Genomic DNA, 57,671 nt, shown 5'->3' with positions numbered 1-57,671 from the left:
ACTCGTAAATTGGCACAACGCTTGATTGAAGCGCACGGAACCGCACTTTCCGGCCAGCAGCTGGCGGATGAATTCGGCATTTCCCGGACCGCTGTCTGGAAACACATAAAAGAACTGGAAGAACAGGGATACCGGATTGAATCGGTGAAAAAGAAAGGCTATATTTTGTCGGCGCTTCCGGATACGCTGGAACCTACGGACATCCAAGCCTTGCTGGAAACCAGGCGCCTGGGCCAGAACATGCATTTTCTTGAGTCCTGTCCGTCCACTCAAATCGTGGCCCATCAATTGGCGCAGGAAGATGCGCCGGACGGCACGGTGGTGCTTACCGAAGAGCAGACGGCCGGTCGCGGAAGATTGGCGCGCAAGTGGCATTCCGCAGCGAACAAAGGCATTTGGATGAGCGTCATCCTCCGCCCCGATGTGGTTCCGCAAAAAGCGCCTCAGTTTACGCTGGTGACGGCCGTGGCAGTCGTGCGTGCAATCGAACAAGTAACCGGACTAAAACCGGAAATCAAATGGCCGAACGATATTTTGCTGGACGGCAAAAAATGCACCGGCATTTTGACGGAGCTGCAATCAGACGCTGACGGCATCCAGGCGTTGATCATCGGCATCGGGTTGAATGTCAACCAATCCTTGGAAGACTTTGATCCCGAAGTGCAGGACATCGCCACTTCGCTGAAAATGGAAGGCGGGGAAGATGTGGACCGCAAACAACTGGTGTCTTCAATTCTCTATCATCTTGAGCAGTATAGTGATCTGTATATTTCAGAGGGTTTTGGGATGCTCAAATTGATGTGGGAAAGCTATTCCTCAACCATCGGCCGTCCGGTGCGCGCCCGTATGGCAAAAGAGACGCTCGAAGGCATGGCAGAAGGCATCACCGAGGACGGCGTGCTGCAGTTGCGGACCCCTGATGGCAAGCTCCACGGCATTTATTCCGCCGACATTGAAATGACGAATTGAATCATTTTGTTTTTTTAGAATTTCTGCTATAGTGTTTTTAGCGGGCAGTATCGCATATGAACTGCACCGGTTAACTGTTTGATCTTGAAAAATTTATACGATGATGTCTGCCTTGATCTACTACATGACAGGGACGGAGGAAACCGAATTCGAATTTTCTGTCCTTCTGTCTATTTTTGACGGAAGGCTTTTTATATGGTTTTCTTCCCGGGAGGAGAGAAAGAATATTGCGTACGATTGAAACAATCCAGGAATTAAAAGCCTGGGTGAAAGAAACCAAAGGTTCCGGGGAAACGATCGGCCTTGTACCGACGATGGGCTTTTTGCACGAAGGCCATATTTCACTCGTCAACAAAGCGAAAGCGGAAAACGACCGTGTGGTGATGAGCATTTTCGTCAACCCGGCTCAGTTTGGCCCCAATGAAGATTTTGACCGGTATCCGAGAGACTTGGAACGCGACCAGCGTTTAGCGGAACAAGCGGGAACCGACGTGATTTTTGCCCCGTCGGCAGAAGAAATGTATCCGCGGGAATCTCAAATTTCCATTTCAGCAGGAACTCTTGCAGATGTATTATGCGGAGCTAACCGGCCGGGCCATTTTGACGGCGTCTTGAAAGTGGTGGCAAAATTGTTTCACCTGACGGAAGCGGACCGCGCTTATTTCGGCCAAAAAGACGCCCAGCAGCTGGCGATTATAGAGTCCATGGTAGAAGATTATAATTTTCCGCTTTCGATATGCCGGGGCGAAACGGTGCGGGAAGAGGACGGCTTGGCCAAAAGTTCCCGAAATGTCTATTTGAGCGAAGCGGAGCGCCAGGAAGCACCGCTCTTGCAGCAAGCGCTGCAACTCGGAAAACAAGCAGCAATAGAAGGTAGAGATGCGGTATCGGTTGTGCGGCAATATTTGGACGGCCGCATTTCGGGCAGAATCGATTACATCGAGCTGCTCAGTTATCCGGCGTTGACCAAAGAAATCGAGAGTGAAGCCATTCTGGCGATTGCCGTTCAGTTTGAAAAAGCGCGTTTAATTGATAATTTAATCTTTCATGTAAAGGGGAACTAAACCATGTTGCGAATGATGCTCAACTCTAAAATTCACCGGGCGACTGTGACGCAAGCCGATTTAAACTATGTCGGCAGCATCACGATCGACCAGGATCTGCTGGACCAGGTCGGTATGCTTCCAAACGAAAAAGTCCATGTGGTCAATAACAATAACGGGGCGCGTTTTGAAACCTATATCATTGCCGGAGAACGCGGCAGTGGAGTGATTTGTGTCAACGGCGCAGCAGCCCGCTTGGTGCAAAAAGGAGACATCGTCATTATTTTGACATACGGCTACGTCATGGATGAAAATGCCCGTGACCATAAGCCGACGGTCGCGATCATGGATAAAAACAACCGTGTCCGTGAAATCATCCATTACGAACCTGAAGCAACCATTATGTAATTCCTTGGCCTCCTCTTCTGGAGGCTTTTTTGTTGGGGAAAGCGCGATTTACGAATGGCTCTGAAAGAAGAGAGGGAGGGTTAATATAGAATTTTTGTGGCAATTGTCATGAGAATGAAAGAGATTTATGTTCGGGCTGTAAGACGGAAAATGGCTGGATATGTTACAATTTCTAATGACAGAATCACCCGAGAAAGAAGGCTTGTGATGAACACCCAAAAATATGTCGTTGTCGATATTGAAACTACAGGCCATTCCCCTGCAAAAGGTGACCGGATCATTCAAATAGCGATTGTAACGATTGAAAATGATGAAATTATAGATACATACAGTGAATTTATTAACCCGGAGCGGAAAATTCCGGCGTTTATCCAGGATTTGACGAATATTGCCGATGCGGACGTGGCTGACGCCAAACCCTTCGCAGCCCATGCAGCGGAAATTTCCGAAAAATTACAGGGTGCGATTTTTGTGGCCCATAACACCAATTTCGATTTGCCGTTCCTGCAGGCCGAATTGATACGCAGCGGTCTGCCAAAATGGCACGGCTTGACGATGGACACGGTTGAAATGGCCCGCCTGATGTACCCCACTGCTTTTAGCTATAAATTGCAGGACATCACATCAGAACTTGGCATCCCTCTTGAAAGTGCACACCGGGCCGATGATGACGCACTCGCGACAGCGCATCTTTTCCTTCGGGCAAAAGCGGATATGGGCAGTTTGCCTTACGATACGCTAACGCAGCTGCACAAACGCTCATTCCAGTTGAAATCGGATTTGTCGCGGTTGTTTTTTGAGTTGACCCAGCAAAAACGCAGTGCCCAAGGAGATGATTTTGCCCGCTTCAACGGTTTGCCGCTTAAGCGCCGAAAACTGGCAACAGGCGATTCAGCAGCCGGCTATACGGCCATGTTTGATTGGGAAGAGCGGCTGCAGACTGTATTTCCTCAGTTTGAACGGCGCCAAAGCCAGTTTGATATGATGGCATCCATCCAAAAAGCGCTGGCAGGCAGAGAAGAGCGCGTGATTGAAGCGTCCACGGGAATGGGTAAGACCATTGCTTATTTGCTGCCGGCAGTCAACCATGCCATTGAAACAGGAAAGCAAGTGCTGATCAGTACCTACACGACACATTTGCAGGATCAGCTTGTCCAAAAAGAAGGCAAGATTGTCGAACAGCTGATCGGTGCGCCCGTCCGGATTGCTTTGGTGAAAGGTTTAAGCCATTATATCGATTTGTCCCGCTTTGCTGAACTGCTGCAGGGCGAAGATGAATCCTACGACGAAACCTTCACCATCATGCAAGTGCTGATTTGGCTGACTTCCACTGAAACCGGCGATTTGAACGAAGTCAATGCCTCAAGCGGCGGCCAGTTTGTACTGGACAAAATCCGCCGGTCGCATTTGCGCAGATTGTCGCGGGATGAGAAAGCCTATGATTTTTACGAATTTGCACTGGAACGTACAAAGCATGCGCATGTCATTGTCACCAACCATTCGTTTTTGCTGAACCAGCGGTTGTCGAATTCATCGATTTTAGCAGACGTCGATGCTTTTATATGGGACGAAGCGCATCAAGTGGTGCAAGCTGCTGTGTCGCAGCATGAAAAAACTTTTGTGTATACGCAGTGGAAATACGTATTTGGCCAGTTGGGCACATTTGACGACCAGCAATTATTCGCCCAATTGTATAAATCGGCTGAAAAAACAGGGTTTTCGACCGTACCGGAACTGCTGAAACTCGAATCGCTGTTCATAAAATTCGTTTCGTTGTTTGATGAACTGGCGTCGATGCTGACGGCCGAGTTTTTGGCGAAATTCAGAGGTAGCCGCCACAAAAAATGTGCGTCCTTACTCAGTGAATTGCCTTACGACAAGACGCGTTTCATGGATATGCTGAGATTTTTGAACGAATGGATCGACCTTTCCCAATTGGTGCTGCAAAAAGCGGAGCGTCTGACGGAAACATCCATTCAGGATAAACTGGTCATTGCGGACTGGCGTTACTGGACGGAAGAACTGATGGTGAAGGCTGTCGAATTCAGCGAGATTTTTGTCTTCCCGCTGGAAGATGAGGTCAGCTGGATCGAAGGCGACTTGCGGAGCCTGCCGACGAGCCTGTCGCTTTACAAGCAGCCGTTTGAAGTTACTTCGATTATTCAGAAAGTGATTGCGCCTGTCCGTGGAGACAAAGCAATCATTTGGCTTTCGGGTACGATGAGTGTGCCGTCAAACGAACGCTTTATCGTCAGCCAGCTCGGCGTTCCGAACCATGTGCCAATCACCAAATTTGAACCGCCGAAAGAATTTTACCGCGGGGCCCGTGTGTTTATTGTCGAGGACATGCCGGATATCCAGCAAGTTTCGCAAAGCGATTATATTGAAGCGGTAGCGGATGCCGTCATACAAACTGTACTGGTCACGGAAGGCCGCTGTTTCGTGCTGTTCACTTCACAGGATATGCTGAGAAAGACGGTCGATTTGATCCAGGATACCGGTTTGCTGGATGAATACATGCTGTTTGCCCAAGGTATTTCGTCCGGCAGCCGCATGAGGCTGTTGAAATCGTTCCAACGGTTCCAGAAATCCGTATTGTTCGGAACCAATAGCTTTTGGGAAGGCGTCGACGTTCCAGGTGATGCGCTGCGGGCTGTCGTAGTCGTGCGGTTGCCGTTCACCTCGCCGGATGAACCGATTTTCAAGGCGAGATCGGAAGTCATTGCGAGAGAAGGCGTGAATCCGTTTCTTCATTACGCGCTGCCGGAAGCCGTGCTTCGCCTGCGTCAAGGATTCGGCCGCTTGATCCGTTCCAAAAATGATCAGGGCTTGTTTATCGTGCTGGACCGGAGAATCGAGACGAAATCGTACGGCGTGGAATTTTTAAACGCTTTGCCGAAAGTGAAAGTGTCGAAAGTGTCCTTAGAAAAGATGGTAACGGATATTGAAGATTGGTATAATAAGCAGTGATAAAGCGGACGGCATCCGGCAAAGAATTTCCGGCCGGATGAACTGGCCCTGCCGTGCAAACGGACGGGCGATTAAACGAAGGGAAGGGCGCAGCCATGGAATCTAAAATTGAAGTGCTATCCACTGTCAATGTTCAATACAGTCCAGATCTGTACAAGGTGGTGGACGCTTTAAACCGTACATTAAAGCATAATAACCTCATGTTCGGTTTGGCGCTGGATAAGGAAGATCCGGAAAAAGCGGTCTTCACAATCTATAAGACTTAGGTGATGAAATGAAACAATGGGTGACATTTATATTAGGCTTTCTTTCATTTCTTGCGGTTTCCATCATGATCATCGTTATTTTCACCGGCAACAAACCTTATTCCGACCTGGAAAAAGCGGCAATCGACCGGGCGAAAAACGAAGAGTTGCTGGCGGATGTCCAGCAATCCTATATTTATGCCAATAAACAAACAACCGTTACGGTCATCGGGACAGATAAAAAAGGGGCATTGCAAGCAGTTTTTGTTCCAGAGGGAAAGGGAGAGCTGAAAGCTGTCCCGCTTGATGGGGCAGTAACAGCCAAGCAAGCCCGGGAAAAAGCCTTGATGGAAAAAGAAGTCAAAGACATTCTCCATACCCGCCTCGGAATGGAAAGCGCCGGTCCGGTATGGGAAGTAGCTTTTATCGATTCCAATGACAAATTGAATTATGTTTATATCAAAGCAGAAGACGGCACGACATGGAAACAGATCTCGAATTTGTGAAAGGGTGGAAGCATTGATTAACTTAGCAAATCGCGTACAAACATTAACACCGTCCACAACATTGGCCATTACAGCCAAAGCCAATGAATTGAAAGCTAAAGGCGTGGACATTATCGGACTTGGTGCTGGTGAACCCGACTACAACACACCGGAGAATATTCTTCAAGCGGCTTACCAGTCCATGCTGGACGGGAAAACCAAGTATACGCCTGCCGGCGGACTGCCTGCATTAAAAGAAGCAATCATCAACAAACTGCAGCGCGACCAGAAATTGACTTACAGCCAGAAAGAGATTATGGTCGGAATCGGTGCAAAGCATGTGCTTTACACATTGTTCCAGGTTTTGTTGAATGAAGGCGACGAAGTCATTATTCCGATCCCTTATTGGGTCAGCTATCCGGAGCAGGTAAAACTGGCGCAGGGTGTTCCTGTATACATAGAAGCTACAGCCAGCCAATCCTATAAGATTTCTGCTGAACAGCTGAGAGAAGCTATCACAGACCGTACAAAAGCCGTCATTATCAACTCCCCGAGCAACCCGACGGGAATGATTTATTCAAAAGAAGAACTTGCGCAGCTTGCAGAAGTTTGCCGCGAGCACGACATTCTGATTGTGTCGGATGAAATCTACGAAAAGCTGATTTACGGAGAAACGACGCATACGTCGATTGCGGAATTGTCGGAGGATGCGAAAAACCGGACCATCATCATCAACGGCGTATCGAAATCCCATTCGATGACCGGATGGCGCATCGGTTATGCGGCGGGAGATGCCGAGCTGATTAAAGCGATGACGGATCTTGCCAGCCATTCGACCTCCAACCCGACCACAACTTCCCAGTATGCGGCCATTGAAGCGTATAATGGACCACAGGATACAGTGGAAGAGATGCGCTCCGCTTTTGAGAGCCGTTTGGAAGCCATTTTCCCGAAACTGGAAGCAATTCCTGGATTTAAAGTGATCCGCCCGCAAGGCGCATTCTACTTATTGCCGGATGTTTCCGAAACGGCACAAAAATGCGGTTTTGCATCAGTTGATGATTTTGTTGCGGGCCTTCTGACAGAAGCGAATGTGGCGGTCATCCCGGGTTCCGGTTTCGGCGCCCATGACACCATCCGCTTGTCCTATGCGACTTCCCTTGAAGCGCTGACGGAAGCGGTTGAACGGATCCATCAATTTGTATCGTCAAAATGGAAAGACTGACTGAACTATAACTCTGGAGGCTATGATGAAAAAGATTACTATTGCCGAAATGGCTCAATATAATGGACAAACAGTTAAATTAGGCGCTTGGGTTTCCAACAAGCGCTCAAGCGGGAAAATTGCTTTCCTGCAATTGCGTGACGGATCCGGCTTTGTACAGGCGGTTGTCGTAAAAGCCGAAGTGGGCGACGAGTTATTTGCCACTGCCAAATCATTGACGCAGGAAACTTCGCTTTATGTTACCGGCGAAGTGAAAGAAGACTCACGTTCTTCTTTCGGCTATGAATTGGCTGTTACAGGAATTGAAGTCATCCACGAAGCGAAAGATTACCCGATTACGCCAAAAGAACACGGCACGGAATTCCTGATGGACAACCGGCATTTATGGCTGCGTTCACGCAAGCAGCACGCCATCATGAAAATCCGCAATGAAATCATTCGTGCAACGTATGAATTTTACAACGACAACGGATTCGTCAAAGTGGATCCGCCAATTTTGACAGGTTCTGCGCCTGAAGGCACGTCTGAACTTTTCGCTACCAAATATTTTGATGAAGATGCGTACCTGTCTCAATCCGGCCAGCTGTACATGGAAGCAGCGGCAATGGCGCTAGGAAAAGTATTTTCATTCGGCCCGACTTTCCGTGCTGAGAAATCGAAAACACGCCGCCACTTGATCGAATTCTGGATGATCGAACCGGAAATGGCTTTCACAGAACACGCGGAAAGCTTGGAAGTACAAGAACAATTTGTGGCACACTTAGTGCAATCTGTCTTGAAAAACTGCAAATTGGAATTGGAGCGTCTTGGACGCGATACATCGAAACTTGAAAACATCAAAGCACCATTCCCGCGCATTACGTATGACGATGCCATCAAATGGTTGAACGACAACGGCTTTGACGATATTAAATGGGGCGAAGATTTTGGAGCACCGCATGAAACGGCGATTGCAGAAAGCTACGACATGCCGGTCTTCATCGTAAACTACCCGATCGGCATCAAACCGTTCTACATGCAGCCGCATCCGGAACGTGATGACGTAGTATTATGCGCTGATTTGATTGCTCCGGAAGGCTACGGGGAAATCATCGGCGGATCAGAACGCATCCACGACTACGATTTAATGAAGCAGCGCATTCAGGAACATGGGCTGGACGAAAAGGCATACGCATGGTATTTGGAGCTTAGCAAATACGGAGCAGTTCCGCATTCCGGATTCGGCCTTGGACTCGAGCGTACCGTTGCCTGGATCAGCGGAGCGGAACACGTCAGAGAATCAATTCCATTCCCACGCCTATTGAACCGTTTGTATCCGTAACAAAGAAAAGCGGAAGCGCCTGCCCAGCCTCGACAAGCGCTGGAAGACTGGGCAGTGATGGCGCTCTTTGCCATCGCAGACCAGTCTGAAGCGACCTCGAGAGGCTAGGCGCTGCAGCTAGACAAGAAAAGCGGAAGCGGCCGTTTAGATTCGACAGGCAAGATATGGACCAAAAGCAATTTGGTCCATATCTTTGCGACGAAGCACATAGTGCTGCAACCCTCTTTCATGTCCCAAAGCTAGCGCAGCGATGCAGGGACAGGAGCAATAAGGGGGTTGACCGAATGGTTAAGCGGCGATTTTTAGCCGTATAACCGATTGGCGTTTTATGCAAGATAGCTTTACAATAAGGAAAAGCGAAAGCACCTATTTACTTCTAGACACTGGATTTTAGACAACTAAAGAAATTAACAATAGAAAGGTGGTTGGGATATGAAACAGCCGAATCGATTGCAAACCTGGATCGAGCAGGGGAATGTTCACATTTCCCAGCTCTTTTTTCGCTTTTATAAAGAGTTGAAAATAACAGATGAAGAAGCCATGCTGATTATGCATGTGCAGGCGTTCCAGCAGGCGGGCAACCCGTTTCCGACACCGGATGAAATCGGTTCCCGCATGATGACGACGCAAAAAAGTGTAACAACGATGCTGCAAAAATTGATGCAGCAAGGCTATCTGGCCATTGAGCAAGAAAAGGAAAACGAAATTTTGACCGAAAAGATTTCCCTGCAACCGCTCTGGGATCGTTTATTGGACTGCGTCTACAAGGAGCAGCACGCGGAAAAAGAAAACTCCCAAAAAGCGTTGGAAGGCGAAGTTTTTCAGCTGTTCGAACAGGAATTCGGCCGCTTTTTATCGCCGATGGAAATCGAAACCATTTCAATGTGGATGGACCAAGACGGCCATACACCGGCCATCATCCGGATGGCGTTGAAAGAAGCTGTAATTTCACAGAAAATCAGCCTGCGTTACGTAGACCGCATCTTGTTTGAATGGAAAAAGAAAAACATTAAAACATCAACAGAAGTATCGCGCCATGCCACTTCGTTCAGAGAGAAAAATATCCAGCTTCAGCCGACAGCAAGCAATGCGAAAAAAGTGCAATTCTACAATTGGCTGGAGGACCGGAATTAGAAGGTGACCCTTATGATGTCCAAAAAAGAATGGCAATTATGCTTGGAAGAAATGGATAATATGTTTCCGGATGCGCATTGTGAATTAGTTCACCGCAATCCGTTTGATTTGCTGATCGCTACTTTGCTTTCAGCCCAGTGCACCGATAAACTGGTCAATAAAGTCACAGCGACGCTTTTCGAAAAATACCATACGCCGGAAGACTATATTTCCGTACCGCTCGAAGAACTGCAGCAGGATATCCGCTCGATTGGCTTATTCCGAAATAAAGCGAAAAACATTCAGGCACTCAGCCGGATCTTGATTGAGCAATATGGCAGCACCGTTCCGGCAGACCGCGATTTGCTGATGACGCTTCCGGGAGTCGGCCGCAAAACCGCCAATGTGGTTGTATCTGTCGCTTTCGGCATACCGGCGCTTGCTGTGGATACCCATGTTGAACGCGTTGCGAAACGCCTAGGGATGAATGGCTGGAAAGACTCGCCGCTGCAAGTGGAAGAAACGATCATGAAAAAGACGCCGGCAGAAAACTGGTCGAAAACCCATCACCAAATTATTTTCTTCGGCCGGTACCATTGCAAAGCACAAAACCCCGGCTGCCACATTTGTCCGCTATTTGACCGCTGCCGAGAAGGCAAAAAGCGGGATAAAAAAGGGTTGGTCAAGCGTGAAATTGTCACGGAAGTTAACTAAAGAAGCTGTTGAACCTTTTTTCAATGACTGGGACAGCCTGAAAGAATCGATCGAACCCTCATTTCAAAACCGCAGCCGGACAGGCCAGCAGGAAATGTTGAACGGAATACGATTATATAAGCAATTATTAGCACATTGTGATTTTGAAATTATTCCTTTGAACGGCCCGGAACGCTTGTCGTTTATTGAACAGCGTCCCGCCAATTTTGCGGCTTTCCGCCAGTTGGATGAACTGTTTTCCGAGATGAAAAAAGGGATCGCTTCCAAACGGATCCAATTAAAAAGAAATGAACAGTAAAAGCCGGAAGCCTGTTGCAGGCCTCCGGCTTTTTAGCTGTTTACGAATACGAGCAACTGTCGGCAATTTACGGTCAACTTTCTTAAATATACGAGCAACTTTCTTAAACATACAGGCAACTTTGGACTGTTTTCGAGCAACTCACCTGAAAATGAAAAAGCGCAACTGCAGAGAAGCAGTTGCGCTTTTTGTGTTTTATGGTTGTGGTTGTTCGGTTTCGTCAGCAGGTGGTACGGAAGCTGGGTTAGCGTCGCCTTCACCGCCATCAGCAGGAGGAGTTTCGCCGCCTTCGCCATTTCCATTACCATTTCCGCCCCCTTCGTTGCCATTGCCATTACCATTTTCGTTGCCATTACCATTTCCATTTCCTTCATTGCCATTTCCTTCGTTTCCACCATCGCCTTCGTCATCGGCCGGCTGTTCTGGCTGTTCTTCGTCTTCAGCCGGTTCTTCCGGTTCGATTGGCTCTTCTTCAGCCGGTTCTTCAACTGGCTCTTCCGGTTCAGCAGGCTCTTCTTCTGGTTCCTCAGCCGGTTCTTCTTCCGGTTCTTCAGGAGCAGCAATGGAGACTCTGACCGAAGCAGGGTCACTGGCATCATTATTGCTGACAGCCGTTACCCTGAAGGTATAGGTTTTGCCTTCTTCAAGCCCGCTGTACGAAAAGCTCTGGCTGCTCGTTGTATCAAGGGTCGAGCGGTTGCCGTCGACTTCAACAGTCACTCTAAAGGCAACGCCGTCCGTGTCATCGTAATTCCATGACAAGTTGACTGTATTGCCATCGACACTAGCTCGCAAGCCGGATGGCGTATCCAGGTCTTCCTTGACATATCGTTGCGAAACTTGGTTCGGTTCTGAGCCCCGGACGAATAATTCAGTTCTTCTTAAGCTGTAAGGCGTATAAGCGCTTGCCAGTTTAAGCGGTGAACTTCCTGCTTCGACTTGAAGTTCAACGACAGAATCGGGTTTTTCGAATTGGCCGGAGTTGCTTGAAATCCCGAGCATGACTTCTTTAAAGATGCGCTGGGAAATCAGGCGTTCATCTGATGCTGTGTCGATGCCGACTTTTCTTGTCGGGTAACCGCTCCAGACGGAAATTGAGTATTTAGGCGAATAGCCTGCAAACCAGATATCCGGTGCAGAAGAAGTATCCAGGCCATAATCGTTCAATTCTTTTTCCGTATAGTTGGATGTCCCGGTTTTACCTGCAAGATCCAAGCCGCTAATCGCTGCTTCCTTGCCGGTTGAACCGCGAAGATTCGGATCGACTACATCTCTCAGCATATCCGTAACCATATAGGCCGTGCTGTCTTTCATTGCGGGAACCGATTCCGGTTTCACCACTTGTTCAGTAGTGCCGTCGCGGAAAACGATTTTCGTAATGGTATGCGGTTTTGTATAGACACCGCCATTGCCGAATGCGGCAAATGCACCGGCCATTTCGACTGTTGAAATATTATCTGCACTCAAAGCAGTGGATTCATAAACGTTTTCGAGATTAAGGCCGATTTTTTTTGTAAACTCAGCCGCATTGTCAGTTCCGACTTCCTGAAGCGTTTTAACTGCCGGGATGTTGCGTGAGCGGTACAAGGCTTCCCGGATAGTCATCGTTCCAAGGAAATCACCATCCACGTTGCGGATTTGCTGGCCGCTTTCGTAAGAATAAGGCTCGTCCACTACGGTTTCGCCTGTAGACCAGTCCAGGTATTCAATAGCTGGGCCGTAGTCGATTAACGGTTTGATAGTAGAACCGACTGCACGGTCTTTAGCTGTCGCATAATTGATGCGGACATCTCCGCTGTAATCACGGCCGGCTCCGATTGCTCGGATGGCACCTGTTTTTGTATCAACGACAGTCAAGGCAGACTGTACTTTGTCATCGAAGAACATATCAGACGACATGGTTTCGTTTACTGTTTTTTGGACAGACGGGTCAAGCGTCGTGTAGATGGTCAAGCCATCATCCAATGCATAATCGCCTTCAAGGGAATCCAATTCGTCTTCAACCATTTCCATGAACGCTGTGTATTCGCCGTTATCGACAGTTGCTGCACGCTGGTTTTCAGGGACCAGCGTTTCTGTAACAGAGGCCGCTTGGGCTTGTTCTTTTTCAGCAGTTGTAATTTTACCGTGCTGTTCCATCAAGCTTAAAACTACATTGCGTCTTTTTTCAGCGCGTTCCGGATTTTTGAACGGGTTATAGCCGTTCGGGCTTTGCGGCATCCCTGCAAGCAATGCTGCTTCAGGCAATTCGAGTTCGCTGACCGGCTTGCCGTAGAACGTTTCAGCAGCTGTTCCGAACCCGTAAGTATTGCCGGACATCAATATTTTATTGAAATACATTTCAAAGATTTCTTCTTTTGAATAAGCTCGTTCCAGCTTGAAAGCAAGATAAGCTTCCTGGGCTTTCCGTTTCAGGGTTTTGTCATTGGACAGGAAAGAGTTTTTGATCACTTGCTGGGTGATGGTACTTGCACCCTGTGAACCGAAGCCGCCGGTGATGTTTGCGATGACGGCGCCGCCGAGGCGGATCACGTCAATTCCGGAGTGTTCGTAGAAGCGGTTGTCTTCTGTGGCAAGAATGGCATCTTCCATTGCCTTCGGAATATCTTCATATTCCACATGCGTCCGGTTTTCAGCCGTTATATAAGGAATTTCCGTTTCGCCGTCAGCTGCGATAAAAGTTGGGCTGATCGGGTCGCGCAGCAATTCCTCGTCAAGTTCAGGGGCGCTGCTTGCGTAAAACGCGAATAAGCCGACCCCGCATAGCAGGACAAATACGCCTATCGCTACGACAGCCATTAATATACGTTTGAACCAGCTGCCGCCCGCCGCTTTCTTCGGATTTTTCGGGGTTTGTTTTTTGCTTGCTTTCTTCTGTTGTTCGATTGCTTTTCTACGCTGTTCGCGTGAAAGGGGTTTTTCGCTCACAATCGGTTCCTCACTTTCTAAAAATGCTTTCTTTTACAGATTTTGCAGTACAGGCAAGTAATCGATGCGCGGAAAGGCTCCGGGCATGATTTCGACTGCTGTATCTTCGATTTCCTCTAGGGAAATAGATTTCCTGCCACCGGTGATCATCCGGTTCCAAAATACTTCCAACGCTTCAAAACGCATAATGAAATAACGCTCAAGCGAAGAAAAACGGATAATTAAAAATGCCAATCCCTGATGCTTCACCACTTGGGACATATGGTGGATTTGGTGGTCATGTATATTTTTCAAAGGAAAAGACGTTTTGTTTTCTGTCTCTTTCGCTTCAAAATCGACATATCTGCCGTTCCAGACGCCGTTGTAATCCGTTGTGGACGGAGCACGGAAATAGGCTTCCCGTATGACGGCCGCGCTTCTGGATGGATACTCGACTTTAACAATCTGGACGGGGACGGGTTTTTTGTGGATAACTGCAAGACCCAATTGCAGATAATAATCGTTGGTTTCGTTCAATTCATCCTCAAGCGTTTTGCCCCGGTTGCTGAATGAAAAATCCTTTTTTTTCGCTTTTACCGGTTTTTCTTTTGGAGGAACAAACTTTTTGCCATTTGGATAATTAATTGCCATTTTGTGATACACCTCGCTTACCTTATCATATCACAAGCACTTAGACGATGAATAAGTTAAAAAGTTTCAAATTTGCTAGTCTAATGATAGCCGATTCACAAACTTATGCCAACTGAAATGAATATCTGTTCGACAGAAGGCCGTTCTTTTCCATTGCCAGACAAATAAGAAGCGGGAGCCTGCTTTTGACGGAAAGCGCATTGGACCCAGACTTGCTGGAACCGGTATCATGCAGTAATATTCGTACGGTTTTCGCTTATATGATAAACTTATGGCAATGGAGGGACGCTATATGACAGTAAGAGAACTCTCTTCCGTATTATATGACGAATGCGGAAAATGCCTGGACCGTTTTTACGATATGCGTGAGCGCGATGCGGTTCCGGATTTTTATAAAGAGGTAAAACCATACGCAGATTATTGGCACGGAAAGATAAATGAATGGCAAAAAGAATCGCTTTTGTACATTCAGCAAGAACGACCGAAATATGTACACAAACCACAGATCGATAACGCGGCAGAAGGAATGGCCCAGTTTTTTGTGCAGAGTTTCTACAAAGAAACGAGCAAAAAGCGCTTTATCCAGACTATCCAGGCTGCGCAGTATACACTGCAGACCTTTATGCTGGCGATTGATGAAAAGAGCGAAGAAACATGATCCGAAAAAAGAAACTTCCTGAACTCTTGAATGAGTGGAAAACCGAACCCGACATGATGGAGCGGATTGAACACTGGCATACCATCAAAGAAAAGCCGGCAGCCTATGCTGATTTTCCTCCTGCCATGCATGACAGCCTGAAAGCGGCCCTGCGCAAAAAAGGCATCGAACAGCTTTATACGCACCAACGGGAAGCTTTTGATCTTGCCGAAAACGGCAAATCGTTCACAGCGGTTACGCCTACCGCTTCCGGCAAATCGTATTGCTACCACTTGCCGGTTCTTCATAAAATATTGAACGATCCGGGTGCCCGGGCATTGTATTTGTTTCCGACAAAAGCGCTTGCCCAGGACCAGAAAAGTGACTTGCACGATTTAATTGAAAAAACCGAGCAGGATATTTTGTCTTATACCTACGACGGCGATACCTCGCCGTCCATCCGCACGAAAGTAAGAAAAGCCGGACAGATTGTCATGACGAATCCTGATATGCTGCATTCCGCCATCTTGCCTCATCACACGAAATGGGTCTCTCTTTTTGAGAATCTTCATTATATAGTGATTGATGAGCTCCACACATACAAAGGGGTTTTCGGCACGCACGTCGCCCATGTAATCCGCCGCTTGAAACGCATTTGCGAGTTCTACGGCAGCAATCCGGTCTTTATTTGTACATCGGCAACGATTGCCAATCCGAAAGAACTGGCAGAGAACTTGACGAACACTGAGCATGTGCTGATTGACCGGAACGGTGCGCCGGCCGGCAAAAAGCATATCGTCTTCTACAATCCGCCGATTATCCATCCGACTTTCGGTGTGCGCAGAAGCGCCGTTCTTGAAGTGCGGGATTTGGCGACCCATCTTGTCAAACAAGGCATCCAGACAATCGTCTTTGCGAAAAGCCGGGTGCGGGTGGAAATGCTCGTCACGTATTTGCAGGCCATCACCAAAACCAAACTGCAGGACGACTCGATCAAAGGCTACCGCGGCGGCTATTTGCCGACGGAGCGGCGGGCCATTGAAAAAGGGCTGCGCGATGGAACCATTAAATGCGTCGTCTCGACCAACGCCTTAGAACTCGGTGTTGACATCGGACAGCTGCAGGCCTGCATCATGACGGGCTATCCCGGGAATATCGCAAGCGCCTGGCAGCAGGCCGGACGCGCAGGAAGGCGGCAGGATGAATCGCTGGTCGTCTATGTCGCCCAATCGACTGCGCTTGACCAGTACATCATCAATCATCCTGAATATCTGCTTGACCAGTCGCCGGAAGAAGCGCGCATCCATCCGGAGAACATCATCATCCTGATGGACCATTTGAAATGCGCTTCCTTTGAATTGCCGTTTCGGACGGACGATCAATACGGCGAATTTGACGTACAGGAATTGCTGGAATATTTGCAGGAGCAAGGCGTGCTTGTGCGGACTTCAGACCGCTGGCACTGGATGAGCGACCGTTTCCCGGCGCATGACATTTCACTGCGGTCAGCATCGCAGGAAAATGTCGTCATCATCGACCAGTCTGTTCCGGCCGATACGAGAGTGATCGGCGAAATGGACCGCTTCAGCGCATTGACTTTACTTCACGAAGAAGCGATTTATTTGCATCAGGGCACGCAGTTCCAAGTTGAGATATTGGACTGGGAAGAGAAAAAGGCGTATGTCCGGGAAGTGGACGTCGATTATTTTACGGACGCCAACCTGGCGATCGAGCTGAAAGTGATGAGCGAAGACAAAACGAAAAAACTGCATGAAGCAGACGTCCAGTACGGCGATATTGCCGTACTGGCAATGCCGACAATTTTCAAGAAAATCCGGTTCGATTCACATGACAATATCGGTTCCGGACCGATTTCATTGCCTGCTGAAGAATTGCATACTTCTTCGACATGGCTCAGTTTCACCAAACCGGAAGGCTTCAGCGACTCGGAGTTGTCGGACACGATGACCGGGGCGGCTTATGCCATCGAGTCGTTCATCCCGATTTTTGTGCAATGCGACCGCCGGGATGTCCATGTCGTGCCGCAAGTGAAATCGACCCATAACGATATGCCGTCGTTTTTCATCCATGATTCGTATCCGGGCGGCATCGGCATCAGTGAACGGATCTATGATTTATGGCAGCCGCTGCTCGATAAAGCGCAGCAGCATATTTCAGAATGCCCATGCCTGGATGGCTGTCCATCGTGCATCGGTGCACAAGACGCCGCCATCAGCATGAAGAGCCACGTCATCAAGCTGTTGAACGAGCTTCGCAGAGGGGAGTGAGGGCCGATGTCGTTTGAGAGCAAATTATTGCAAATGAAAGGCATGCTGAAAAAACAACCGGCCAAAAAGCAGGCCCCAAAAGCGGCAGAACGGCCGCTTTTTGAAAAAGAGTGGGGCAATATTGGGCTTGAGCTGAAAGAAAACAAATTCGGCTTTGTCTACGAAAAGAAAATCCGCTATCCTTTGACGCACCAGCACGGCAAGGTTAAACTTGGCGAGTTGGAACGGGTGCTGTCGGCCTGGGAACAAGTGCCTTTTGAGCATCCGTTTAAGCTGAAACCGGGAACTCCAATCGTGTTTTTTGATACGGAGACGACCGGCCTGAGCGGAACAGGAGCTTATATTTTCCTGATCGGTTTGCTGGTCCAGAAAGACGATCATTTTGAAATGACCCAATATATTATGCCGGATCCTTCCCACGAAGCTGCTTTTCTTTACGAAACGGGCTTATGGCGGGACGAGGAACCGATCATCTTTTCTTATAACGGAAAAAGTTTTGACTGGCCGCAATTGATGTCCAGATGGACGATGCACCGCCAGGTCCTGCCGAAATTGCCGACGCCGCTTCAAATCGACTTATTCCATGGGACGAAACGGATCTGGAAAAATGAATTGGAACGGATGAAGTTGAGTACAATCGAAGCGGAAAAATTGGGGTTTTTCCGTGAAGGCGATGTGCCGGGCTATTTGATTCCGCCGATTTATCTTGATGCCGTAAAAAGCGGCTACCCCGATGGTTTGGCAAAAGTTCTGTTCCATAACGAGCTGGATATCTTGTCGCTTGTGTCGCTGTACGTCCTGTCGTCCGATTTGCTGCGGGAAGATTTGGTTTCCGAGACCAGCGGCGCGTACACCAATATCGGGAAATGGTATGCCGATTTAAAACAGTTTGAACAAAGCGCCACATACTTGGAACACGTTACGCAAGAACGGGGAAGTTCCGCTGCCATGGCACGCTATTTTTTGGCGATCCAGAAAAAACGGAGCGGGCAGTACGACGAAGCGGTCCGGCTGTTTAAAGAGGCAGCGCCGCATTTACGCGGCTCGGTGGAAGTCGAGGCCTGGATCCATGCGGCCAAATTATATGAACACCAGCTCGGCGATTTGGACAAAGCCATCACAATGGCGGGTTTTGCAAAACAAGCGAGCGAACACACAAAAGTCCGCGCGTCCCTTGTGCTGGATATTCAAAAGCGGCTGTTCCGCCTGGATGAAAAAAAGCAGAAAAAACACGCCCAAGTTGCCAAGAACTAAACACGAAAATTGTGCCATATGCTATAATTGGCGTTAGGAAGGGTTTTTTATCCCAGATTAACGGGCAGTATGGACCGCCCAACAAGTTCGAATGGTTCAGCGGACAATTAGAGAGATGGGAAATCCTCACTAATTTCAGTTTTACCTGATGGAAGGACGATAAAAATGGACAATAAATACACAGCTAAAGACATCTTGGAAAGAGACTTTAAAACGGGAATGCGCGGTTACAACCAGGACGAAGTGGATCATTTCCTGGATGAAATCATTCAAGACTATGAAATCTTTACGAAAAAAATCGAACAGCTTCAAAACGAAAACAAACGCCTTCGCGCAGAAATGGACGATGCGCCGCGGAAACAGGCAGCGCCGGTTCCAGGCACGACAAACTTCGATATTTTGCGCCGGTTGTCTCATTTGGAAAACCATGTATTCGGCAACAAATTGAATAACAATTAAATCCGTTGAATTATTTGTTGAAATAACGTATACTTGATAAGCCATTGGAAATTCTGGCAATCGCTCCGGCTTCTTGCCGGAGAGGAAAGTCCATGCTCACACGGACCTGCGATGGCCGTAGTGATCGCGCTTAGCGAAACAATAAGCTAAGGCAGCTTAACAGCTGACGGCGGGTAGAACGCCTAAGTCTTCGGATATGGCCGAAATACCCTGAAGGTGCCACAGTGACGGAGCTGCATAAGAAATTATGCAGGTGGAACGAGGTAAACCCCGCGAGTGAGAAACCCAAATTATGGTAGGGGCACTTTTCTGAAGGAATTGAACGGATGAAGAGGCAAGCTTTTGGCATGCAGATAGATGGTTGCCGTCCACTAGTACGAGGTGCAAGCCGTTTGAGTACGTGGAAACAAAACATGGCTTATAGAATTTCTCTTGGCTTTAAATTGCTGATCAAAGGCTCTCCATTCCGGAGAGCTTTTCTACTTATAATTGAAAAAACCTGAACTTACCTTAAAAGGAACTTATTTATATAAATTACTTAAAACCACTTGCAACAAGAAAGGGCGTCGTTATGACTAAATTTAAATTGCTCGCCACTGCCGCAATGGGCCTCGAGTCGATTGTAGCAGATGAAGTGAAAGAACTGGGGTACCAGACACAAACAGAAAACGGCAAAGTATTTTTCGAAGGAGACGAGCGCGATATTGCGAAAGCCAATCTTTGGCTGCGCACAGCGGACCGTGTAAAAATCATCGCCGGTGAGTTTAATGCTTATACGTTTGATGAATTGTTCGAACGAACAAAAGCGATCGAATGGGAAAAATTCCTTCCGGTCGATGCCAATTTCCCGGTCCAGGGAAAATCGGTCAAATCGAAATTGTACAGCGTGCCGGATTGCCAGTCGATTGTCAAAAAAGCGATCGTGGAACGGCTGAAAAAAGCATATCACCGGAACTCGTTCCTGGATGAATCAGGTGCCCGTTTTAAAATTGAAGTTTCCATCTTAAAAGACAAAGTTCAATTGTCAATCGACACAAGCGGCGCCGGCCTGCATAAACGCGGCTACCGCTTAGACCAAGGGGAAGCGCCGTTAAAAGAAACCTTGGCAGCCGCTTTGGTGAAACTTTCCCGCTGGACGCCTGACCGGCCGTTTGTGGATCCGTTTTGCGGTTCCGGGACGATTCCGATTGAAGCGGCCATGATTGGCCAGAACATTGCACCGGGCTATAACCGTGATTTTGACGCAGAAGAGTGGCCATGGATGAAACAGCAAATTTGGGACGACGTTCGCGCGGAAGCAGAGGAATTGGCGAACTATGACCAGCCTTTGAATATTCTCGGCACGGATATCGACCACCGCATGGTAAAAATCGCACAGGAAAACGCACGGGAAGCCGGATTCGCAGATTTAATCCAATTCCAGCAGCGCCAGATGAAAGACTTTGTGACACATGAAGAAAACGGCGTCGTTGTCGGCAACCCGCCTTATGGGGAGCGCATCGGCGAAGTGGAAATCATTGAACAAATGATCAGCGATATGGGACGTATTTTCTCCAAACACCCGACATGGTCCATCTATATCCTGTCGTCCATGGAGAAATTTGAAACGATCTACGGCCAGCCTGCGACGAAAAAACGAAAATTATTCAACGGTTTCATTCGCACAGATTTGTTCCAATTCTGGGGAGAACGGCCAAAAAATAAATGACTCGAGAACGGAAGGGCGCGAAGCCCTTCCGTTTCTCTGTGAGGAGAACATATGAGACAACCTATACCATTTCCATTAGATAAAGAGAAAACTTTTTTTGAATCGCTGAATGATTGGATTGGGGATATCTTTTACGATGAGTTGCCTGAAAAAGGATTTGATTTGCGTGATGAACAGATTTTCATGGCTTTTCAGATTGAACAGGCGCTGAAAGAAAAGTCAGTGCTGTTTGCGGAAGCTGGCGTCGGCACAGGGAAAACCTTGGCTTATTTATTGCCGGCGATTGCCTATGCCCGCTATACGGGAAAACCGGCGTTGATTTCCTGCGCCGATGAAACCTTAATTGAGCAGCTTGTGAAAAAAGGCGGCGATATCGACCGTTTAAACGACCTGTTTGATTTGAAACTGGATGTCCGCTTGGCTAAATCGCGTGACCAGTACTTGTGCCTGCAGCGTTTTGAAGGAGCCCAGAAGCGGCTTGACGCGGATTTCCTCTACGACATTGAAGACAGCCTGCCGGAATTCGTCAACAAAACCTTCTCTATGCAAAATACCTATCCGTATGGTGAACGTTCCAGCTACCCTGAAGTGACAGACGAAGAATGGCAGCAAGTAAATTACCACCCCATCCAAAATTGCCAGGCATGTGAACTGCGCAATAAATGCGGCCAGACAATTCACCGCAACCATTACCGCAAAGCAACGGACTTGGTGATCTGTTCGCATGACTTTTTGATGGAGCATATTTGGACAAAAGAAACGCGTATCCGTGAAGGGCAGACGCCTTTGCTTCCCGACTACTCGCTTGCAGTATTGGATGAAGGGCACCTGCTGGAATTTGCGGCGCAGCGCGCCTTGACATATGAAGTGCAGGAAATGACGCTATTGCACGTGACCGAACGGGTCATGGTTGACGGGGTACGCGAGAAAACTTTGGGCTTGATCGAGCAGGTCATTGATTTGCACAATGAATTCTTCCGGGAACTCCGCAAAAGCACCATCGCTTCTGATGAAGACCGAAAAGGCATCCGAAAAACCGATGAGTTGTTGTTGATCGGCCGGGAAACGGTGCGGAAAATTGACGATTTGCTCGAGGAATTTGTTTTTGAAGGTGAATTGTACACCATTCCGGAATACGATCTAAAGCTCGCAGAAGAATATTTTGACCTGTATACCTTTGCGATGAAACTGTTTGTCGAAGAAGGCGATGCCATCAACTGGCTGGAAGTGAAAGATGAGATCGAGACCTTGGTCATCATGCCGCGCCTTGTGACCGATATTTTGGATGAAAAATTCTTTGACGGCAAAGTACCGGTCATCTTTTCATCGGCTACTTTATCTGTCCAAAAAGATTTCACCTATATTGCGGACAGCTTAGGCATTGACGATTTCCAATCGTTCTCTGTTCCGTCTCCTTTCGACTATGAAGATGTCATGAAAGTGTTCAAACACCCGCTCGAACAGCAAGACAAATTCAGCTGCGTTTATGATTTGTTCTCAACAGGCGACCAGACGCTCGTATTGTTTAAATCAAAAATGGATATGGACAATTTCAAGCGGTCACTGCCGCTGGACCATCCATACACCATCGAATTTGAAGGCGACCGCGAGTTGTCGACAGTTGTGAAAGAGTTCCAGGAAGGCAAATTCCAAGTGCTGTGTTCGTATCATTTATGGGAAGGCCTGGATCTTCCTGGCGAGGCGTTGACAAAAGTCATCATCGTCGATTTGCCGTTCCCGCCGAAAGATCCGGTCTTTGAAGCGAAGCGCAAATTCAGCGTCAATCCTTTGGAGGAAATCGACTTGCCGTTTATGCAGCTGCGGATTCAGCAAGGCATCGGCCGTTTGATCCGGACTTCCAATGATTACGGCGAAATCCATTTATTGCTGAATGAAGAAGAGCTGGTCATCGAACATCTTTGGGGCCGGATTTTGCCGGTCCCTGCAGAAAACTTTTAATCCCTCTAAAGACTTATGCTACAATGGGCTTAAAGTCTGTTTTGGAGGGATTTACATGACATTGGAACAACAATTCACCGAGCACGTCGGCAAGATGCGCGCTTATCAGGAAGCACTTTCATTATTGTATTGGGATCTCCGCACCGGAGCGCCGAAAAAAGGCGTCGATTTGCGTTCAGAAACGATCGGAACCTTGTCGTCGGAATTATTTACGCTGTCGACTTCGGATTCATTCGGCGAGCTGCTTTCCTCACTGGAAGCGGAGAAAGACGGCATGGATGTGGTGCTGCGCCGCTCCGTCGAAGAAGCCCGCAAAGAATACGATTTAAGCAAAAAAATCCCGCCAGAAGAATACCGGGAATTTGTTGTACTGCAGTCCAAAGCAGAATCTGTCTGGGAAGATGCCAAGGCTGACAGTGATTTCTCACTGTTCGAGCCGTATTTGGAGAAATTGGTGGCTACGACAAAGAGGATGATCGGCTACTGGGGCGAGAAGAACGGCAGTGCTTACAACACATTGCTGGATCAATACGAACCCGGCATGACGACGGAAATACTGGATGAAGTTTTTGGCACATTGCGCGGACGCATCATTGCGCTTGTCCAAAAAATCGCCGATTCGGAGCATAAGCCGGAAACCGGTTTTTTGTTCGGCCATTTCCCGAAAGAAGCCCAGCGTGATTTCAGCTTCCAAGTTCTTGAACAATTGGGATACGACTTTGAAGCGGGCCGTTTGGATGAAACGGTTCATCCGTTCATGACCACCATCAACCGGCATGATATCCGGGTGACGACAAAATACGACGAAAAAGATTTTCGCACCGCTGTATTCGGCACCATCCACGAATGCGGGCACGCGTTGTATGAACAGAACCTCAGTGAAAAATTAGCCGGCTTGCCGGTGGAAACCGGTGCTTCCATGGGCATCCACGAATCGCAGTCGCTGTTCTTTGAGAACTTTGTCGGACGCAACGACAAGTTTTGGAGCAACAACTTCGGTTTGCTGAAAGAGTATGCGGCAGGACAGTTTGAAGGGGTAAGCGTTGCGGATTACTGGCGCGCCATCAACGAGTCAAAGCCGTCGCTCATCCGCATTGAAGCGGACGAATTGACATATGCGCTTCACATCATGATCCGCTACGAACTGGAAAAAGGCTTGTTTAACGGTGACGTCGCAGTGAAAGATCTGCCGCAGCTTTGGAACGATAAATACGAAGAGTATTTGGGAATCCGCCCGACAAATGACGCAGAAGGCGTGCTGCAGGATGTTCACTGGGCCGGCGCAAGTTTCGGCTATTTCCCTTCCTATGCACTCGGTTATATGTATGCAGCCCAATTCAAAAATGCGATGCTGAAAGATTTGCCGAATTACGATGAATTGCTGGAAGCCGGAAACGTCGCGCCGATCCGTGAATGGCTGACTGAAAAGGTTCACCAGCACGGTGCTGTGAAAAAACCGCTCGAAATTCTGCAGGATGCAACCGGTGAAGGCTTAAACGCTGAACATCTGGCAAGCTATCTGGAAGAGAAGTACTCAAAAATCTATCAATTGAATTAATATGAGAAGGCGGTAAAAGCGGAATGCTTTTACCGCCTTTTTTTATGGTTGGTTTTAAGTGGAAAACTGTATATCGTACAGCTTATGCCCAACTTTCATTAAAATATGCCAAACACAAGACAATCCAGCGCCAATTGACTGTTAATTTTGATTATAATAAAGGAAGGAGGGGATACATAATGTTGAAATCATTTAGTCTGGAAGGCAAAACAGCAATTGTCACTGGAGCCGGCAAAGGGATCGGCAAAGCAATCGCCATGGCAATTGCAGAAGCGGGTGCGAATCTTATGCTTGTCGCCCGCACCGAAAGCGATTTAGTGGAAGTGCAAAAAGAAATCGGCAATAGCCGGACGTCTTATACTGTTGCGGACATCACCGCTAGAGAGCAAATTCAAAACGTGGTGGAAAAAACAATCGAACAATTCGGTGCGATTGATGTTCTGGTCAACAACGCCGGCATGAACATCCGCTCGTCGCTGATGGATGCCACGGATAGCGAGTGGCATAAAATTATGGATACCAATGCTCATAGCGTCTTCATGTTCTCGCAGGAAGTGGCGAAGAAGATGAACGGCGGCGGTTCCATTGTCAACATCAGTTCTGTCGGCGGAGAGCGCGCGCTGAAAACAGGAGTCGTCTACGCAGCTTCCAAAGCGGCCATCATCCAGATGACAAAAGTGATGGCGATGGAATGGGGGCCAAAGAATATCCGCGTCAATGCCATCGGCCCTTGGTATTTCAGAACGCCGCTGACGGAGAAATTATTGAACGACCAGGAGTATTTGGATTCCATCCTGGCGGTTACACCGATGAAGCGCGTCGGAGAGTTGCCGGAAGTGGCGACACCGGTCATCTTTTTGGCTTCTGATGCATCAAGTTACATCACCGGACAAACTTTGTTTGTGGACGGCGGCATGGCGATCCATGGCTTTTCGTAAAACACTTGAAATGCAAAAATAGCATCATCCTTAAGTCCTTTTCTTAAACAGAAAAGGATTTTTTATATTGGTGCATAAAAAATGATATGATAGTAGCAGTATTTGATGAAGGAGTTTTGCAACATGACGGCATTAGAACATAAAGAAGGTTTAATCGAAACGGCAAGGCTGTACCAGATATTTGAGGAAAACGAAGATACCGAACGGGCTGCAAAAGCGGAACTGTTCGCCAAAAAAATTCTGAAGAACAATTTCATTATTGGATTCGCGGGCCATTTTTCTTCCGGGAAATCTTCCATGATCAATGCATTGACCGGAGAAACGCTGCTGCCATCGAGCCCGATTCCAACAAGCGCCAACATCGTCAATGTCCATAAAGCGGATGCCGATTTTGCCATTGTGAATTTGAAAGACCAAAAACCGGTTTACTTTCCGGAAAACTACGATTTTGAAGCGGTCAAAGCGTTTTGCAAAAGCGGTGAAGTGACCCAAATCGACATTGGCCATAAAGAATCGGTGCTGCCGGAAGGAATTACGGTGATGGACACGCCAGGCGTCGATTCGACGGATGATGCCCACCGGATGTCCACAGAGTCGGCGCTTCATGTTGCGGATATGGTGTTTTACGTCATGGACTATAACCATGTCCAATCTGAACTGAATTTCAATTTCACGAAAGAACTGCAAAAGTACACAGAGCTGTACTTGATCGTCAACCAAATCGACAAACACCAGGACAGCGAATTGTCTTTTTCTGATTTCCGCCAATCGGTCCAGGATTCGTTTGCGGCTTGGGGCGTGGTCCCGAAAGGCATCTTTTTCACTTCCTTGAAAGACTTCAGCCATCCTGGAAACGATTTTGAGCAAGTAAAAGGCCTCGTTTCTTCCGTCATGGAAGGCTGGCAAGGACATGCAGGAGCTGCAGCCGAATCAGCGCTACAGCAATTAAAAGACGAACATCTAAACTTCCTGGAAAATGAAAAAATGGAGCGCCTGCAGGCTTTTTCATCTGTTTTAACAGAGGAAGAATGGGCGATGCGCGAAGAACTGAAACAAGAAAGCGAATCGGTGTCGAAACGCTTATCCGTCATGGATTACGACGACTGGAAACTGAGTTTCGAAAAAAACCGGAAGCAGTTGCTGGAGAACTCCAACATCATGCCGTATGAACTGCGCAACGCCCTGACCAATTACCTGGAGTCGGTGCAGCCGAACTTTAAAGTCGGTCTCTTGTTCAGTGCCAAGAAAACACAGGAAGAGCGGGAAGTACGGAAAACGGAAGTGAAGGACCGCTTGTCTGTTGTGGTCGCTTCTCAAATTACCAGCCATTTAAAGAAATTGATGAAGACCTCTTTGAAAGATGCGGGCAAATTAACCGATACGGAATCATTGGCCATTGATGAGATGGTGCTTGAAGTGCCAATGTCGCTCGTTGAAGAGCAAGTGCCGCGCGGAGCTTCTACTACAGGCGATGCCGTATTGAATTTTGCGAACAGCATCTCAACGGCTGTCCAAAGATGGTTTATCCGGGAAACCGAAGCTTGGAAAAACGCCCAGGAAGAAAAGTTCAACAGCCCCTCGGACGATGTGGCAACCGAAATGGATATGAAAGCGGAAGGGTTGAACCAGAAATTGCTGGCGATCCGCACTCTTGAAGAAATGGATGAGCTTACCGAGAAAGTGAAAAGAGCTTTTTCCGCGATGCTTCCTAAACAAAAGCAGGCGGCTGAAGAACAGGTACAAAACTGGTACGAAAGCTTCCAACTGGATGTAGAAGACATGGTGGAATTTGATCCAAGCATGCTTGAACCGCAGAAAGCTGCACAGTCAGAAGCACGCGAACTGGCTGACGTCCCAGCCTATGCAGAATTTGACGAACAGGCTGTAGTGGAGCGGGCGAAAGGGACTGCAAACCTGCTTGGACCGATCAAAGGATTTGCCGAAACCGCTGAGTACTTGAAGCGGAAAGCCGCAAGACTTGAAAACCAGGAATTTACGATTGCCCTGTTCGGGGCTTTCAGCGCCGGGAAATCGTCGTTTTCCAATGCGTTAATGGGAGAAACGGTGCTGCCGGTATCTCCGAACCCGACAACGGCGACGATCAACCGGATCCGTCCAGTCAGCAAAGACCATCCGCACGAAACAGCGGATGTCCGGTTGAAAACCGTCTCGCAAATGACAGAAGATGTCCAGAATTCTTTCCAGGCACTTGGCATTGCTGTCAGCTCACTGGAAGAGGCTTACGACAAATCCGCCAATTTGCCGGTGAACGAAGAAATCGAACAGCAAGTGCACAAATCATTTATTACCGCTTTCCGCAAAGGCTATCCAAATTTCAAAGGAGAACTCGGCAAAACGGTGCGGACGGACCGGGAAGAATTCGGTCTGTATGTAGCAAAAGAAGAACGAAGCTGCTTTGTTGATGAAATCGATTTCTATTACGATTGCGAATTGACGCGCAGCGGCGTGACGCTTGTCGATACACCGGGAGCGGATTCGATCAATGCGCGCCATACGAATGTAGCGTTTGAATACATCCGGAATGCCGATGCAATTTTGTTCATTACGTATTACAACCACGCGTTTGCCCGTGCCGACCGGGAGTTTTTGATTCAGCTCGGACGGGTGAAAGATGCCTTCGAAATGGACAAAATGTTCTTCGTTGTCAACGCGATTGATTTGGCAAACAATGAACAGGAAAAAGAGGCGGTCGTCCAATACGTGCAGGATGAAATGCTGCGCTTTGGCATTCGTTTCCCAAGACTGTACGGCGTTTCAAGTTTAATGGCGCTTCGTGACCGCGATACTTCGGGCATGCCGGAATTCGAAACGGCGTTCCAGCATTTCTTGAAAGATGAATTGAAAGGGATGGCGGTCCAGTCGCTTGCAGAAGAAGAGCAAAAGACGGTTGACCGTTTCCGCGCACTTATTGCCCAGACCGAGAAAAACCTGCTGCGCAAAGACGAACGCCTGGAAGAACTGAAGCGGCTTGAACAGCAGCTGCGCATTCTGTTCAGCACGTCGCCGGCAGCCACCTTATCCCGCGAGGCTTTGCAAGAACTCGATGAATTGCTGTATTATGTGAATCAGCGGGTGTTTTACCGCTTTAACGACTTCTTCAAAGAAGCATTCAATCCTTCTGTCTTTTCAAATAAGCCGGCCCAGCAAGCGCTTGATGCAGCTTTGCAGGAAATTGCCGATATGACTGCATTTGATTTCCAGCAGGAACTGCGCGTGACGAATTTCCGGCTGTCGCAGTTTATCGAGAAAAAGATTGCGGCGCGCTTTAAAGAAGACACGGCTAAGCTGCGTGAGATGAATCCTGATTTTTCATTTACGCCTTATGAAGTGGAAGAAACTGCAGCGGTTGAAGTGGACCGGCCATTTACCGGCAAAGATTATTCTTCAGTAAAATCCTATTACAAAAACAACCGGAGCTTTTTCGAGAAAAATGAAAAAGAAAAACTGCGCGACGCCTTGCAGGCTTTGATGGAGCCGGATGCTTTGAAGTATCTGGAAAAAGAAAAAGCGGAACTCGGCGAATGGGCGGACACATGGATCGACCAGGAAGCAGAAGGCCTTCGCCAGCATGTTTTAAGACAGGCTGTAGATCAAATTGAATCGGAGCGTACACTGCTTCAACAAGAAGAAAAACTGAAGGAATGGAAAAACCTGTTTTCTAATCTGATCGCTGAAAGGGTGTAAGCAATGACAGTTTTTATTAAAACGACGGATACTGAGAAATACCGATGGATTGATGCGAGGTTCGAATTGCAGCGTCCGGAAACCGGCCGCGAGCAATATGCACAAGAACATGTGGAAGGCGCGATTCACTGGGATTTGAATAATGACCTTTCGGATATGGCTTCAAATGCAGGGCGCCATCCCATGCCATCCAAAGAACAATTAACGGAACTGATCAAAAAGAGCGGCCTGACGCCGGAAGACGAGGTTGTCGTCTACGACCAGGGTGGAGCTGCTTATGCTGCCCGTGCCTGGTGGCTGTTGAAATATGCCGGGTTTGAAAAGGCCTATATCAGCAAACTGGGTTTTGATGCATTGAAAAAACAAGGGATTCGCGTTTCCAATGACACTCCCGAATATCTACTGAGCCATCCGGAATTGAAGTTTAATGAGTCGATTTATGCGGACCAGGAGGATGTCAAAAATATCATTGACGGTAAAGAACTGGGGGTTTTGGTGGATGCCCGCTCTCCGAAACGCTTTGCCGGCATCGAAGAGCCGATCGATCCGGTAGCAGGGCGCATTCCGGGGGCCCACAACTTCGACCTGGAACAATTGGTCAAAAACAAGCAATTTATCGAAGATGCCGATTTTTCATCCGTTCTGCAGAAAAATGAACCCGCTGTTGTTTACTGCGGCAGCGGCGTTTCAGCAGCCGGATTGTATGCCTTGCTTGCAGAAAAAGGACATGAAGCGCTTCGCTTGTATACCGGCAGCTTTTCTGACTGGATCCGCAATGAAGACAATGTAGTGGAAATCGACACCGACGAAATGCCGGAACCGTCAGACGACGACTCGAAAGATATATTGGCACGCCTCATTGAAGAAGGTTACTCAGGTGAAATGCTGATGAAAAAATTCGAATACGAGAAGTCACTGATTGATAAAAAAGAATAGCAGATGAAAACACCCCCTACTTTTTCAAGTAAGGGGTGTTCTAACGTCATCATTCAGCAATTTTAAGGTTATCATTGTTCTTTTCAATCGGTTCTTTCCGGCTCAACTGGACGGTGATGATCTGGTGGTTTTCCATTTCTTTCACTGTCACGGTATGGTTCGGCATGTCGATTGAATCGCCTTCATGGATATCGATGTTCTTCAGTTGGACCCATCCGCCGATTGTATCGACGTCTTCACTGTCATCGAACGTAATCCCAAAGCGGTCTTCGAGATCGGATAGCAGAACGCGGCCGTTGAGCAGATAATTGAAAGTATCCAAAGCTTTGATTTCATCGCGTTCGTCATCGTCGAATTCATCTCGGATTTCTCCGACAATTTCTTCAAGAATGTCTTCCATCGTAATGACGCCGGAAGTTCCGCCGTATTCATCGATGACGATGGCCATATGGACCCGTTCTTTTTGCATGGTCCTTAAAACGTCTTGGATAGGCGCTGACTCCATCACGAATGGAATGTCATGGACAGCAAGGCTTTCTCGCAAGTCTTCCGTGAAGGTGTAATTAGTCAGCATTTCTTTTACATTGATAAACCCAATGATATTGTCTTTGTCTCCGTTCTCCGTAATCGGATAACGGGTATATTCGTGCTCGCGTACAATTTCCATCAAATCGTCATGCGTCATTTCAAGTGAAATGGATTCCATTTGCGTGCGGGGAATCATGATGTCTTTTGCACAGCGTTCATCAAACGAAAAGATGTTTTGCATATACGATAGTTCGGTTTGGTTGATTTCACCGCTTTGATAACTTTGCGTCATGATGATTTTCAGCTCTTCCTCTGAATGGGCCTGTTCATGGTCTGCCGGTTCAATGCCGAACATGCGGAGCAAGAGGCGTGCCGAACCATTCATTAACCAAATGAACGGATTCATGATTTTGCCGAAAAGGATCAGTGGGCCTGACAGGAACAACGCCATTTTCTCAGCGTACTGAATGGCCAAAGTTTTCGGTGCCAGTTCACCGAGGACGACATGGAAATACGTGATGGCAACAAAAGCGATTGTAAACGAAAGAATGGAAGCGGTTGGATCGCCGACACCGAAATTATCAAGCAACGGGTGGAGCATACGCTCGACCGTTGGTTCGCCAAGCCAACCGAGGCCGAGTGCCGTTACCGTAATGCCGAGCTGGCACGCCGATAAATAATAATCCAGGTTATCCGAAATTTTCTTCGTCTTTATCGCGCTTTTGCTGCCTTCTGAAATCAGTTGATCGATGCGGGATGTCCGCACACGGATGATCGAGAATTCAGATCCGACAAACAAAGCGGTTAAAGCAATTAACAAAACTACCAAAAACAAATTCAATATGAGTATACTGTCCAATTGGTCCCTCCGGTTTGGAGGGTTCACCTCTGCTTTCAAAAAATGTAGTTTAATTATAGCATATAAGCACATTGTATAGTTATTGAAGCGCTTGAATATAAATTTGGCGAAGCACTGAGCAATAGTAGTTGTATCGGGGGAAAAATGGATTTATCATTATATTTAGAAAAGGAGTGACAACGATGAAGACGTTATGGCACGGGGGAACAATTTACACAATGGCAGCAGAAGATGAAACCGTTGAAGCAGTGTTGGTTTCAGATGATAAAATAGAGAAAATCGGTACATATGAGGAACTTCGCGAACTTGCAGAAACCGAAGTGGACCTGCAGGGGAAAGTGGTTTACCCGGGATTTGTCGACAGCCACATGCATATGATCGGGCACGGTGAAAAATTGCTGCGGGTAGACCTTTCTAAAATCGAGTCGTCGGAAGAAATGAAAAAAGAGTTGATCCGTTCTACAGCGAACCTTGCAGAAGGCGAGTGGTATATCGGCGAAGGGTGGAACGAGAACAATTTTCCGGACCGGAAGATTTTCCATCGGACGGAACTGGATGAAATCAGCCAATCGCCGATGATGCTAAAACGGGTATGCCGCCATGCCGTGCTGGCCAATTCAAGCGCTTTGGCCCTTGCCGGCATTACTAAAGATACACCGGATCCAGACGGCGGGGTCATCGTTCGCGATAATGACGGAGAACCTACCGGATATTTATTGGATGCCGCTCAGGATCTAGTATCAAGCCAGGTGCCGGAAGCAAGCATCAATTACTTGACCAACGCATTAAAAACTTCAGTGGAGGATTTGCTGTCGCTTGGACTGACAGGTGCGCATACGGAAGACATGGGCTACTACGGGGATTACTCACGGCCGCTGCAGGCGTTTAAAAATGTGATCGGCGAGGAACTTAAATTCCGTGCGCATTTGCTGCGTGCCCATAGCGTGTTTGAGAAAATGATAGAAGGCGCCGAATACAAAGAACCGTTTATCGATCCGGGTGCCATGAAGATTTTTGCAGACGGTTCCATCGGCGGGAAAACGGCATTGCTCAGCAAGCCATATAACGATGACCCGTCCACAAGCGGGGTTGCCATCCATTCGGATGACGAGCTAAAAGAGCTGGTCGCCATGGCGCGCCGCCACGGCGAGGCAGTAGCGATTCATGTAATTGGCGATTTGGCTTTGGAAAAAGCGCTGGATGCCATTGAAGCCCACCCGGTGCCGGCAGGCAAAAGAGACCGGTTTATTCATGCCATGGTGGTCCGTGAGGATTTAGTGGAGCGAATGCAAAAAATTGATGTGGCGCTGGATTTGCAGCCAAGCTTTACGACTTCCGATTTCCCGTGGGTGATTGAACGGCTTGGAGAGGAACGGATCGGCTGGTCGTACGCCTGGAAAAGCTTATTGAACAATGGGCTGATCTGCGCTGGCGGATCGGATGCTCCAATCGAGGAAGTGGATCCGCTTCAGGGAATCTACGCTGCGGTTGCCCGTAAAAAGGCATCTGACACACACGAAGGCTATATGCCGCAAGAGAAACTAAGCCGCTATGAAGCCATTCAGCTTTATACAAGCGGAAGCGCTGCAGCCATTTGCAAAGAACACGAACGCGGACAGATTCAGGAAGGCTTTGATGCGGACTTTTCCGTTTTTGACCGCGACTTGTTTGAAGGGCCGGAAGAGCAGATTTTGGAAGCACAAGTGGAAATGACCGTGGTGGCAGGAGAAATCATGTACCGGAAAAAATCGACTGCAAAACAATGAAATACTAGCGTTTAAAGGGAAGAGGAGAGTGAATACATGTCTGCTGTACCAACAGAAATTTTGGATAAACTCGCACATGCTGAAAGCTCCGGCATCAATATGACCAGTCCGAAAGCAGTGGTGGACCATATGCTCGCCCAAGGTGAAAAAGAAGCGATCCTGTTTTTCTACAAGCCGAAAAGCCTGGAATTTGATTTTGATAAATTCCATCAAGCTGTAGAAGAAATGCGCAATCGGTAATGCAAAAAAAGACTCGGAGCCGTATGTGGCTTCGAGTCTTTTTAAATGCAATCGATTTATTTTCCGCCCAGTAAATTGAACAGGCCTCCGGTGATGCTGCCTTCGCCTTGGCTGCGGCCGGCAGGGTTTTGAGGGGCAGCTGCAAAGACGCGGCTCGCTAGCCTGCTGAATGGAAGGGATTGGACCCAAACGCTGCCCGGTCCGCGAAGAGTGGCAAAAAATAATCCTTCACCGCCGAAGAGTGCCGTTTTAACGCCGGAAACCATTTCGATATTATAGTCCACATCCGCAGTCATTGCCACAAGACATCCGGTATCAACGCGAAGCACTTCGCCTTTTTGAAGGTTCTTGCGGTAAAGCGTTCCGCCTGCATGGATGAAGGCCATTCCATCTCCTTCGAGCTTTTGCATGATAAAGCCTTCGCCGCCGAAAAAGCCGGTGCCGAGCTTGCGCTGAAATTCAACGCCGATGGATACGCCTTTAGCAGCTGCCAGGAATGCATCTTTTTGGCAAATGATTTTGCCGCCGAGCATGCTTAAGTCCATAGGAATGATTTTCCCCGGATAGGGAGAAGCAAATGAGACGTGGCGTTTGCCGGTTCCTTGGTTAGTGAACGTCGTCATAAATAAGCTCTCGCCGGTAATGATGCGTTTGCCGGCGCCCATTAATTTGCCCATGATGCCGGCGCCGCCGGCATTTGACCCGTCTCCGAATATGGTTTCCATGACAATGCCGTCTTCCATCATCATCAATGCGCCAGCTTCCGCAATGACGGTTTCGTGAGGATCCAGTTCAACTTCCACAAATTGAAGATCGTCTCCGTGCAATTTAAAATCGATTTCGTGGTTATTCATTTATACTCCTCCTAAGGATGTCTTTTCTACTATATAATGAATACGATATGAGTTTGTGGAAAGTTTCAAAAAAATATGCAAAGTAGCTGTTATATAAAAAAAGAGGTGGGAAAATGAACGACGATGCTTTGAAAACGGCAAAAGAATTGGTAGCCAAGCGATTTCCGGATTGTGAAACAGCATTGCTCGCGGGCAGCGTAGTCAGAGGAGACGCGACTTCTACATCAGATTTGGATCTTATAGTCATAGATAATAATATTATGTCGTCTTATAGAGAGTCATTTATGGAAAAAGGATGGCCGGTGGAGCTATTTGTCCACAATTCCACTTCTTATCAAGGGTACTTTAAGAGCGACTGCGAGAGAGGGCGGCCTTCTTTGCCTAATATGGTGGCAGAAAGCATCGTTTTAACAGGCCATCACGAAGCAAAATACATAAAAGAGGAAGCGCGCCAGCTGTTGGCAAAGGGCCCGGCACAATGGACATCAAAAGAGGCCGCGGTAAAACGTTATTTTTTGACGGATGTGCTCGATGACTTTATTGGTTCCGGCAACCGGACAGAAGAGCTGTTTATCGGCAACGCCTTGGCTGAGCAGCTGGGTGAGTTTGTCCTGCGGATGAACAGGCAATGGACCGGCACTTCCAAATGGCTCGCGCGTTCCTTGAAACGCTACGATGAAGATTTTGCAGAACAATTCAGTGCTGCATTTGAACATTATTACAGCACGAGAGAAAAAGAAGCCGTCATTCATTTAGCAGAAGGTGTACTTCATGCATATGGCGGCAGGCTTTTTGACGGATTCACTCTTGGAAAGGAAGGGATTAAGGATGGACGCTGACTACTTGATCAACCATTTAGGAATGGAGCCGCACCCGGAAGGCGGTTTTTACAAAAGGACTTTCGAGTCGGATGAAATGATTGCCACAGAAAGCCAGTCCGCACAAAGGCGCCTGTATACGAGCATCTGCTTTTTGCTGCGCTCAGAAGATATCTCTCATCTTCACCGCCTAAAATCAGATGAGCTTTGGTATTTTCATGCCAGCAGTGCCTTGTCTGTCCATATTATTGATAAAAGTGGAAGATATCGTGTAGAGAAGTTGGGCTTAGACATGGCAAATGGCGAGAAGCCCCAAGTGCTGGTCCCGAAAGGCAGCATTTTCGGTTCTTCTGTTGAAACGGAAGATGCTTTTTCGCTTGTCGGCTGCATGGTGGCACCCGGCTTTGATTTTGCAGATTTTGAATTGTTTACCCAAAATGAACTGCTGGACCAATTTCCTGCACATGAAGGCATCATCAGAAAACTGGCATACGACAAGCTTCCCGAGTGAAAAGCCGGTATCGAATTAAAAGAAAGCATGCTAAACTAGAAAAAATAGGCATAAAGGGTGAGGGGAAGTTATGGGGACTGTATTATCGCTTTTAATTGTAGCCGTGGCGTTATTTACGGCGTTTGCTTTGAAGAAATTTTATGACAAGCCATACATTGTCAATTTTTCATTGGCAGCGATGCTGCTGCTGATTGTGGTGCGTACACTTCTGCTGCATCCGATCAATACGCTCGGCTATGCAGCCATCGTACTTTGCTCTATTGCGTTTATTTTCCAGGCGGTACTTGGAGTAAAGAATGTGAAAACGCAGGAACAGGCTTAAAAATGAGAAATAAAAATCAAGCGGTGGCGACAGCCATACCCGTAATGTGTACACGCACATTACGGGTATTTTTTAGTTTTTAGAAAGGTAAGAGCAAGAAAGGGAATTATGAACTTCACGTAGAGCCCTTCTTTACAGCATGTCCTCAAAATCATCTACGGGATATCATCTTTCATTAAGAAAAAAAAAACACTTTACATACAGTAGGGGGGTATATTATATTGAAGGTGTAATAGCGGTACATCATTTTGAACCAAGAAATACAGCTGGCAGCAGAAGCGAGTTTATAGGTAAAATGAATATCGATAAAAAGGAGCGCTTTACAATGAAATCAAAACAATTATTACCGGTCCTTTGGGTAGTTGCTCTTGCGGTCGTTTTGGCGGCTTGTTCTGGTGCTGAGGAAGAAGATCCGCATGCTGCGATGGATCATGGAGAGATGGAAAGCATGGACCATTCAAGTTCAGGCGAACTGCCGGACGGTTTGGAAAAAGCTGAAAATCCGGCATTTAAAGTTGGAAGCAAGGCTGTGATGAAGTCAGATCATATGACAGGCATGAATGGTGCTGAAGCAACTATTGCAGGAGCTTTTGATACAACAGTTTATGCAGTTTCCTATACACCGACTTCCGGCGGAAAAAAAGTGAGCGACCATAAATGGGTGATCCACGAGGAACTCCGGAATGCGGAAGATGAGCCTTACCAGGCCGGAGAAAAAGTGGTGCTGGAAGCCGACCATATGAACGGGATGGAAGGTGCTGAAGCCATCATTGATTCTGCCGAACAAACGACCGTGTACATGGTCGACTTTGTATCTGAAACAGACGGACAAGCAGTAAAAAACCACAAATGGGTAACCGAAAGTGAATTATCTGCGAAATAAGTTATGAAAATCGCCCCAAATTTTGAAACAGGTATTTTGATAAGAGCTGCCATCTTTAGTATAATACAGGTATAGGGTATATTAATAAGGGGGCCGAGAAATGGAAAACACGGTGAAAACCACGGTACAGCCCAATAAACAACAGCTTTTGAACCGTTTAAAGCGGATAGAAGGACAAGTGCGAGGCGTCCATCAGATGGTCGAGAACGACCGTTACTGCGTCGACATTCTTCACCAGGTAAGTGCCATTCAATCAGCGATGAACAAAGTTTCCCTTGCATTGCTGGAAGACCATACCCACCATTGCGTTTCCAAGGCAATTAAGGAAAACAAAGGGGAAGAAGCGATCAATGAATTGATGGATGTCATGAAAACCATGACGAAGTAAAGATGTATGATACGATTAAGGCAAGACAAAAACAAAATCCAAGGAGGCAAAAATAATGAATGAAACATTAAAAGTCCAAGGCATGTCGTGTGCCCATTGTGTAAATGCAGTTGAATCAAGCGTAGGAGAACTTCAAGGGGTATCTTCTGTCAAAGTGGATTTGGGAAAAGGCGAAGTCACAGTAGCCTATGACAACAGCAAGACTTCATTGAACCAAATCCAGGAAACCATTGAAGACCAAGGATACGACGTCGTATAAGAGTGCTTATAAGCACTCTTATCTTTTAAGGAAAATATACCCCTGGGTAGTATGAGAGGAGGATGCCAGATGGCTGCAGAAGTTAAAGAAGCCAGTTTTCAGATCACCGGCATGACCTGTGCTGCGTGCGCGGCACGCATTGAAAAAGGCATCAGCAAAATGGAAGGGGTCGAACAGGCCAACGTCAACTTGGCCCTCGAGAAATCTTCGATCCAATATGACCCCTCTAAATTGAATGAAGGCGATTTTGAAAAGAAAATCGAAGCGCTTGGATACGGTGTCGTTAAACAAAAAGCGGAATTTGATATTACGGGTATGACTTGTGCAGCATGTGCAACCCGCATCGAAAAAGGAATCAATAAATTGCAGGGAGTAGGAGCTGCCAATGTCAATTTGGCGTTGGAGAAAGCGACGATTGAATTCAATCCATCTGAAGTGACAATCGCAGACATTATTGCGAAAGTGGAAAAACTGGGCTACGGCGCCTACCAGCAGCAAGAAGAACAAGAGCACGTAGATTACCGTGAAAAAGCAATCCAGGACCAAAAACGGAAATTCATCTTTTCGGCTATTTTGTCGCTGCCGCTGTTGTGGACGATGCTTGGCCACTTTTCCTTTACGTCGTTCCTTTATGTACCGGGAATTTTAATGAATCCCTGGTTCCAGATGCTGTTGGCAACACCGGTTCAATTTATCATCGGGAAACAGTTTTATGTAGGCGCCTATAAAGCGCTCCGGAACGGCAGCGCCAATATGGACGTACTGGTCGTCATGGGAACGTCCGCCGCTTATTTCTACAGCGTCTATCAGGCAATCGTGCATGCCGGTTCACCGCATGCGGCGCATCTGTATTTTGAGACCAGTGCCGTTTTGATCACGTTGATCATCCTGGGGAAATTGTTTGAAGCGAAAGCGAAAGGCCGGTCTTCTGAAGCGATCAAGAAACTGATGGGCCTTCAGGCAAAAACGGCCACAGTCATACGCAACGGCGTGGAAACAGAATTGCCGCTGGAAGAAGTCGTCATCGGCGACGCCATTCTGGTGAAACCCGGAGAAAAAATTCCGGTGGACGGAGAAGTGGTGGAAGGAGCGACGGCCGTTGATGAATCGATGCTGACGGGCGAAAGTTTGCCGGTCGACAAAGCTGCAGGAGATCCCTTATACGGCTCTACCATCAACAGCAACGGCTTTATCCGGATGACGGCGACAAAAGTCGGGCGTGACACAGCCCTCGCGCAAATCATTAAAGTCGTGGAAGATGCGCAGGGGACAAAAGCGCCGATCCAGCGAATGGCTGATAAAATTTCCGGCATCTTTGTTCCGATTGTCGTCGGAATTGCGGTTCTCACATTCCTGGTTTGGTTCCTGTTAGTAGAGCCGGGCAACTTTACGCCGGCGCTTGAAGTGTTGATTGCGGTTCTTGTAATTGCGTGTCCGTGTGCGCTTGGTTTAGCAACGCCGACTTCCATCATGGCAGGCTCCGGCCGGGCAGCAGAAATGGGCGTTCTGTTTAAAGGCGGAGAGCATTTGGAACAGACGCAGAGCATTGATACCGTAGTGGTCGATAAAACAGGAACAGTCACTCACGGAAAACCGGAATTGACGGATGTCTTGCTGGCGGAAGGACAAGATGAGGCAAGATTTCTATCACTCATCGGCGCAGCCGAAAAACAATCGGAACACCCTTTGGCGCAAGCAATCGTTCAAGGAATCCAATCCAAAGGCATTAAACTTGGCAATGTCCAGTATTTCGAAGCTGTTCCGGGCTACGGCATCCAGGCAACCGTATCGGGCCAAGGCGTCCTGATCGGCACCCGGAAATTGATGCAGCAATACGGCATTGATACTTCTTCCGTTCTTTCTGAAATGGAAAGATTGGAAAGCGACGGCAAAACGGCAATGCTTGCTGCTGTCAACGGAGAATATGCCGGATTGGTTGCGGTAGCAGATACCATTAAAGATACTTCACGGGCAGCCATTGCGCGCCTGCAGAAGATGGGCATCCACGTCATCATGATGACAGGAGACAACGAGCGGACCGCAAAAGCAATCGGCAAAGAAGTCGGAGTCGATGCCGTCATTGCCGAAGTGCTTCCGCAAGGAAAAGCGGAACAAGTGAAAAAACTGCAGCTGGAAGGCAAGAAAGTGGCCATGGTCGGCGACGGCATCAATGATGCACCGGCGCTTGCAATGGCCGATATCGGAATGGCCATCGGCACAGGGACGGATGTAGCAATGGAAGCTGCAGATATCACATTGATCCGCGGCGACTTGAACAGCATCGCTGAAGCAATCCTGATGAGCCGCAAAACGATGCGCAACATCAAGCAGAACTTGTTTTGGGCATTTGCCTACAATACAGTGGGCATACCGATTGCCGCCATTGGCTTGCTGGCGCCTTGGGTAGCGGGAGCTGCGATGGCCTTCAGTTCGGTCTCAGTCGTTTTAAATTCGTTGCGTCTGCAGCGTGTGAAAATGGAAAAATAATGCACAAGTAAATTTATAGGATTGCAAAAATCAGGCTCAGTCAATTAGCGACTGAGCCTTTTTATGGGTGCATTGAGTTTAGGATAAATAAGACAAGGGAAATACCTTATTGTTGGAAATACATCCAAATCCATTAAATTCAACTGGAAGCTATTGCAATAAACGCTGACAGTATACTTTTTGTCAGTATGTGAATTTAAAGTGCGTACTTCACAAGAATGCTTGTGAAACTTACACTGGGTGAGAACCAAAAAACGGCAACGAGGAGAATGACACATGAAATTACAACTAGCATTGGATTTAGTTAACATTCCACAAGCAATTGAAGTGGTTAAAGAAGTAGAGGCGTTTATCGACATCGTCGAAATCGGAACGCCGGTTATTAACAAAGAAGGTCTTAAAGCTGTCGCAGAAATAAAAGCAGCTTTTCCTGACCTGGAAGTTCTTGCAGATGTGAAAATTATGGACGCTGCGGCTTATGAAGTATCGAATGCGGCTGCTGCAGGTGCAGATATTGTAACCATTCTTGCTCAGGCAGAAGATTCATCAATCAAAGGCGCAGTCGAAGAAGCGAAAAAACAAGGCAAGAAAATCCTGGTCGACATGATCGCTGTGAAAGATATCAAAACACGTGCTGCAGAGCTTGATGAGCTTGGCGCGGATTATATCTGTGTCCACACCGGCTACGATTTGCAAGCGGAAGGAAAAGATTCTTTCGAAGATTTGCGTACAATCAAAAGCGTCGTTAAAAATGCTAAAACCGCAATTGCTGGAGGAATCAAATTGGAGACATTGCCGGAAGTGATTAAAGCACAGCCGGATTTGATCATTGTCGGCGGCGGAATCACAAGCAAAGAAAACAAGAGCGCAGAAGCGGAAAAAATTCAAAAGATGATGAAAGAAAGCGTGACGTCTTAATATGAATACGGTGGGCTACACAGACGAAATACTGGCTGAATTGAAGCGGACCACCGCACTTATTGATGAGGGGGAAGCCGAAAAAGCAGTGGACGCCATACTGCGTGCAAAAAAAATATTTGTCGCAGGCGGAGGCCGCTCCGGCTTTATGGCTAAGGCATTTGTGATGCGTATGATGCACATTGGGCTCGATGCGTATGTCGTCGGAGAAACGGTAACGCCGAATTTGGAACCGGATGACATCTTTATCGTCGGTTCTGGTTCAGGAGAGACTCAAAGCCTTGCTGCTATGACAAAGAAAGCCGAAAGCATTGGTGCAACAATAGTGGCTGTCACAATAAACCCTGAGTCCACAATAGGAAAACTGGCGGATATTCGAATTGAAATACCTGCACAAGCGAAAAGTGATGGCGCCACGGGTAAATCGATTCAACCGATGGGATCCTTATTTGAACAATCGCTTCTTGTATTTTACGATGCAATGATTTTAAGATTCATGGATAAAAAAGAGTACAAATCCGATGCCATGTACGGCAGGCACGCGAATTTGGAATAGAATAACGAACAAACCTGAGTCAGGGATTTATGCAGACTCAGGTTTGTTTTATTGGATCAAAGTGCCGGGACAGTGCTAAAGAGCATTCTCTCAGTGAAGCATACAAATAATGTGCAAACGAAGCTATAGCGTTGATTGTGAAATTTGGGGCGTAAAGCTTGGTAAAATGCAAATGCATGATGTAATATGTGAAATCTACAGAGGGTGCCCGCACGCAGAAACATCCAGCAAAAGCAGCCCGAATCCAACCAACTGACAACCGGTTATATCATTGAACGCGGCTGGTGGCAGATGCTCATTTTGCCGTGGGCTAGAAAATAAAATTGCAAGGAGAGAACCTATGTATAAAATGGTCGCAATCGATCTAGACGGAACACTGCTCACAGACGACTTAATGATTTCACCAGCTACTGTGACGGCTATTCAAAAAGCGGTGGAAGCGGGAACAATTGTCACGATTGCTACAGGACGCATGTTTTCTTCTGCCAAGCGCATTGCATTGCAATTGAATCTAAATGTACCGCTCATTACATATCAAGGTGCACTGATTAAGGACGTGAATGAGAAAGAAGTATGGTACGAGCGTACGGTTCCTCCTGGCATTGCACAAAAGCTAATCGAGATTTCTCGTAAGAAAAAATTGCATCTACAAATATACCAGAATGATATTCTCTATAGTGCCGTCGAAAATGACAAACTGATCGCATATGCTGAAGCAGTTAAAGTTCCCTATCAAATAGAGCCTGATCTGATCAAACTGGTCCAAAAAGACGTCACAAAACTGCTTTTTATCGAAGAACCGGACGTGCTCGATCATTTACAGAACGAATTGCAAATATTATTCGGGGAGTCTGCCCACATTGCCAAATCAAAAAAACACTATCTTGAAATCACCCACCCGGAGGCAAACAAAGGCAGCGCCTTGTTATACTTAGCAAAAAAACTTGGCATTGAACGTACAGAAATCATCGGCATCGGCGACAACTTTAATGACATTGAGCTGATTGAGGCGGCTGGCCTTGGCGTAGCTATGGGCAATGCCGTAATGGCAGTAAAAGATAAGGCAGATTACACTACTTTTTCGAACAATGAAGAAGGAGTGCTTCATGTGATAGAAAAGTTCATTTTAGAGCGAGAAGGTACTTTCAGCGTTCATAAAGAAAAAATTTCTGAAAGGCTTCCAATGGCCTGATCCATTCATGGCAGTTCGTTTAGGAGACTTAAATAGGATAAATCTTTGGCGGTTTTTCTCAATATCGAACATGCCTGCAAAGACATTATTCTCTTGCAGAAAAATTTACTAACTGCATTCTTTCAAGTAAACTTAGTAAGTTACCTTAATTACAGTACTTGCTTTTTTATCCTATAGTATCGAAAAGTATACGGTGGAAAGTGAAGAAGGAAGGAAGAAAATGAATGCCTAATTTAGGAGAAAAAGTTTTTAATTGTGAAAAAGAGCTGACACTTTCTATTATCGGAGGAAAGTGGAAGATGCTAGTGCTATGGCATTTAGGGAAAGAAGGAACGAAACGTTTCGGGGAATTAAAAAACCTTATGCCAGGGATTACCCAGCGGATGCTTGTGAATCAATTGCGTGAACTAGAAGATCACTTGATTATTCACCGTGAAGTTTACCCAGTGGTTCCGCCAAAAGTGGAATACTCCCTTACCGAACAAGGAAGAAGCCTCATTCCGATACTGGACTCGATGTATGAATGGGGAAAAGAATATATAGATCGCAACCTGGATAAGAAAACTGAAAACAGCTAAAGCAGCCGTCCTATAAAATATCTAAAAAGATTTGAAGGATCGTACGAAGAGTTGTCTTCATATGAAAATGCCTGGCAACTCTATTTATGAGTTGTCGGGCACTTTTTTGCCTTTATTTAATAAGGAGAGTCCTCCAATTCAAGCGGTAAACAGAACCATATATTACTATAACCGGTCCAAAGCTTCTTCGATTTCGTCGTCTCCAGATATGATTTCAAAGGTTTTATTGAAAACGTGCTCGTTATCCAGGCAGTGGAGCAGCACTCTTGCCACGTCTTCTCTTGGAATCGGGCCGGAATCCAAATTTTCCGTTGCCCGGATGCGTCCGGTTCCAGGATCATTTGTCAGCAACCCTGGCCGGACGATGGTATAGACGAGCCCGCTGGCCCGCAAAATATTGTCGGCGTGGTGCTTGGCAACGTAATATGGAGCAATGTCTTCGCCCCACATCTCACGCCGGTCAGCATGGATGGCGCTGACCATCAGGAAGCGCTCCGTACCGGTTTGTTCCGCTGCTTTAATTGTTTTCGCTGCTCCGTCCAAGTCGATCAGCAAAGTTTTGTCAGCACCTGTAGCGCCGCCGCTTCCAGCCGTGAACACGACCGCATCACAGCCTTCCATCGCTTCGGCAATCTCATCTACACTGCCTTCAAGGCTGGTCAACACGGTTTCGACCCCAAGCGAATTAAAATAGCTGATTTGTTCTTCAAGCCGGATCATGGCTTTTGGTGTATGTTCTTCCGATTCCGCCAGCAATTGAACCAAATGGCGTCCAATCTGGCCGTTTGCACCGACGATCAACACTTTCATTTGTCCATCTCCTCCTAATTTTTACTCTGCTATTTTTAATACCCGCATTGACAAGCATTATGCGGGCCTCCACGAAAACCGTCTATTTTCATTTTTTAAAAAATTTCTGTAAAATATCATCTTCTCTAGTATAATATATCCAATAAGGTATATTTAATTGGAAAGTTCAAGGAGGAATTTGATGTTATCTCGCAACAAGAAAAAAACAAAGAATTATACGGTACAATCGACTTCTTCAGGCCTTTCGCCAGGCGTGCTGGATTTAAACCGGAATCGATTGGACAAAACCCCAAGCCCGTTTTGGGATTTGGTCACTCAAGCATTTTTATTTCTGCTTGGTGGAGTTATCCTTTGCGGAATCATTCTCGCACTCGTATCATTTACATAACGCCAATCAGTAAAGGAGAATGACGATGATCAGATATCCAGACCGCAAGATTGAAACCATTGGAGTGACGGCTCCTTCTTCAGGAGTTGCGCCCGACATGCATGAGGTATTAAAAAAATCCATTGAACGCTTAGAAGAGCGGGGCTTTAAACTGACGGTGGGGGACACCGCCTGGACGCAAAAAGAAGCGAAATCCGCGCCGGCAGAAGTCCGTGCAGAAGAATTGATGAATATGCTCAGCGATCCGTCAATCGATTTGGTCATGCCGCCATGGGGTGGAGAACTGCTGGTGGAAATACTGGAATTTCTCGATTTTGAAAAAGTCGACTTGAAATGGATTATGGGCTATTCGGATATCAGCATGCTTTTGTTGGCTGTCACGTTAAATACCGGATATGCAACGGCACATAGCGGCAACTTGGTCGACCTTCGCGGTCCGGAATCAGATGACACCACGGCGAAATGGCTGGACGTTCTCCAAACGAAAGCAGGCGGATCGATCACGCAAGTATCGTCTGAGAAATACCAGAAAGAATGGGATTTTGAAAACCCGACGCCTGTTATTTTCAATTTGACAGAACCGACGGAGTGGAAGACCGTTTCAGGCGAAGCGGAGCAATTTACTGGCCGCTTGCTTGGCGGCTGCATTGACGTCATCCGCCATTTGATCGGGACTCCGTACGGGGACGTAAACGCATTTAGGGAACGCCACATACCCGATGAACCGGTCGTATGGTATTTGGAAAACTGCGAGATGAATGTCGCGGATTTAAAGCGGTCATTGACGCAGATGAAATATGCGGGCTGGTTTAATCACATTTCCGGCATCGTCTTCGGCAGAAGCCCGGCGAACCAGGAAATCGGCGGCTACACCGTTGAAAAAATGTATGAGGATTTATCGGATGAACTTGGTGTTCCAATTGCCTATGACATCGACCTTGGCCACGTTCCGCCACAAATTACGTTTATCAACGGAGCCTACACGACAATTGATGTCGCGGACGGCAAAGGAAAAGTCCAAATCGAATTCAAATGAAAAGGAAGAATGGCCAATGGATATTCGTGAATTGACGGCTGAGGACGCCGCTTCTTACCGCGAGCTTCGCATCGAAGCGTTGACCAATAATCCGGATGCATTCGGTTCGGTCCTGGAAGACGCACTTCAAAAGCCGGTCGAAATGACTGCAGAAAGTTTGGCTTCCCAATTAGCGGTCACATTCGGCGCTTTTTGGGAAGGGCAGTTGGTCGGCAATGTCACGCTTCTGAGAGAAGCCGGGAAAAAGATGAAGCACCGGGCAAATGTTGTGGCGGTTTACGTAACCCCGCGCGCCAGAGGAAACGGCGTTGCCAAAAGACTGATGGAGGAATTGCTCGATTATGCAAACGAATGGGAAGGCATCGAACAGCTGTATTTGGCTGTCTCCAGCAACAACCGTTCGGCGATTGGGTTATATCAGCGCTTCGGATTTGAAAAATACGGCACGGAATACCGCGCGATGAAATCAGGGGACGAATACACCGATGAAGAGCTTATGGTGAAATTCCTATAAAAAAGACGCCAGCATTGGCGTCTTTTCTATTCGTTGCCCAACCGGTATAGCTGATCGTCGTTTTCGGATGGAGTCCCGCGGCCGTCTGTATTGTTGGTGATAAAATAGACATCTTCCCCGTCAACAAAGACGTCACGGACCCGGCCAAAGCCTTCGAATGAATCGGTGACTTCACCGGTTTCTAGGTCAATCACTTTGATGGCGGTGCCGCGAAGGGCAGCCACATAAAGCAGTCCGTCTTTTACGGCAATTCCGCTCGGGGCCCAGGTATCATCAGCGCCAGTCGTATAGAAAGGCGCTTCCATGCCTTCTTCGGTGGCATCGCCTTCAATCACCGGCCAGCCATAATTATTGCCTTCTTCGATGATGTTGATTTCGTCATTGGCTGATTGGCCATGTTCCGATGCATACATCGTGCCGTCTGCCCAGGCGATGCCTTGCGGATTGCGGTGGCCGTGTGAATAAATCTCGAATTCATCCGACTCGTTCAAGCGCAGGATTTTGCCGTTGACCGACCCAAGGTCCTGGGCGAGGTCAGGTTCTGAAGCATCGCCGATGGTGGCGAACAGCGCGCCGTTTTCATCAATTTCAAGGCGTCCGCCGTGATGCACATTACCTGTCGGAATGCCTTCAAGCAAGACGTCCGTTTCACTCCATGAACCGTCTGCCTGGACGAAGCGGGCAATCTTATTGAAAGAGCGTCCGTCCTGATCATAGACATAATAACCGTACGCTTGCTTGGATTCAGCAAAATCGGGTGCCAGCACAAAGCCAAGGAATCCGGCTTCAGCCGCTGAAGACAGGGGATCGGAAAATTCGACCGGCTGGTGCGTCACTTGGCCATTTGCCGCAATATGGGCAACGTTGCCGGTTCGTTCCGAAATATAAAATTCATCGTTTGTTTTATTGATGGACCAAGGAATTTCAAGGCCGCCTGCAATGGCTTCCGTAGCGACATTCGCTTCTTTCGGATTAGCCGGAGCATCGTTGCATCCTGCAAGGATCATAAGAGACAGAAAAGGAAACAGCAATCTTTTCACAGGTATAACCTCCTTTTTTTTATCTTAATGGATTGTGGCATAAAAAGGTATTTACAGAAACTTTCGCATGTATGAAACGTATAGAATAGGGAGTGAAAAACATGCCTTTAATGAAGGACGTCAAAGAAGAAGCGGAGATCCGCAAAAAACGAAATTTAATCCGGATCATCACTTGGGTCATCGTAGCTGTGGTCTTGGCACTGGTCTGGTATTTCACAAAATAATAGCCGTTTGCAGAAAGCAGGGAGAGCCATGGTCAATGGGAGCATTGTGTTAAGCGCCGTTTGTTTTGCCTTCTTTTTCTCGGCCATCAAGTTCTTTTTTGAAAAGAAGGAAGGGGAAAAGCTGCTTTCCAAAAACACCCTTTACGAAGTGGGGTTTCTCAGTATATTCATTCTTATTACAAACAGTTTGCTGGATCTGCTTTAAGAATCTTTCAATCATCCCGTAGTATCCCCATGAAAAAAAGCCGTCATGACAACGGCTTTTTTTTATACTGCATGATTTCAACAATGACGATGCCAAGTGTGATGCCGAGCAGGACATTGATGATCCATGGATCCAAATATTGGTCCCGGAAGATGAAAGCGACCGTCAGTATGTAAAAGATGGCCTGACTGACTTTTGCGATTGGCGGCACAGCGTCTTTCGGATAACGCACACGCGCCAGCTGAAAAACAAGGAAAGCCAGAAGCAGTACCAGATAATACGGCCAATATAAGCGGTCCACCAAATTATTGACGGCTGCAAACATGGCGAGCGGAATAAAATAAAACAACACCGATTTCAAGAAAAATCACCTTTTCAACTATTTTTTCGAATTGTTCTGCTGTCTGGCCGAGATCACGTGATACAAATTGTAGACGGCAAACACAACAGCCAGTGTAATGATAATAATCGAAATGACCGGATACAAAGAAGCGCCGTTGTCGATAATTTCAAGTACGCGCGTGTATAAAATCCAAGGTCCAATCAATAAAATGATGATATCGAGCACAGTTCCTAATTTTGAATTCATACGATTCCTCCAAGATTCAAACTGTTTTCAGTTTACCAGACTTTCGGCTCAGCGTCTTTATGCAACTTGTGAAACAGAGGCACAACCAAAAACTGCAGAGGTCCCAGCTTTTGCCGGGACCTCTGCAGTCCAAAATGAAAACCTTAATTCTTTTTATGGGCACGCAATTTCGTGCGGGCCAAATCATCAGCAGCCCGGTTCTGCGAATCGGGAATCCACTTGATAAAGCAATAGTCGAACCCATCCGACAGGCGAAGCGCTTCTTCGAGAAGCGGCTTGAACTTCTGGTTTTTGGTGAATCCCCGGTCAAAAGCTTCAACAGCCACTTGCGAATCGGATTTGATTGATACCATGCCCGTAGACAAATCACGCGCCAGTTCCAGCCCTTTTACAAGGGCAGTGAATTCAGCCATATGGTTGTCCATTTCCCCGACATATTCACTCCATTTGATCAGATGGCCTTCGCCTTTGATAAAGACGCCGACTGCACTGACTTTCGGTGTACCCGCAGTTGCGGCATCCACAAATACTTCTAGCATCAAGACACCTGCTTTTCGTCTGCCGGTGTTATTATTTTCTCATCATTTGGCTTTAATGCTTTCGCGATATAGCCGAATGGCGTGTCCAGAACGGATACGATGAATTTCAAGACATAAGTCGAGATGAATATTTGCAGCCAGACGTCAAATGGATAGACGCCGTAAAAAGCGATGCTGGTGAAAATCAGCGTATCGAACAGCTGGCTGACCAATGTAGAGCCGTTGTTGCGGATCCAGAACTGGCTGTCTTTTGGAAAGACCTTCCGGATGGCTGTAAAAATATACACATCAAGATGCTGGCTGGCCAGATAAGCAAGCATGCTGGCAACCGCGACTTGCGGAATCAACCCGAAAATCGTATGCAGCGAATCATTGGCGAAATCACTTTCTGCCGGAATGAATTTCATCCCGAATTGCATGACGATCACCATGATCAACAATGATGCAAACCCAAGCCAAACCGCTTTTTGTGCATCTTTCCGGCCGTATTTTTCATTCAAAATATCGGTCGCCAGAAAAGTGGAAGCATACAAGCTATTGCCGAGCGTAGCCGTCAGTCCGATGATTTCAATGGTTTTCGTCACCTGGATATTGGCCAGAATAGTGGAAAGCGCCACCCAGGCAAACAATCCGGTCTTCCCGAAGAATTTGTACATGATGAGCAGCAATATAAAATTGGCCACAGCAAAGCCAAGGCCCCAAAACTCGTTAAACAAAAAAATTCCTCCTTAGTTTTGATAAAGCGGGAGTTTTCGAACCGCTATAGGGATGAAAATGTCCTTTGATAGTATAACTATTGTTGCGTTAAAAGACAAATTAGGAGTAAAATAAACGAATGGCATTTTAAAGGGGTGACAGTTTGAACAAACTTTCAATAATCAATGAAATTGATGAAATGATGGAAACGTATTGCGAAGGGTGTTTTGTCCGCAAACAAATCCGAAAAGAGCAGGGGAAAACAGCTGCTCACCGGTTTTGCATCAGCGAATGCTCTATTGGGTCACAGCTGCAATTCCTTGGAAACGAGTTAAACAAAGTCGGAACTGAACATAAATGAACAAATAGAAAAGCCTGCGCCGAATCGATTTCGGGCGCAGGCTTTTCTATTCGGCTTTTCTTTGGCGGCGTTCTTCCGCCAATTGCAGTACGTGTTCCGCCGGCTGCGGTTTGATGCCATACAAGTCTTCGTTTTTAAAAGCATGCACTTCTTCATAGGCTTCCATCATTTTTTCCAGCACCCATTCTTCCGGCTGGGATTGGGGAGTCCAATAAAAAATATCCATGACACTCCGTTCGCCCGTCACCGGGTGATTCCGGATGTACTCAATTGCCGGTGCTTTTTTAAAGTCCAGCCTTTCATAAAAACGGACGCGTTTGCCGGATTCAGGATCATCCGGAGTGACAGGATCCACTTCCAGCACCACTGCCTTGTTCTTGCTTTTTACCTGATTCATGATCTTGCTGCCAAGGCCGCTGCCCCGTGCAGAACTGTTGACGAGAATATAATCGATAAATAAGAAATCGGGTTTTTCGAAGTAGACAAGCGTATGATGAGGGCTTTCGTCTAATTTATAGAATTCCGGTTTGTGCTCAAACAATGTTTTCATATGCTCTTCAGACTTCATTTCTTTGGCAGGAAAATAAGCTCTTAGTTTTGAAAACCATGGCTCCATCGCATTCTTCTCCTTTCGTTTTTATCTAAATTCCCAGTAGCCATGCTTATAAACCCCTAGATTCCAATTCTATACCATGGTTTGAAAGAGGCATAAACAGGCAATACAACTTGTATGTTTGAATGTTTTGACAAGGGAAAGGGAGAGGTGCCATGTTTGAAGCAAATAATGAAGGCAAATTAACTGCAATATTAGGGTGGAGCCTGCCGGCCATCGAGGCCATTGACAAGTTGGACCGGCCGTATGTCGTAGTCGGGCCGCCGGATTTTGAAGGATTCGCCAAAGAGAACGACATCAACTTTGTGGGGTGGGATTTTGACCGCCTGAACGAAGGGTCCGAAGAGCTGTTCCAGATTTTGGATGGCATGAACACAAAACTCGCCGTGCCGATTTATGAAGAAACCGTGGAATGGGCCGGCGCATTAAATGCCCGATTTTTTGATGACCCGCGGGTCTTCAACCGTTCGCTTTTGCTGCGCGACAAAGGGCTGATGAAACGGAAAGCTCAGATGTCCGGCATTAAAGTAGGGGTTTTTGAAGAAGCTTATACGAAAGACGATATTCATCGCTTTTTAAAACGCGTAAATGATGCACTGATAAAAATCGAGGGTGATTTGAACGACCCGATTCACATCAAGCCGCTCAATAAAGCGGGGACTGTTGGCCATATGGTCATCCGGGATGCTGCCGACATTGAGAAAATAGAAGAAGAATTTCCGTACTTGATGGAAAGCCATTTGGACGGGCAGGAGTTTTCCTGCGAAGCCTTTATCCATGACGGACAAGTGAAATTCCTCAATATTACCGAATACGTGAAACTGGGGCATTCCAATTTTGTGCCGGCTTCACCGGCGCTTGAAGCTTACCGCCCTCAAATCCTCAATGAAATCCAAAAGCTCGTGGATTCGTTTGAAATCAAATACGGCGTCATCCATCCGGAATATTTCATTTCCCACGACGGGACGCTGAATTTCGGAGAAGTTGCCGCACGTGTTCCGGGCGGTCATATTTTCGATTTGATTGAACGGGCATACGGCTTCAATGCCTTCCAGGCGCAGATCCTGTGCAGCGACCCGGACACGACGCCGGAAGAACTGGATGCATTTTTCCCGGAAGAAGTCACTTCGGCAAAAGGCTATGCTGGCAGCCTGATGGTTTATCCGCGCGTCCGTCTGATTGAAAAATTGAATGTTCCGGAAGAACTGAAAAACGATCCTTATTTTGAAAAACACGATTTGTTTATTCCGGTTACATCGAAAGTTGCGGAACGCGTTGGCTTCGGGAACCACTACGGAACATTGTTCTTCTTTGGGGAAGACAGCGACCGCATGACAGAACTGCTGAAAAAATACGAGAAATTCGATTTTTATCTTTAATCACCTGGGGGAATTATAATGGCAACAGAATTAACGTCGGTAAAAGATAAATTTGAACAGGCGCTTCGGTCACTCGAACAAGCGAAACCGTTTGCCAAAAGCATGTACCAGACGGAAGTTTTTCAGTTGGCTACTGAACTGGCGGCAACAGACGAAGGGCTGGAAATGCTTTATGACTTTGCAGCCGATTTTGACCAAGCGGGCGTGTTCCATGGCGGCCCGTGGGCAGAAGCAGAAAACTTGGAACCGCCGTTTGTCGGCGGCTCTTTAAAAATCCGAGGCGTCAATTCAGTTGTTGAATTATTGAGCGAACTGCGTATGCTTTCCATTTCTGAAGGGAAATATGAGCATCCTGAAGTACCGTCCGAAGAAGCGACGGCTTTTCTGAATGAAGTGCTCGCCTTAAATCTTGACCTTCTGTTTCCTGCCGAAACAGAAGCCGCACGGGTCGAAAGCGGAGAGCATACAGAACGGGCAGAACGCCTTTTCCGTTTGCTTGGCGGGAAGCTGTCCTATAAAGCGGTAGCCCATAAACTGGTGGAAGAAATCGACCGGCTAACAGTCCAGCGGCCGATCATGGTCGACCGGATCATTAATATGATTGAAACAGCCACACAGATGATTGATGAAAATATTGAAGATGCAACGAAAGAGAGTTTATTGGCTTATAAAAAAGCGATTACGGCACCGACTCCGCTCACCGAAAAGTTTCCAAATCCGCGGGAATACCGCAAACATTTGATGGAAGTGGATGAAGAAACTTTGCGCACTGAAAGCCGAGCGTTCGCTGAATCGATGAATCAAACAGGACTGGTAGCACCGGCAAATGCTATTTTTCTCCGCTACCTGAACCGCAAATATTCCGACTTGATCCCCGAAGCGTTGAGTTTGTCTGAAATCGGAACGGCGAGCTTTAATGCCAATACCGAGCTCGTCCGGGATATGATTCAAATTGCTGTTCATCCAGAGACCAGCAAAGTCATTTATGGTTTGTCGCGGATGCTCGACCGGGGCGTTCTGACACAAGACCCATTGCTTCCGGCCATTCGCCGGTTGTTTGAAATTGATGTACATCCGGATGTTAAAAAGAATTTGTTAAGAAGAGAACACCGTAAAGGCGGCATCACTGCCAACGGCGTGTTGCTGGGCGGTGTCATCAGTGTGCTGGGCCAGCCGCTAGGGATCGGCCAAGGCTTGAACCCGACCTGCCAATCTGCGCGTGCCATCAGCCTGTGGGCACAGCACGGCATTGGCCAGTTGCTTGAATACATTGCCCGGGCTGTCCGGGAAAATGATATTGATGTGACGTTCGAAGGGGAAGCTATTCACTCGAATACGATTGAAGGTGGGGTCGCTGAGGAAATCCATCAGGAATTGGATCCGGTTTCCGTAGTATTGGTGCCGCATCTTGATAAAATTTACAATGAAATGATGAAGAAAACATTGCTTCGCGGCGAAGACGGCCACAAATGGGTCAATCCGGAATTTTACGGGGAATGGATCCCGCGCGGCTTTGCCAACATCATTGATCCGCTGACAGGCTATGTCACGGATTATCAAGCTTTTGTGCGGTTGTTCTATGCCACGCATCACCCGGAATACAATGAAGGCTACGAAATGATCTATCCGAATCCGGTAGGGATTTACATCACCAACGTCCATGGCAAATTGCTCGGCCTGCATGCCGTGTCAATACAGCGGATTGATCAGGATGAGCAAGGGGAATACCGGGTTTACTTTTATAACCCGAACAACGACAGCGGCCAGAACTGGGGCCAGGGCATCGAAACAAGTGTACAGGGCCACGGGGAACTCGAAGGCGAGTCATCGCTGCCATTCCACCAGTTTGCCGCCCGCATGTACGCCTTCCATTACAATCCGTATGAACAAGGGGATACTTATATGGTGGAAGATGCCGATGTGGAGGAAATTGAACGGCTGTCACGCGAAAGCTGGGGGAAAACCTATACGTGGGTTTAAGCTCCACTGCATAAAATGAAAAAGGAGACCGGGGATTTTCTCCCGGTCTCCTTGTTTTATGTTTAATGCAGAACGATTAGCTATCGATTTCAATTACATTGGCGGCCTGTGGTCCGCGATTTCCATCAATGATTTCAAATGACACCGTTTTGCCTTCTTGAAGTGTCCGGAATCCGTCGCCTTGAATGCCTGTAAAGTGGACGAACACGTCATCTCCATCATTGTACTCAATAAATCCATAGCCTTTTTCCGTGTTAAACCATTTTACTTTACCCTGGTGCATGCACGTTCCCCCTATTATTGAGTATTGTCGCGGAACCATTAAAAGCCTTTTATATGGTTGGCTTATACTATACCCGAACACATATCAATCGTCAATAACTCGCCCCATTCCGGGCATTCCAGCAGCGTTAAAGGGTATAATGGAAGAAAAGGAGCTAAAATCTTGATGAATGACACCATACAACAATGTGAAACAGCTGTAAGAAAAATCTATGAAACTTATGATGCAAGCCATGATTGGCAGCATATTGAAAGAGTGCGCAGCAATGCCAAGCTGCTATTGGAGCAGGAGCAGGCAGATGCCTTTATTGTGGAACTGGCTGTGCTGTTGCACGATGTTTCCGATCCGAAATACAAAAAAGACGGAGAAGACCTGGAGACGGAGATTCTCGAGAGCCTGCCGCTCAGCATGGAACAAAAAAACCGGATCAGAAACATCATCCAATCGGTTTCCTTTAAAGGCGGGAACGGCGTCCGGCCGTCTTCGGTTGAAGCGGCAATCGTCCAGGATGCTGACCGCCTCGACGCGATTGGCGCGATTGGCATCGCCCGCACCTTTGCATACGGCGGCGCCAAAGGACGCAAGCTGTACGACTGGGCGGAAGAACCGAGAACGGAAATGACCGAAGAGGAATACCGGTCGAAGCCGACCAGCAGCACCACGCATTTTTACGAGAAGCTGCTGTTGTTGAAAGAACACATGAACACGCCTGCAGGAAAGCAAATTGCTGAAGAACGCCATCAATTTATGCTATCCTTTTTAAAGCAACTTATTAAAGAAACGGATGGGAATAAATGAGCCACTTAAACGTTACCAAATTAACAAAAACAGTAGGAGCCAAAACACTTTTCAAAGATGTGGAATTTTCTTTGTATCCCGGGGAACGTGCAGGATTAATCGGAGTCAACGGCACCGGGAAATCGACTTTGATGTCCATTTTAGCGGGAGACGTAGAAGCGGATTCGGTCAACATGGACCACCCGAAAAAATACGAAATTACGTATTTAAAACAAGAACCGGAATTTGACGAATCGCTGACGGTGCTCGAAACCGTGTTCTCCGGAGATTCGCCGATTTTGGCATTAAACCGCTCATATGAGCAGGCATTGAAAAACATGATGGTGGATTCAAGCTCCACACAGCTGCAGGAAGAGCTGATGAACATTCAGGAAGGCATGGAACAGGAAAATGCCTGGGACATCAACGCCTTGGCTAAAACGGCATTGACGAAGCTTGGAATCGATATGTTCGACCAACCGGTCGGTGAACTGTCCGGCGGACAAAAGAAACGCGTTGCGTTGGCAAAAGCCTTAATTGAACCGGCGGATTTGATCCTGTTGGATGAGCCGACCAACCATCTGGATGCCTTGTCAACCGAATGGCTGCAGGAAACTTTGCTGCGCATGAACAGCGCCATGCTGTTTGTAACACACGACCGCTATTTCCTGGACGCCGTATCGACGCATATTTTCGAACTGGCCGACCAGACCATGTATACACATAAAGGAAACTACGGAGATTACTTGGAGAACAAAGCGATCCGCGATGAAATGGCGGCTTCTTCCCAGCAAAAACTGGAAAACCGTTTCCGCTCGGAACTGAAATGGATCCGCCGCGGTGCGAAAGCCCGGTCGACAAAACAGAAAGCCCGCATTCAGCGCTTTGAAGAAATCAAAGAAAATGTCCAGAAAGAAAACGACAACACGTCACTGGAATTGTCGATGCAAAGCCAGCGCCTCGGCAAGAAAATCATTGAAGGCGAAAATCTCGGTATGGCTTTCGGCGACAACGTCATTTTCCGGAATTTCGATTTCCTATTGCAAGGCGGCGACCGCATTGGCATCGTCGGCCCGAATGGCGCCGGAAAGTCGACGCTGCTGAAATTGATTGCCGGCGACTACGAGCCGACAGAAGGGCGCCTGGAATACGGCAGCACGGTGAAAATTGCCCATTTTACGCAGCACCTGCCTGAGATGAACGAAGCGCAGCGCATGATTGAATACATCCAGGAAATTTCAAGCGACTATGAAGCGGCAAAAGGCGTGCGCTTGTCCGCCACGCAAATGCTTGAGCGCTTCCTGTTTCCTTCGAATGCGCACGGCACTCAAATCGGCAAATTGTCCGGCGGTGAACGCAAGCGTTTGTATTTGCTGAAACTGCTGATGGAACAGCCGAATATCCTGTTATTGGATGAGCCGACAAACGATTTGGACATCCAGACACTTTCTGTGCTGGAAGACTTTTTGGAAAACTTCCCGGGCGTGGTCATCACCATTTCCCACGACCGCTTCTTCCTGGACCGCATCGCCCGCAAACTGTGGACGACCGGCACCGGAGAAGTGCTTGAGTACCAGGGGCATTATTCAGACTTTATCAAGGAAAAGCCGGTGCCCGCAGCTAAAGCAGAGCCAATGGCCGAACCAATAAAAGAAACGCCGAAACCGGAAAAGCCAAAAAAGAAAATGACGTTTAAAGAACAGCAGGAATACAAAACTATCTTGGACGATATTTCAGAAGTTGAATCCCGGATCGAAGAACGGGAAGGCGAAATGGCAAAAGCCGGGGCGGATTTCGAGAAATTGAACAAACTGACCGAAGAAGTTGATGAACTAACCGAACAATACGATACACTCATCGACCGATGGACATATCTGCAGGAAATTGCAGAATCCTAAGCTAGGTGGAGCATATTAACGGCAGGAGGAATTACGAGTGAAAATTATTACGATTGAACCAACGCCAAGCCCAAATACGATGAAAGTCATCATCGATCAGGAATTGCCGTTTGGCAAAAGCCATAATTATACGAAAGACAATGCACAGGATGCAGCCAAAGAAATCCAGGCCATCCTGGAAATCGCCGGGGTCAAAGGCGTGTACCATGTCGCGGATTTTCTGGCAGTTGAACGAATCGCGAAATTTGACTGGGAAACCATTCTTGCGGAAGTGCGCCGCGTTTTCGGAGAAGACAGCAGCCACACGAACGAAGAAGAAATTGAAATCGATGAACATTACGGAGAAGTCTACGTCCATGTCCAGCAATTCAAAGGCATTCCGCTTCAAGTAAAAGTGTTCGACAGTGCTTCTGAAAAACGCTTTGCGATGCCTGCCCGGTTTGTGGCAGCGATGCAGGCGGTAATGGATCCGACAGAAGAAAACTACTTGCTGCAGCGTAAATGGGCGGATTATGGCGTGCGCTACGGGGAAAAAGAAGAAATCGGCCAAAGCGTCGTCGAAGAACTCGAAGCCGCCTACCCGCAGGAACGGCTGGATGGAATGGTCGAGCAAAACAACAATGCAGAAGAAGCCGCACCGATTGCACGCGGCCGAAAAGTGACGCTTACTGAATTCGATGTACCGGACTGGGAAACACGCTTCCAATTGCTTGAGCAGATGAACGAAGGCGAACTCGATGATGTGCCGCTCTTGGCAAAAGCATTGGACGATGAAAAAATGTCTATCCGCCGCCAAGCGGCTATCTTCCTGGGCGATATCAAGGACCAGGCGGTAGTGCCGCATCTGGAAAAAGCGATGCGCGATAAAAGCTGGGCAGTCCGGAGAACAGCGGGCGATACAATCAGTGACCTCGGTTTTGAAGAGTTCGAACCGATCATGATGGAAGCGCTGAAAGACAAAAACAAACTGGTCCGTTGGCGGGCTGCAATGTTCTTATACGAAACCGGAACAGAAGCCTCCTTGCCTGCGTTGAAAGCGGCAGAGGAAGATCCGGAATTCGAAGTGAAACTGCAGATTAAAATGGCCATTGCCCGGATCGAACAAGGGGAAGACGCCAAAGGCTCGGTCTGGAAACAGATGACCGAAGCCCGGCAAGCCATGAAAGAAGAATAAGGAAAAGCCGGCGGAATAAAATCCGCCGGCTTTTCAATTTGTTGAGAAAGATATATAAAAATTTCTCTTAGAATATCTCCGATATTCCCAGGCTGTCGAGAAACTCTCTCGACAGCCTGTTTTTTTGTTTATTTTACTACTTTTCCGATGTACACTAAAAGAAAATGAAGGAGCGAGGTCTCATGATTGGTCCCGTCAAAAACCATCGTCATGAA

At 47.4% G+C, this 57,671-nt stretch carries 58 protein-coding genes and 1 other RNA gene (2 of these 59 only partly in view); 46 read left to right on the top strand and 13 right to left on the bottom strand.

What is annotated here, in order from left to right:
• Positions 1–8 carry the end of a CCA tRNA nucleotidyltransferase gene (locus HU147_RS13690; RefSeq protein ID WP_224076779.1) on the top strand. Its footprint begins 1,126 nt before the window's first position, so only the last 8 of its 1,134 coding nucleotides appear in the window; the start codon falls outside the window, past its left edge; it ends in the stop codon at positions 6–8.
• Positions 1–969 carry the 3' portion of a biotin--[acetyl-CoA-carboxylase] ligase gene (locus HU147_RS13685; protein WP_224076778.1) on the top strand. Its footprint begins 15 nt before the window's first position, so 969 of the gene's 984 nt are visible here — the last part of the coding sequence; the start codon falls outside the window, past its left edge; its stop codon occupies positions 967–969. Before HU147_RS13690 ends, HU147_RS13685 begins: the two co-directional genes overlap by 23 nt.
• A 227-nt stretch (positions 970–1,196) precedes the next feature.
• Positions 1,197–2,033: a pantoate--beta-alanine ligase gene (gene panC, locus HU147_RS13680; RefSeq protein WP_224076777.1), complete on the top strand. Its 837-nt coding sequence runs from the start codon at positions 1,197–1,199 to the stop codon at positions 2,031–2,033.
• Between the two features lie 3 nt (positions 2,034–2,036).
• Positions 2,037–2,420, top strand: coding sequence for an aspartate 1-decarboxylase (panD, locus tag HU147_RS13675; protein WP_224076776.1), 384 nt, complete (start codon positions 2,037–2,039; stop codon positions 2,418–2,420).
• A gap of 207 nt (positions 2,421–2,627) precedes the next feature.
• Positions 2,628–5,390: an ATP-dependent DNA helicase DinG gene (gene dinG, locus HU147_RS13670; RefSeq protein ID WP_224076775.1), complete on the top strand. Its 2,763-nt coding sequence runs from the start codon at positions 2,628–2,630 to the stop codon at positions 5,388–5,390.
• Positions 5,391–5,485: 95 nt separating this feature from the next.
• On the top strand, positions 5,486–5,656 hold the full coding sequence (locus HU147_RS13665; protein ID WP_224076774.1) for a YpmA family protein: 171 nt from the start codon (positions 5,486–5,488) through the stop codon (positions 5,654–5,656).
• A 20-nt stretch (positions 5,657–5,676) separates the two neighbouring features.
• Positions 5,677–6,141 (top strand): cell wall elongation regulator TseB-like domain-containing protein, encoded by a 465-nt coding sequence (locus tag HU147_RS13660; RefSeq protein ID WP_224076773.1) that lies wholly within the window; start codon positions 5,677–5,679, stop codon positions 6,139–6,141.
• Between the two features lie 13 nt (positions 6,142–6,154).
• On the top strand, positions 6,155–7,345 hold the full coding sequence (locus HU147_RS13655) for a pyridoxal phosphate-dependent aminotransferase (RefSeq protein WP_263427865.1): 1,191 nt from the start codon (positions 6,155–6,157) through the stop codon (positions 7,343–7,345).
• 25 nt (positions 7,346–7,370) lie between these two features.
• Positions 7,371–8,666 (top strand): asparagine--tRNA ligase, encoded by a 1,296-nt coding sequence (asnS, locus tag HU147_RS13650; RefSeq protein WP_224076772.1) that lies wholly within the window; start codon positions 7,371–7,373, stop codon positions 8,664–8,666.
• A gap of 432 nt (positions 8,667–9,098) precedes the next feature.
• The gene (locus HU147_RS13645; RefSeq protein WP_224076771.1) at positions 9,099–9,800 is read left to right on the top strand and encodes a DnaD domain-containing protein; all 702 of its coding nucleotides are present in this window, start codon (positions 9,099–9,101) and stop codon (positions 9,798–9,800) included.
• A gap of 12 nt (positions 9,801–9,812) precedes the next feature.
• Positions 9,813–10,493: an endonuclease III gene (nth, locus tag HU147_RS13640; protein WP_224076770.1), complete on the top strand. Its 681-nt coding sequence runs from the start codon at positions 9,813–9,815 to the stop codon at positions 10,491–10,493.
• A complete protein-coding gene (locus tag HU147_RS13635; protein WP_224076769.1) occupies positions 10,474–10,791 on the top strand; it encodes a YpoC family protein in 318 nt (105 codons plus the stop codon). The genes nth and HU147_RS13635 overlap by 20 nt, the downstream gene beginning before the upstream one ends.
• Positions 10,792–10,986: 195 nt before the next feature.
• On the opposite strand, the gene HU147_RS13630 is transcribed toward HU147_RS13635, so the two are convergent.
• Complete coding sequence (locus tag HU147_RS13630; protein WP_224076768.1) at positions 10,987–13,719, bottom strand: PBP1A family penicillin-binding protein; 2,733 nt, start codon at positions 13,717–13,719, stop codon at positions 10,987–10,989.
• A 33-nt stretch (positions 13,720–13,752) separates the two neighbouring features.
• Positions 13,753–14,349 (bottom strand): Holliday junction resolvase RecU, encoded by a 597-nt coding sequence (gene recU, locus HU147_RS13625; protein WP_224076767.1) that lies wholly within the window; start codon positions 14,347–14,349, stop codon positions 13,753–13,755.
• Positions 14,350–14,641: 292 nt separating this feature from the next.
• Here recU and HU147_RS13620 point away from each other — a divergent pair, with 292 nt between their 5' ends.
• The 11 genes from HU147_RS13620 (at position 14,642) to HU147_RS13570 (ending at position 29,791) form a co-directional block, all read left to right on the top strand.
• The gene (locus tag HU147_RS13620) at positions 14,642–15,007 is read left to right on the top strand and encodes a YppE family protein (RefSeq protein ID WP_224076766.1); all 366 of its coding nucleotides are present in this window, start codon (positions 14,642–14,644) and stop codon (positions 15,005–15,007) included.
• Positions 15,004–17,274, top strand: a complete 2,271-nt coding sequence (locus HU147_RS13615) for a DEAD/DEAH box helicase (RefSeq protein WP_263427864.1) — start codon at positions 15,004–15,006, stop codon at positions 17,272–17,274. The genes HU147_RS13620 and HU147_RS13615 overlap by 4 nt, the downstream gene beginning before the upstream one ends.
• 6 nt (positions 17,275–17,280) lie before the next feature.
• Positions 17,281–18,528 carry a ribonuclease H-like domain-containing protein gene (locus tag HU147_RS13610; RefSeq protein WP_224076765.1) on the top strand — a complete coding sequence of 416 codons (1,248 nt, stop codon included), beginning with the start codon at positions 17,281–17,283 and terminating at the stop codon, positions 18,526–18,528.
• A gap of 165 nt (positions 18,529–18,693) precedes the next feature.
• A complete protein-coding gene (gene gpsB, locus HU147_RS13605) occupies positions 18,694–18,987 on the top strand; it encodes a cell division regulator GpsB (protein ID WP_036801987.1) in 294 nt (97 codons plus the stop codon).
• A 48-nt stretch (positions 18,988–19,035) separates the two neighbouring features.
• An RNA gene (gene rnpB / locus HU147_RS13600) (RNase P RNA component class B) lies at positions 19,036–19,413 on the top strand.
• Between the two features lie 145 nt (positions 19,414–19,558).
• Positions 19,559–20,695: a THUMP domain-containing class I SAM-dependent RNA methyltransferase gene (locus HU147_RS13595; RefSeq protein ID WP_224076764.1), complete on the top strand. Its 1,137-nt coding sequence runs from the start codon at positions 19,559–19,561 to the stop codon at positions 20,693–20,695.
• A 51-nt stretch (positions 20,696–20,746) separates the two neighbouring features.
• Positions 20,747–22,654 (top strand): ATP-dependent DNA helicase, encoded by a 1,908-nt coding sequence (locus HU147_RS13590; RefSeq protein ID WP_224076763.1) that lies wholly within the window; start codon positions 20,747–20,749, stop codon positions 22,652–22,654.
• Positions 22,655–22,709: 55 nt separating this feature from the next.
• Positions 22,710–24,212: a carboxypeptidase M32 gene (locus HU147_RS13585; protein WP_224076762.1), complete on the top strand. Its 1,503-nt coding sequence runs from the start codon at positions 22,710–22,712 to the stop codon at positions 24,210–24,212.
• 179 nt (positions 24,213–24,391) lie between these two features.
• Entirely contained in the window at positions 24,392–25,150 is a 759-nt protein-coding gene (locus HU147_RS13580; RefSeq protein ID WP_224076761.1) for an SDR family NAD(P)-dependent oxidoreductase, read from the top strand.
• 123 nt (positions 25,151–25,273) lie between these two features.
• Positions 25,274–28,855 (top strand): dynamin family protein, encoded by a 3,582-nt coding sequence (locus HU147_RS13575; RefSeq protein ID WP_224076760.1) that lies wholly within the window; start codon positions 25,274–25,276, stop codon positions 28,853–28,855.
• Positions 28,856–28,858: 3 nt separating this feature from the next.
• The gene (locus HU147_RS13570) at positions 28,859–29,791 is read left to right on the top strand and encodes a sulfurtransferase (protein WP_224076759.1); all 933 of its coding nucleotides are present in this window, start codon (positions 28,859–28,861) and stop codon (positions 29,789–29,791) included.
• 49 nt (positions 29,792–29,840) lie between these two features.
• Here the strand turns inward: HU147_RS13570 and HU147_RS13565 are convergent, their stop codons facing one another.
• Positions 29,841–31,178 carry a hemolysin family protein gene (locus tag HU147_RS13565; protein WP_224076758.1) on the bottom strand — a complete coding sequence of 446 codons (1,338 nt, stop codon included), beginning with the start codon at positions 31,176–31,178 and terminating at the stop codon, positions 29,841–29,843.
• Positions 31,179–31,360: 182 nt separating this feature from the next.
• On the opposite strand from HU147_RS13565, the gene HU147_RS13560 reads away from it, so the two are divergent.
• Entirely contained in the window at positions 31,361–32,944 is a 1,584-nt protein-coding gene (locus HU147_RS13560; protein ID WP_224076757.1) for an amidohydrolase, read from the top strand.
• A 36-nt stretch (positions 32,945–32,980) separates the two neighbouring features.
• Positions 32,981–33,184, top strand: a complete 204-nt coding sequence (locus tag HU147_RS13555) for a hypothetical protein (RefSeq protein ID WP_224076756.1) — start codon at positions 32,981–32,983, stop codon at positions 33,182–33,184.
• A gap of 56 nt (positions 33,185–33,240) precedes the next feature.
• On the opposite strand, the gene HU147_RS13550 is transcribed toward HU147_RS13555, so the two are convergent.
• Positions 33,241–34,038: a TIGR00266 family protein gene (locus HU147_RS13550; RefSeq protein WP_224076755.1), complete on the bottom strand. Its 798-nt coding sequence runs from the start codon at positions 34,036–34,038 to the stop codon at positions 33,241–33,243.
• Positions 34,039–34,151: 113 nt separating this feature from the next.
• Between HU147_RS13550 and HU147_RS13545 the strand changes: the two genes are divergently transcribed.
• From HU147_RS13545 to HU147_RS13495, 11 genes are all read left to right on the top strand, one after another.
• Positions 34,152–34,877 carry a nucleotidyltransferase domain-containing protein gene (locus tag HU147_RS13545; RefSeq protein WP_224076754.1) on the top strand — a complete coding sequence of 242 codons (726 nt, stop codon included), beginning with the start codon at positions 34,152–34,154 and terminating at the stop codon, positions 34,875–34,877.
• Positions 34,867–35,367: a cupin domain-containing protein gene (locus HU147_RS13540; RefSeq protein WP_224076753.1), complete on the top strand. Its 501-nt coding sequence runs from the start codon at positions 34,867–34,869 to the stop codon at positions 35,365–35,367. Before HU147_RS13545 ends, HU147_RS13540 begins: the two co-directional genes overlap by 11 nt.
• Positions 35,368–35,437: 70 nt before the next feature.
• The gene (locus HU147_RS13535) at positions 35,438–35,689 is read left to right on the top strand and encodes a hypothetical protein (protein WP_224076752.1); all 252 of its coding nucleotides are present in this window, start codon (positions 35,438–35,440) and stop codon (positions 35,687–35,689) included.
• Positions 35,690–36,014: 325 nt separating this feature from the next.
• The gene (locus tag HU147_RS13530; protein WP_224076751.1) at positions 36,015–36,572 is read left to right on the top strand and encodes a YdhK family protein; all 558 of its coding nucleotides are present in this window, start codon (positions 36,015–36,017) and stop codon (positions 36,570–36,572) included.
• Positions 36,573–36,672: 100 nt separating this feature from the next.
• Positions 36,673–36,960, top strand: a complete 288-nt coding sequence (locus HU147_RS13525; RefSeq protein ID WP_036803112.1) for a metal-sensitive transcriptional regulator — start codon at positions 36,673–36,675, stop codon at positions 36,958–36,960.
• A 55-nt stretch (positions 36,961–37,015) separates the two neighbouring features.
• Positions 37,016–37,219 carry a copper chaperone CopZ gene (copZ, locus tag HU147_RS13520; RefSeq protein ID WP_263427863.1) on the top strand — a complete coding sequence of 68 codons (204 nt, stop codon included), beginning with the start codon at positions 37,016–37,018 and terminating at the stop codon, positions 37,217–37,219.
• A gap of 69 nt (positions 37,220–37,288) precedes the next feature.
• The gene (locus tag HU147_RS13515) at positions 37,289–39,706 is read left to right on the top strand and encodes a heavy metal translocating P-type ATPase (RefSeq protein ID WP_224076750.1); all 2,418 of its coding nucleotides are present in this window, start codon (positions 37,289–37,291) and stop codon (positions 39,704–39,706) included.
• Positions 39,707–39,982: 276 nt separating this feature from the next.
• Positions 39,983–40,624 carry a 3-hexulose-6-phosphate synthase gene (gene hxlA / locus HU147_RS13510; protein ID WP_224076749.1) on the top strand — a complete coding sequence of 214 codons (642 nt, stop codon included), beginning with the start codon at positions 39,983–39,985 and terminating at the stop codon, positions 40,622–40,624.
• A 1-nt stretch (position 40,625) separates the two neighbouring features.
• Complete coding sequence (hxlB, locus tag HU147_RS13505; RefSeq protein WP_224076748.1) at positions 40,626–41,180, top strand: 6-phospho-3-hexuloisomerase; 555 nt, start codon at positions 40,626–40,628, stop codon at positions 41,178–41,180.
• A 340-nt stretch (positions 41,181–41,520) separates the two neighbouring features.
• A complete protein-coding gene (locus tag HU147_RS13500) occupies positions 41,521–42,372 on the top strand; it encodes a Cof-type HAD-IIB family hydrolase (protein WP_224076747.1) in 852 nt (283 codons plus the stop codon).
• Between the two features lie 224 nt (positions 42,373–42,596).
• Complete coding sequence (locus HU147_RS13495; protein ID WP_224076746.1) at positions 42,597–42,950, top strand: winged helix-turn-helix transcriptional regulator; 354 nt, start codon at positions 42,597–42,599, stop codon at positions 42,948–42,950.
• Between the two features lie 165 nt (positions 42,951–43,115).
• Here the strand turns inward: HU147_RS13495 and HU147_RS13490 are convergent, their stop codons facing one another.
• Positions 43,116–43,760 carry an SDR family oxidoreductase gene (locus HU147_RS13490; protein WP_224076745.1) on the bottom strand — a complete coding sequence of 215 codons (645 nt, stop codon included), beginning with the start codon at positions 43,758–43,760 and terminating at the stop codon, positions 43,116–43,118.
• A 181-nt stretch (positions 43,761–43,941) separates the two neighbouring features.
• Here HU147_RS13490 and HU147_RS13485 point away from each other — a divergent pair, with 181 nt between their 5' ends.
• From HU147_RS13485 to HU147_RS13475, 3 genes are read left to right on the top strand one after another with little or no spacing between them, the layout of a single operon-like run.
• Positions 43,942–44,148, top strand: a complete 207-nt coding sequence (locus HU147_RS13485; protein ID WP_224076744.1) for a hypothetical protein — start codon at positions 43,942–43,944, stop codon at positions 44,146–44,148.
• A gap of 25 nt (positions 44,149–44,173) precedes the next feature.
• The gene (locus HU147_RS13480) at positions 44,174–45,184 is read left to right on the top strand and encodes a S66 family peptidase (RefSeq protein WP_224076743.1); all 1,011 of its coding nucleotides are present in this window, start codon (positions 44,174–44,176) and stop codon (positions 45,182–45,184) included.
• Between the two features lie 16 nt (positions 45,185–45,200).
• Positions 45,201–45,698: a GNAT family N-acetyltransferase gene (locus HU147_RS13475; RefSeq protein WP_224076742.1), complete on the top strand. Its 498-nt coding sequence runs from the start codon at positions 45,201–45,203 to the stop codon at positions 45,696–45,698.
• 26 nt (positions 45,699–45,724) lie between these two features.
• Here the strand turns inward: HU147_RS13475 and HU147_RS13470 are convergent, their stop codons facing one another.
• Positions 45,725–46,738, bottom strand: a complete 1,014-nt coding sequence (locus HU147_RS13470; protein ID WP_224076741.1) for a PQQ-dependent sugar dehydrogenase — start codon at positions 46,736–46,738, stop codon at positions 45,725–45,727.
• A gap of 101 nt (positions 46,739–46,839) precedes the next feature.
• Between HU147_RS13470 and HU147_RS19430 the strand changes: the two genes are divergently transcribed.
• A complete protein-coding gene (locus tag HU147_RS19430; protein WP_263427862.1) occupies positions 46,840–46,962 on the top strand; it encodes a hypothetical protein in 123 nt (40 codons plus the stop codon).
• A gap of 49 nt (positions 46,963–47,011) precedes the next feature.
• Here the strand turns inward: HU147_RS19430 and HU147_RS13465 are convergent, their stop codons facing one another.
• From HU147_RS13465 to HU147_RS13445, 5 genes are all read right to left on the bottom strand, one after another.
• Entirely contained in the window at positions 47,012–47,182 is a 171-nt protein-coding gene (locus HU147_RS13465; protein WP_224076740.1) for a hypothetical protein, read from the bottom strand.
• 28 nt (positions 47,183–47,210) lie between these two features.
• Positions 47,211–47,519: a hypothetical protein gene (locus HU147_RS13460; RefSeq protein WP_224076892.1), complete on the bottom strand. Its 309-nt coding sequence runs from the start codon at positions 47,517–47,519 to the stop codon at positions 47,211–47,213.
• A gap of 27 nt (positions 47,520–47,546) precedes the next feature.
• A complete protein-coding gene (locus tag HU147_RS13455) occupies positions 47,547–47,756 on the bottom strand; it encodes a hypothetical protein (protein ID WP_036803148.1) in 210 nt (69 codons plus the stop codon).
• A 143-nt stretch (positions 47,757–47,899) separates the two neighbouring features.
• Positions 47,900–48,295 (bottom strand): ribonuclease HI family protein, encoded by a 396-nt coding sequence (locus HU147_RS13450; RefSeq protein WP_224076739.1) that lies wholly within the window; start codon positions 48,293–48,295, stop codon positions 47,900–47,902.
• Complete coding sequence (locus HU147_RS13445; protein ID WP_224076738.1) at positions 48,295–49,011, bottom strand: queuosine precursor transporter; 717 nt, start codon at positions 49,009–49,011, stop codon at positions 48,295–48,297. Before HU147_RS13445 ends, HU147_RS13450 begins: the two co-directional genes overlap by 1 nt.
• Positions 49,012–49,154: 143 nt before the next feature.
• On the opposite strand from HU147_RS13445, the gene HU147_RS13440 reads away from it, so the two are divergent.
• On the top strand, positions 49,155–49,352 hold the full coding sequence (locus HU147_RS13440; RefSeq protein WP_036803155.1) for a zinc-finger domain-containing protein: 198 nt from the start codon (positions 49,155–49,157) through the stop codon (positions 49,350–49,352).
• A gap of 46 nt (positions 49,353–49,398) precedes the next feature.
• Here HU147_RS13440 and HU147_RS13435 read toward each other — a convergent pair whose 3' ends face one another.
• Positions 49,399–49,968, bottom strand: coding sequence for a GNAT family N-acetyltransferase (locus HU147_RS13435; protein WP_224076737.1), 570 nt, complete (start codon positions 49,966–49,968; stop codon positions 49,399–49,401).
• Between the two features lie 152 nt (positions 49,969–50,120).
• Here HU147_RS13435 and HU147_RS13430 point away from each other — a divergent pair, with 152 nt between their 5' ends.
• Together HU147_RS13430 and HU147_RS13425 are read left to right on the top strand one after the other, a co-directional pair.
• The gene (locus HU147_RS13430) at positions 50,121–51,344 is read left to right on the top strand and encodes an ATP-grasp domain-containing protein (protein ID WP_224076736.1); all 1,224 of its coding nucleotides are present in this window, start codon (positions 50,121–50,123) and stop codon (positions 51,342–51,344) included.
• 18 nt (positions 51,345–51,362) lie between these two features.
• On the top strand, positions 51,363–53,324 hold the full coding sequence (locus HU147_RS13425) for a hypothetical protein (RefSeq protein ID WP_224076735.1): 1,962 nt from the start codon (positions 51,363–51,365) through the stop codon (positions 53,322–53,324).
• Between the two features lie 76 nt (positions 53,325–53,400).
• Here HU147_RS13425 and HU147_RS13420 read toward each other — a convergent pair whose 3' ends face one another.
• On the bottom strand, positions 53,401–53,607 hold the full coding sequence (locus HU147_RS13420) for a cold shock domain-containing protein (RefSeq protein ID WP_224076734.1): 207 nt from the start codon (positions 53,605–53,607) through the stop codon (positions 53,401–53,403).
• A 165-nt stretch (positions 53,608–53,772) separates the two neighbouring features.
• On the opposite strand from HU147_RS13420, the gene HU147_RS13415 reads away from it, so the two are divergent.
• From HU147_RS13415 to HU147_RS13405, 3 genes are read left to right on the top strand one after another with little or no spacing between them, the layout of a single operon-like run.
• Positions 53,773–54,405, top strand: coding sequence for an HD domain-containing protein (locus HU147_RS13415; RefSeq protein WP_224076733.1), 633 nt, complete (start codon positions 53,773–53,775; stop codon positions 54,403–54,405).
• On the top strand, positions 54,402–56,282 hold the full coding sequence (locus tag HU147_RS13410; protein ID WP_224076732.1) for an ABC-F family ATP-binding cassette domain-containing protein: 1,881 nt from the start codon (positions 54,402–54,404) through the stop codon (positions 56,280–56,282). The genes HU147_RS13415 and HU147_RS13410 overlap by 4 nt, the downstream gene beginning before the upstream one ends.
• 37 nt (positions 56,283–56,319) lie before the next feature.
• Positions 56,320–57,456, top strand: coding sequence for a conserved virulence factor C family protein (locus tag HU147_RS13405; protein WP_224076731.1), 1,137 nt, complete (start codon positions 56,320–56,322; stop codon positions 57,454–57,456).
• Positions 57,457–57,671: the final 215 nt, after the last annotated feature.

This window comes from Planococcus chinensis, assembly GCF_020071995.1.
Lineage (GTDB): Bacteria > Bacillota > Bacilli > Bacillales_A > Planococcaceae > Planococcus > Planococcus chinensis_A.
Note: the sequence above shows the minus strand (reverse complement) of the source record. Positions and strands in the feature narration are given on the sequence as shown.

Excerpts from the sequence above, each read along its gene's own strand:
- HU147_RS13515 (WP_224076750.1), top strand. The coding sequence starts at position 37,289 with ATGGCTGCAGAAGTTAAAGAAGCCAGTTTTCAGATCACCGGCATGACC.
- HU147_RS13425 (WP_224076735.1), top strand. The coding sequence starts at position 51,363 with ATGGCAACAGAATTAACGTCGGTAAAAGATAAATTTGAACAGGCGCTT.
- HU147_RS13410 (WP_224076732.1), top strand. The coding sequence starts at position 54,402 with ATGAGCCACTTAAACGTTACCAAATTAACAAAAACAGTAGGAGCCAAA.
- HU147_RS13415 (WP_224076733.1), top strand. The coding sequence starts at position 53,773 with ATGAATGACACCATACAACAATGTGAAACAGCTGTAAGAAAAATCTAT.
- HU147_RS13420 (WP_224076734.1), bottom strand. The coding sequence starts at position 53,607 with ATGCACCAGGGTAAAGTAAAATGGTTTAACACGGAAAAAGGCTATGGA.
- HU147_RS13585 (WP_224076762.1), top strand. The coding sequence starts at position 22,710 with ATGACATTGGAACAACAATTCACCGAGCACGTCGGCAAGATGCGCGCT.
- HU147_RS13450 (WP_224076739.1), bottom strand. The coding sequence starts at position 48,295 with ATGCTAGAAGTATTTGTGGATGCCGCAACTGCGGGTACACCGAAAGTC.
- HU147_RS13475 (WP_224076742.1), top strand. The coding sequence starts at position 45,201 with ATGGATATTCGTGAATTGACGGCTGAGGACGCCGCTTCTTACCGCGAG.
- HU147_RS13590 (WP_224076763.1), top strand. The coding sequence starts at position 20,747 with ATGAGACAACCTATACCATTTCCATTAGATAAAGAGAAAACTTTTTTT.
- hxlB (WP_224076748.1), top strand. The coding sequence starts at position 40,626 with ATGAATACGGTGGGCTACACAGACGAAATACTGGCTGAATTGAAGCGG.
- HU147_RS13490 (WP_224076745.1), bottom strand. The coding sequence starts at position 43,760 with ATGAAAGTGTTGATCGTCGGTGCAAACGGCCAGATTGGACGCCATTTG.
- HU147_RS13485 (WP_224076744.1), top strand. The coding sequence starts at position 43,942 with ATGTTATCTCGCAACAAGAAAAAAACAAAGAATTATACGGTACAATCG.
- gpsB (WP_036801987.1), top strand. The coding sequence starts at position 18,694 with ATGGACAATAAATACACAGCTAAAGACATCTTGGAAAGAGACTTTAAA.
- HU147_RS13645 (WP_224076771.1), top strand. The coding sequence starts at position 9,099 with ATGAAACAGCCGAATCGATTGCAAACCTGGATCGAGCAGGGGAATGTT.
- HU147_RS13530 (WP_224076751.1), top strand. The coding sequence starts at position 36,015 with ATGAAATCAAAACAATTATTACCGGTCCTTTGGGTAGTTGCTCTTGCG.
- HU147_RS13575 (WP_224076760.1), top strand. The coding sequence starts at position 25,274 with ATGACGGCATTAGAACATAAAGAAGGTTTAATCGAAACGGCAAGGCTG.
- HU147_RS13580 (WP_224076761.1), top strand. The coding sequence starts at position 24,392 with ATGTTGAAATCATTTAGTCTGGAAGGCAAAACAGCAATTGTCACTGGA.
- HU147_RS13525 (WP_036803112.1), top strand. The coding sequence starts at position 36,673 with ATGGAAAACACGGTGAAAACCACGGTACAGCCCAATAAACAACAGCTT.
- HU147_RS13430 (WP_224076736.1), top strand. The coding sequence starts at position 50,121 with ATGTTTGAAGCAAATAATGAAGGCAAATTAACTGCAATATTAGGGTGG.
- HU147_RS13455 (WP_036803148.1), bottom strand. The coding sequence starts at position 47,756 with ATGAATTCAAAATTAGGAACTGTGCTCGATATCATCATTTTATTGATT.
- HU147_RS13550 (WP_224076755.1), bottom strand. The coding sequence starts at position 34,038 with ATGAATAACCACGAAATCGATTTTAAATTGCACGGAGACGATCTTCAA.
- HU147_RS13535 (WP_224076752.1), top strand. The coding sequence starts at position 35,438 with ATGGGGACTGTATTATCGCTTTTAATTGTAGCCGTGGCGTTATTTACG.
- HU147_RS19430 (WP_263427862.1), top strand. The coding sequence starts at position 46,840 with ATGCCTTTAATGAAGGACGTCAAAGAAGAAGCGGAGATCCGCAAAAAA.
- HU147_RS13555 (WP_224076756.1), top strand. The coding sequence starts at position 32,981 with ATGTCTGCTGTACCAACAGAAATTTTGGATAAACTCGCACATGCTGAA.
- HU147_RS13540 (WP_224076753.1), top strand. The coding sequence starts at position 34,867 with ATGGACGCTGACTACTTGATCAACCATTTAGGAATGGAGCCGCACCCG.
- asnS (WP_224076772.1), top strand. The coding sequence starts at position 7,371 with ATGAAAAAGATTACTATTGCCGAAATGGCTCAATATAATGGACAAACA.
- dinG (WP_224076775.1), top strand. The coding sequence starts at position 2,628 with ATGAACACCCAAAAATATGTCGTTGTCGATATTGAAACTACAGGCCAT.
- HU147_RS13435 (WP_224076737.1), bottom strand. The coding sequence starts at position 49,968 with ATGGAGCCATGGTTTTCAAAACTAAGAGCTTATTTTCCTGCCAAAGAA.
- HU147_RS13560 (WP_224076757.1), top strand. The coding sequence starts at position 31,361 with ATGAAGACGTTATGGCACGGGGGAACAATTTACACAATGGCAGCAGAA.
- panD (WP_224076776.1), top strand. The coding sequence starts at position 2,037 with ATGTTGCGAATGATGCTCAACTCTAAAATTCACCGGGCGACTGTGACG.
- HU147_RS13480 (WP_224076743.1), top strand. The coding sequence starts at position 44,174 with ATGATCAGATATCCAGACCGCAAGATTGAAACCATTGGAGTGACGGCT.
- recU (WP_224076767.1), bottom strand. The coding sequence starts at position 14,349 with ATGGCAATTAATTATCCAAATGGCAAAAAGTTTGTTCCTCCAAAAGAA.
- HU147_RS13595 (WP_224076764.1), top strand. The coding sequence starts at position 19,559 with ATGACTAAATTTAAATTGCTCGCCACTGCCGCAATGGGCCTCGAGTCG.
- HU147_RS13465 (WP_224076740.1), bottom strand. The coding sequence starts at position 47,182 with ATGATTGAAAGATTCTTAAAGCAGATCCAGCAAACTGTTTGTAATAAG.
- nth (WP_224076770.1), top strand. The coding sequence starts at position 9,813 with ATGATGTCCAAAAAAGAATGGCAATTATGCTTGGAAGAAATGGATAAT.
- HU147_RS13545 (WP_224076754.1), top strand. The coding sequence starts at position 34,152 with ATGAACGACGATGCTTTGAAAACGGCAAAAGAATTGGTAGCCAAGCGA.
- HU147_RS13500 (WP_224076747.1), top strand. The coding sequence starts at position 41,521 with ATGTATAAAATGGTCGCAATCGATCTAGACGGAACACTGCTCACAGAC.
- HU147_RS13570 (WP_224076759.1), top strand. The coding sequence starts at position 28,859 with ATGACAGTTTTTATTAAAACGACGGATACTGAGAAATACCGATGGATT.
- HU147_RS13615 (WP_263427864.1), top strand. The coding sequence starts at position 15,004 with ATGATCCGAAAAAAGAAACTTCCTGAACTCTTGAATGAGTGGAAAACC.
- HU147_RS13495 (WP_224076746.1), top strand. The coding sequence starts at position 42,597 with ATGCCTAATTTAGGAGAAAAAGTTTTTAATTGTGAAAAAGAGCTGACA.
- HU147_RS13620 (WP_224076766.1), top strand. The coding sequence starts at position 14,642 with ATGACAGTAAGAGAACTCTCTTCCGTATTATATGACGAATGCGGAAAA.
- HU147_RS13610 (WP_224076765.1), top strand. The coding sequence starts at position 17,281 with ATGTCGTTTGAGAGCAAATTATTGCAAATGAAAGGCATGCTGAAAAAA.
- HU147_RS13665 (WP_224076774.1), top strand. The coding sequence starts at position 5,486 with ATGGAATCTAAAATTGAAGTGCTATCCACTGTCAATGTTCAATACAGT.
- copZ (WP_263427863.1), top strand. The coding sequence starts at position 37,016 with ATGAATGAAACATTAAAAGTCCAAGGCATGTCGTGTGCCCATTGTGTA.
- hxlA (WP_224076749.1), top strand. The coding sequence starts at position 39,983 with ATGAAATTACAACTAGCATTGGATTTAGTTAACATTCCACAAGCAATT.